42 protein-coding genes, 1 tRNA gene and 1 pseudogene are annotated in these 43,392 nt (G+C 41.7%); 25 read left to right on the top strand and 19 right to left on the bottom strand.

Annotation, left to right across the window (positions count from 1 at the left end; translation table 11 throughout):
• The 3 genes from RMY00_RS34170 to RMY00_RS34160 form a co-directional block, all read left to right on the top strand.
• On the top strand, positions 1–1,067 hold a 1,067-nt coding region (locus tag RMY00_RS34170), incomplete at its 5' end, for a WD40 repeat domain-containing protein (protein WP_322651794.1).
• 415 nt (positions 1,068–1,482) lie between these two features.
• Entirely contained in the window at positions 1,483–1,836 is a 354-nt protein-coding gene (locus tag RMY00_RS34165) for a papain fold toxin domain-containing protein (protein ID WP_322651793.1), read from the top strand.
• A 27-nt stretch (positions 1,837–1,863) separates the two neighbouring features.
• Complete coding sequence (locus RMY00_RS34160) at positions 1,864–2,220, top strand: hypothetical protein (protein WP_322651792.1); 357 nt, start codon at positions 1,864–1,866, stop codon at positions 2,218–2,220.
• A gap of 349 nt (positions 2,221–2,569) precedes the next feature.
• On the opposite strand, the gene RMY00_RS34155 is transcribed toward RMY00_RS34160, so the two are convergent.
• Complete coding sequence (locus RMY00_RS34155; protein WP_322651791.1) at positions 2,570–3,277, bottom strand: Uma2 family endonuclease; 708 nt, start codon at positions 3,275–3,277, stop codon at positions 2,570–2,572.
• A 64-nt stretch (positions 3,278–3,341) separates the two neighbouring features.
• Positions 3,342–4,088 carry a Uma2 family endonuclease gene (locus RMY00_RS34150; protein ID WP_322651790.1) on the bottom strand — a complete coding sequence of 249 codons (747 nt, stop codon included), beginning with the start codon at positions 4,086–4,088 and terminating at the stop codon, positions 3,342–3,344.
• Positions 4,089–4,269: 181 nt separating this feature from the next.
• Between RMY00_RS34150 and uvrA the strand changes: the two genes are divergently transcribed.
• On the top strand, positions 4,270–7,158 hold the full coding sequence (gene uvrA, locus RMY00_RS34145; protein WP_322651789.1) for an excinuclease ABC subunit UvrA: 2,889 nt from the start codon (positions 4,270–4,272) through the stop codon (positions 7,156–7,158).
• A 74-nt stretch (positions 7,159–7,232) separates the two neighbouring features.
• Here uvrA and RMY00_RS34140 read toward each other — a convergent pair whose 3' ends face one another.
• The 5 genes and pseudogenes from RMY00_RS34140 to RMY00_RS34120 all read right to left on the bottom strand — a co-directional run bounded on the left by RMY00_RS34140 (position 7,233) and on the right by RMY00_RS34120 (position 12,752).
• Complete coding sequence (locus RMY00_RS34140) at positions 7,233–8,804, bottom strand: HNH endonuclease family protein (protein WP_322651788.1); 1,572 nt, start codon at positions 8,802–8,804, stop codon at positions 7,233–7,235.
• A gap of 184 nt (positions 8,805–8,988) precedes the next feature.
• Complete coding sequence (locus RMY00_RS34135) at positions 8,989–9,240, bottom strand: hypothetical protein (protein WP_322651787.1); 252 nt, start codon at positions 9,238–9,240, stop codon at positions 8,989–8,991.
• A 136-nt stretch (positions 9,241–9,376) separates the two neighbouring features.
• Positions 9,377–9,487 (bottom strand): annotated as a pseudogene (locus RMY00_RS34130) (type II toxin-antitoxin system HigB family toxin); the annotation flags it as partial.
• A gap of 25 nt (positions 9,488–9,512) precedes the next feature.
• Entirely contained in the window at positions 9,513–10,490 is a 978-nt protein-coding gene (locus tag RMY00_RS34125; protein ID WP_322651786.1) for a DUF4351 domain-containing protein, read from the bottom strand.
• 99 nt (positions 10,491–10,589) lie between these two features.
• On the bottom strand, positions 10,590–12,752 hold the full coding sequence (locus RMY00_RS34120; RefSeq protein WP_322651785.1) for an amylo-alpha-1,6-glucosidase: 2,163 nt from the start codon (positions 12,750–12,752) through the stop codon (positions 10,590–10,592).
• A 131-nt stretch (positions 12,753–12,883) separates the two neighbouring features.
• Here RMY00_RS34120 and RMY00_RS34115 point away from each other — a divergent pair, with 131 nt between their 5' ends.
• From RMY00_RS34115 to RMY00_RS34105, 3 genes are all read left to right on the top strand, one after another.
• Positions 12,884–13,495 carry a peroxiredoxin gene (locus RMY00_RS34115; RefSeq protein WP_322651784.1) on the top strand — a complete coding sequence of 204 codons (612 nt, stop codon included), beginning with the start codon at positions 12,884–12,886 and terminating at the stop codon, positions 13,493–13,495.
• A gap of 232 nt (positions 13,496–13,727) precedes the next feature.
• Complete coding sequence (locus RMY00_RS34110) at positions 13,728–14,264, top strand: peroxiredoxin (RefSeq protein ID WP_322651783.1); 537 nt, start codon at positions 13,728–13,730, stop codon at positions 14,262–14,264.
• A gap of 55 nt (positions 14,265–14,319) precedes the next feature.
• Positions 14,320–14,985, top strand: a complete 666-nt coding sequence (locus RMY00_RS34105; RefSeq protein WP_322651798.1) for a glutathione S-transferase family protein — start codon at positions 14,320–14,322, stop codon at positions 14,983–14,985.
• A gap of 45 nt (positions 14,986–15,030) precedes the next feature.
• On the opposite strand, the gene RMY00_RS34100 is transcribed toward RMY00_RS34105, so the two are convergent.
• From RMY00_RS34100 to RMY00_RS34090, 3 genes are all read right to left on the bottom strand, one after another.
• On the bottom strand, positions 15,031–16,074 hold the full coding sequence (locus RMY00_RS34100; RefSeq protein WP_322651782.1) for a DnaJ C-terminal domain-containing protein: 1,044 nt from the start codon (positions 16,072–16,074) through the stop codon (positions 15,031–15,033).
• A gap of 122 nt (positions 16,075–16,196) precedes the next feature.
• On the bottom strand, positions 16,197–16,706 hold the full coding sequence (locus RMY00_RS34095) for an AAA family ATPase (RefSeq protein WP_322651781.1): 510 nt from the start codon (positions 16,704–16,706) through the stop codon (positions 16,197–16,199).
• Between the two features lie 90 nt (positions 16,707–16,796).
• On the bottom strand, positions 16,797–18,086 hold the full coding sequence (locus tag RMY00_RS34090; RefSeq protein ID WP_322651780.1) for a glucose-1-phosphate adenylyltransferase: 1,290 nt from the start codon (positions 18,084–18,086) through the stop codon (positions 16,797–16,799).
• A gap of 406 nt (positions 18,087–18,492) precedes the next feature.
• Here RMY00_RS34090 and RMY00_RS34085 point away from each other — a divergent pair, with 406 nt between their 5' ends.
• Positions 18,493–20,391 (top strand): alpha/beta hydrolase, encoded by a 1,899-nt coding sequence (locus RMY00_RS34085; protein ID WP_322651779.1) that lies wholly within the window; start codon positions 18,493–18,495, stop codon positions 20,389–20,391.
• A gap of 68 nt (positions 20,392–20,459) precedes the next feature.
• On the opposite strand, the gene RMY00_RS34080 is transcribed toward RMY00_RS34085, so the two are convergent.
• On the bottom strand, positions 20,460–20,759 hold the full coding sequence (locus tag RMY00_RS34080) for a hypothetical protein (protein WP_322651778.1): 300 nt from the start codon (positions 20,757–20,759) through the stop codon (positions 20,460–20,462).
• Positions 20,760–20,993: 234 nt separating this feature from the next.
• Positions 20,994–22,721 carry a S8 family serine peptidase gene (locus tag RMY00_RS34075; protein ID WP_322651777.1) on the bottom strand — a complete coding sequence of 576 codons (1,728 nt, stop codon included), beginning with the start codon at positions 22,719–22,721 and terminating at the stop codon, positions 20,994–20,996.
• 465 nt (positions 22,722–23,186) lie between these two features.
• On the opposite strand from RMY00_RS34075, the gene RMY00_RS34070 reads away from it, so the two are divergent.
• The gene (locus RMY00_RS34070; protein WP_322651776.1) at positions 23,187–24,659 is read left to right on the top strand and encodes a glycoside hydrolase family 13 protein; all 1,473 of its coding nucleotides are present in this window, start codon (positions 23,187–23,189) and stop codon (positions 24,657–24,659) included.
• Between the two features lie 72 nt (positions 24,660–24,731).
• On the opposite strand, the gene RMY00_RS34065 is transcribed toward RMY00_RS34070, so the two are convergent.
• Positions 24,732–25,151, bottom strand: a complete 420-nt coding sequence (locus tag RMY00_RS34065; protein ID WP_322651775.1) for a fasciclin domain-containing protein — start codon at positions 25,149–25,151, stop codon at positions 24,732–24,734.
• 157 nt (positions 25,152–25,308) lie between these two features.
• Here RMY00_RS34065 and RMY00_RS34060 point away from each other — a divergent pair, with 157 nt between their 5' ends.
• From RMY00_RS34060 to RMY00_RS34045, 4 genes are all read left to right on the top strand, one after another.
• A complete protein-coding gene (locus RMY00_RS34060) occupies positions 25,309–25,545 on the top strand; it encodes a DNA-directed RNA polymerase subunit omega (RefSeq protein WP_100900204.1) in 237 nt (78 codons plus the stop codon).
• A 23-nt stretch (positions 25,546–25,568) separates the two neighbouring features.
• Complete coding sequence (locus tag RMY00_RS34055) at positions 25,569–26,177, top strand: hypothetical protein (RefSeq protein WP_322651774.1); 609 nt, start codon at positions 25,569–25,571, stop codon at positions 26,175–26,177.
• Positions 26,178–26,257: 80 nt separating this feature from the next.
• Entirely contained in the window at positions 26,258–26,623 is a 366-nt protein-coding gene (locus RMY00_RS34050; protein WP_322651773.1) for a DUF1818 family protein, read from the top strand.
• Positions 26,624–26,673: 50 nt separating this feature from the next.
• Positions 26,674–26,747: transfer RNA gene (locus RMY00_RS34045), tRNA-Pro, on the top strand.
• 550 nt (positions 26,748–27,297) lie between these two features.
• Here the strand turns inward: RMY00_RS34045 and dnaA are convergent.
• Positions 27,298–28,677, bottom strand: a complete 1,380-nt coding sequence (gene dnaA / locus RMY00_RS34040; RefSeq protein ID WP_322651797.1) for a chromosomal replication initiator protein DnaA — start codon at positions 28,675–28,677, stop codon at positions 27,298–27,300.
• Between the two features lie 163 nt (positions 28,678–28,840).
• Here dnaA and RMY00_RS34035 point away from each other — a divergent pair, with 163 nt between their 5' ends.
• Positions 28,841–30,091 (top strand): HhoA/HhoB/HtrA family serine endopeptidase, encoded by a 1,251-nt coding sequence (locus RMY00_RS34035; protein ID WP_322651796.1) that lies wholly within the window; start codon positions 28,841–28,843, stop codon positions 30,089–30,091.
• 133 nt (positions 30,092–30,224) lie between these two features.
• The gene (def, locus tag RMY00_RS34030) at positions 30,225–30,755 is read left to right on the top strand and encodes a peptide deformylase (RefSeq protein WP_322651772.1); all 531 of its coding nucleotides are present in this window, start codon (positions 30,225–30,227) and stop codon (positions 30,753–30,755) included.
• Positions 30,756–30,837: 82 nt separating this feature from the next.
• Here the strand turns inward: def and RMY00_RS34025 are convergent, their stop codons facing one another.
• Entirely contained in the window at positions 30,838–32,529 is a 1,692-nt protein-coding gene (locus RMY00_RS34025; RefSeq protein WP_322651771.1) for an NAD-binding protein, read from the bottom strand.
• A gap of 321 nt (positions 32,530–32,850) precedes the next feature.
• Here RMY00_RS34025 and RMY00_RS34020 point away from each other — a divergent pair, with 321 nt between their 5' ends.
• From RMY00_RS34020 to RMY00_RS33990, 7 genes are all read left to right on the top strand, one after another.
• Entirely contained in the window at positions 32,851–33,354 is a 504-nt protein-coding gene (locus tag RMY00_RS34020; protein ID WP_322651770.1) for a hypothetical protein, read from the top strand.
• Positions 33,355–33,598: 244 nt separating this feature from the next.
• Complete coding sequence (locus RMY00_RS34015; RefSeq protein ID WP_322651769.1) at positions 33,599–34,699, top strand: D-alanine--D-alanine ligase family protein; 1,101 nt, start codon at positions 33,599–33,601, stop codon at positions 34,697–34,699.
• A 202-nt stretch (positions 34,700–34,901) separates the two neighbouring features.
• Positions 34,902–35,552: a hypothetical protein gene (locus RMY00_RS34010; protein ID WP_322651768.1), complete on the top strand. Its 651-nt coding sequence runs from the start codon at positions 34,902–34,904 to the stop codon at positions 35,550–35,552.
• A gap of 100 nt (positions 35,553–35,652) precedes the next feature.
• Positions 35,653–35,937 carry a hypothetical protein gene (locus tag RMY00_RS34005; RefSeq protein ID WP_322651767.1) on the top strand — a complete coding sequence of 95 codons (285 nt, stop codon included), beginning with the start codon at positions 35,653–35,655 and terminating at the stop codon, positions 35,935–35,937.
• 108 nt (positions 35,938–36,045) lie between these two features.
• Positions 36,046–36,453, top strand: a complete 408-nt coding sequence (locus RMY00_RS34000) for a hypothetical protein (RefSeq protein WP_322651795.1) — start codon at positions 36,046–36,048, stop codon at positions 36,451–36,453.
• An 18-nt stretch (positions 36,454–36,471) separates the two neighbouring features.
• Positions 36,472–36,723 carry a DUF6888 family protein gene (locus tag RMY00_RS33995; RefSeq protein WP_322651799.1) on the top strand — a complete coding sequence of 84 codons (252 nt, stop codon included), beginning with the start codon at positions 36,472–36,474 and terminating at the stop codon, positions 36,721–36,723.
• A complete protein-coding gene (locus RMY00_RS33990; protein ID WP_322651766.1) occupies positions 36,720–36,911 on the top strand; it encodes a DUF6887 family protein in 192 nt (63 codons plus the stop codon). The genes RMY00_RS33995 and RMY00_RS33990 overlap by 4 nt, the downstream gene beginning before the upstream one ends.
• Before the next feature lie 93 nt (positions 36,912–37,004).
• Here RMY00_RS33990 and RMY00_RS33985 read toward each other — a convergent pair whose 3' ends face one another.
• Positions 37,005–37,415 carry a hypothetical protein gene (locus tag RMY00_RS33985; RefSeq protein ID WP_322651765.1) on the bottom strand — a complete coding sequence of 137 codons (411 nt, stop codon included), beginning with the start codon at positions 37,413–37,415 and terminating at the stop codon, positions 37,005–37,007.
• A 328-nt stretch (positions 37,416–37,743) separates the two neighbouring features.
• Here RMY00_RS33985 and RMY00_RS33980 point away from each other — a divergent pair, with 328 nt between their 5' ends.
• Positions 37,744–38,517, top strand: coding sequence for a hypothetical protein (locus RMY00_RS33980; protein ID WP_322651764.1), 774 nt, complete (start codon positions 37,744–37,746; stop codon positions 38,515–38,517).
• 7 nt (positions 38,518–38,524) lie between these two features.
• On the opposite strand, the gene RMY00_RS33975 is transcribed toward RMY00_RS33980, so the two are convergent.
• Both RMY00_RS33975 and RMY00_RS33970 read right to left on the bottom strand, forming a co-directional pair.
• Positions 38,525–39,298: an SDR family oxidoreductase gene (locus RMY00_RS33975; RefSeq protein ID WP_322651763.1), complete on the bottom strand. Its 774-nt coding sequence runs from the start codon at positions 39,296–39,298 to the stop codon at positions 38,525–38,527.
• Positions 39,299–39,436: 138 nt separating this feature from the next.
• Entirely contained in the window at positions 39,437–40,276 is an 840-nt protein-coding gene (locus tag RMY00_RS33970) for a nuclear transport factor 2 family protein (protein WP_322651762.1), read from the bottom strand.
• A gap of 85 nt (positions 40,277–40,361) precedes the next feature.
• On the opposite strand from RMY00_RS33970, the gene murG reads away from it, so the two are divergent.
• Together murG and RMY00_RS33960 are read left to right on the top strand one after the other, a co-directional pair.
• The gene (gene murG, locus RMY00_RS33965) at positions 40,362–41,435 is read left to right on the top strand and encodes an undecaprenyldiphospho-muramoylpentapeptide beta-N-acetylglucosaminyltransferase (protein ID WP_322651761.1); all 1,074 of its coding nucleotides are present in this window, start codon (positions 40,362–40,364) and stop codon (positions 41,433–41,435) included.
• Between the two features lie 39 nt (positions 41,436–41,474).
• Complete coding sequence (locus RMY00_RS33960) at positions 41,475–42,818, top strand: hypothetical protein (RefSeq protein WP_322651760.1); 1,344 nt, start codon at positions 41,475–41,477, stop codon at positions 42,816–42,818.
• Positions 42,819–42,841: 23 nt separating this feature from the next.
• Here the strand turns inward: RMY00_RS33960 and RMY00_RS33955 are convergent, their stop codons facing one another.
• Positions 42,842–43,207, bottom strand: coding sequence for a VOC family protein (locus RMY00_RS33955; RefSeq protein WP_322651759.1), 366 nt, complete (start codon positions 43,205–43,207; stop codon positions 42,842–42,844).
• Positions 43,208–43,392 lie beyond the last annotated feature (185 nt).

Raw genomic sequence — 43,392 nt, 5'->3', positions numbered from 1 at the left:
CCACCCTGACTGGGCATAGCGATGCGGTCAACAGTGTCGTCTTCAGCCCGGATGGTAAAACTTTAGCTTCCGCCAGTACTGACAAGACGATCAAATTGTGGAATCTTGAAACGAGCAAAGTAATTACCACCCTGACTGGGCATAGCGATGCGGTCAACAGTGTCGTCTTCAGCCCGGATGGTAAAACTTTAGCTTCCGCCAGTACTGACAAGACGATCAAATTGTGGAATCTTGAAACGAGCAAAGTAATTACCACCCTGACTGGGCATAGCGATGCGGTCAACAGTGTCGTCTTCAGCCCGGATGGCAAAACTTTAGCTTCTGCCAGTGATGACAACACGATCAAATTGTGGAATCGGGAGACGGGCAAAGAAATTATCACCCTGACTGAACATAGCGTCGTGTTCAGCCCCGATGGCAAAACTTTAGCTTCCGCCAGTAATGATAAAACGATCAAATTGTGGAATCTTGAAACGAGCAAAGTAATTACCACCCTGACTGGGCATAGCGAGAGGGTCAACAGCGTCGTGTTCAGCCCCGATGGCAAAACTTTAGCTTCTGCCAGTGATGACAAGACGATCAAATTGTGGAATCGGGAGACGGGCAAAGTAATTACCACCCTGACTGGGCATAGCGAGAGGGTCAACAGCGTCGTGTTCAGCCCCGATGGTAAAACTTTAGCTTCCGCCAGTGATGACAAGACGATCAAATTGTGGAATCGGGAGACGGGCAAAGTAATTACCACCCTGACTGGGCATAGCGAGAGGGTCAACAGCGTCGTGTTCAGCCCCGATGGCAAAACTTTAGCTTCCGCCAGTGCTGACAACACCATCAAATTGTGGAATCGGGAGACGGGCAAAGAAATTTCCACCCTGACTGCGCATAGCAGTTTGGTCTTCAGCGTCGTCTTTAGCCCGGATGGCAAAACTTTAGCTTCCGCAAGTTCTGACAACACCATCAAATTGTGGAATCTGAATCTTGATGATTTATTAGTGCAGGGTTGCAGTTGGCTTAAGGGTTATTTGGCTAGCCATCCTGGTGCGGTTAAGGTGTGTCCAAGGCAGTAGAGATTAGGAAGATGTGGTTCGACTTCGCTCACCAACCGGGGAAATGAGGGAGTTATGGGGAGTTAATATTCAAAAACAGTGATCGCTTGGTAAATTAGAGATGCGATCGCAGTTTAAAACCTAATTGTTGCAGTGATTCTAAGCTGAAATTTACAGCCAAAGGCGATCGCTTGGTAAATTAGAGATGCGATCGCAGTTGAGAACCTAATTTTTGCAGTAATTCTAAGCTTAAATATAGAGCTAAAGGCGATCACTTGGTAAATTAATTAAAGATGCGATCGCAATTTATAAGCTTAAATGGTTAGAACTAAAGGCGATCGCTCGCTAAAAAATAAATGCGATCGCAGTTTTGAACAGCTTAAATGTAGAGTTAAAGGCGGTCGCTTGGTAAATTGCTGAATCATGGGGAGGCTGGGTGAGTCAGTTATCACAACAAGAAGTTTATCAAGCAATTGGCAGAATAATAGTAAACTTTCCTTTACTTGAATGTGATAAATGTGCCAAGGCAGTCATGCAATGGTTAGCAAAAAATAGCATTGAGGGTAAGATTATTCAGCTTAGAACCAAAAGACGAAATGAAGTTTTTATAACTAGCGATCGCTGGAATCCCAATGAATCAATTACCGAAAATGGAACTCACTATGGAGTAGAAGTATTAGGACTAGTTTTTGATAATCTATCTGCTGAGGGGATGACAAGGGAAGATTGGTTACGTGATTTCCATTGTCCAAGTGAACAATTTATTGTTGAAGAGTTAGAATCTCTATAAATAATCAAAGTAGATGATGAAATAAATATGAGTGGACTATTAGAAGTTGTAGACAAAATTAGAGCCAGACCTGGAATGTATCTAGGACGACCTTCTGTAAGTGACTTATTTATGTTTTTAGTCGGTTATGAATTTTCTCGCAGCGAATTAGGAATTGACATGACCGAAGAAGAAGAAAAATTTTACGATGAATTTCAACCTTGGCTGCAAAAAAAGTTTGGGGTAACGACTGTTAGCTCTTGGGCAAAGCTAATTATGCTCTCCTGCCATGATGAAAAAGCAGGATTTGAATATTTCTTTAAACTTTTTGATGAATTTTTCCAGAGAGATACAAGTTTAGACACGAATAAAACTGAGGAGATGGCGCAGCACGGTTTTAAGTAATTGTACTTCAAGCACCTTGCTGAGTTTAAATATAGGGGCAGGGCGACGCCGATAGCGAGTATTCGAGCGTCATAACCCGTCGTAGACATCGCTTGATAATGAAAAGACGCAATTCAAGTTCTGAATCTGGCGTTTCGAGTTCCGAACACGAACGGCCGAGTAAAAAGGTCGAAGTTTCGAGTTCCGAACACAAACGGCCGAGCAAAAAGGTCGAAGTTCCGAGTTCCGAACACCAACGGCCGAGCAAAAAGGTTGAACTTCCGAGTTCCGAACACCAACGGCCGAGCAAAAAGGTCGAAGTTCCGAGTTCTGAACACGAACGGCCGAGTAAAAAGGTCGAAGTTCCGAGTTAAACCTCCGGTTCCACTCCCAGCGCTTTTAACTGAACAGCTAATCTCTCTGCACGCTGGCGTTCTTTTGCTGCTAACTCCAAACCCCACAGTAATAATTCGCCATTGTCATCCCACCAACGTAACCAATAACCTGTGCGGTTTTCTCGGCTTCCTTGCCATACGCCTAAAAACAAGTTCATTTCGGCAATCCAGTGACGATTATTTGCATCTGGTGTTTGCAGTTCATAATTTCCTAAATCATCTCGCCGATAAACTTCTAAAACTCCGCTATCTGGTTCAAAAATGGCATAGTTTGGCACTTGTAAAATCTGCTCATAATAAAACCATTTACCTGGGGGATAGGTCGGTTTACTCGAATACTCTCCACCTTCGGTATCTGAGAGAAATTCCATTACAATTAGCGGAATATCACCTTGGAGTCGTGGCGTATAACTGCGCTTCACTTCTTCTCGTGAGACTCGAATTGATGGTACATATCCCCAATCTGGCGCTTTGACCACAAATCGATTATTCAAGTTGGCGCAGATACCGTAGTGAGTGAGGGTTAAAGCATCGGTGGTTAATCTGCCAGCAAGTTCTAAGCTTTCTGTTAAAGCAGCAGCCAAGAGTGGCTGATTAATGTTATCGACTGGCTCGTTGTCTAAAACAAAATCATCAGGTAACTTTTCCCAGGCGACATCATGGGTGGCTGCATTGGCTAGCATGATTCAGAATATCTCAAATACAACTTCAATTTCTAATGACCCGATTAAAAAATTGCATACCGCATTACTCCTGAGCAAGGGTTCGCACTTCTTCCACTGACAATCCCAAAGCTTGGGCAATCTGTTCGATGCTCAAATCCATTTGCAATAATCGGGGTATGGCATCTCTTCTGGCTTGTTCTGCAAGTTCCGCCCGTTGGCGTTCTTGTTCTGCTCGTTGCCTTTCTTGCTCGGCGTTGCGAGAAATTTCTGTATAATTTAAAAACCGTTCTCCATCAGGGCGATATAGCTGCAAACCCTCTGGTGATGGAGCAAACCGAATTTTCAACCGAGGACTGACCCAATCTTCCATTTGGGGGATGACATCTAACCCATCTTCGCTACGCAACCATCCATGCAAATTATTTCGCTCAGGATCGTAAATGTAGTACTCTTCCACCCCATAGCGGTCATAGAAAAGTAATTTCTTGTCCATTTCAGTTTGTGTGTTGCTGGGAGAAAGAATTTCAAACACCACTTGCGGCGCAACTCCCTCCTCTTTCCATTGTTGGTAGCATAAGCGATCGCCTTTTGGTCTACCCAATACCACCATCACATCTGGGGCGTTAACAATTTTGTTACGTCCCTCTACCGGATACCAAAACAAATCCCCGGCGACAAATACATTTGGATCGTCGGCAAATAGCCACTCTATATTCTGCTTAATTTCTACAATCCAGCCAAACTGTATGGTATTATTAGCCACTGGTTGTCCGTCACTATCTGGGTAGATGACCTCTGGCTGGGTCGGCGGTTGGATTTGCGATACCATAGCTTCGCCCTCAGAAGGATTTAAATCAGGATGCTTCCAAATTAGCAGACTCTTAAGGATATCTGCGCCATAAATCTGGAACGAGAACTAATTAAAACAGTACTATTGTTCTACAATAAACCGATTAAAGATAGTATTATTAAGGACTGTTTCATAAGAAACTCCCTCTTTGCCGCCCAATATGTCAGACAAACAGCTAGCAGCATCCTTGAATGGACATCTTCCCTACCCCAGCCACAACAGCCAGAATACCATTCGGATTCGGGGTGCTAGGCAGCATAATCTGAAGAATATTGATTTGGAATTGCCACGCGATCGCCTAATCGTATTCACTGGCGTTTCTGGTTCTGGTAAGTCTTCCCTAGCCTTTGATACCATTTTTGCTGAAGGGCAGCGTCGCTATGTGGAATCCCTCAGCGCCTACGCACGACAATTTTTAGGACAACTGGATAAGCCGGATGTAGAAGCCATTGAAGGCTTAAGTCCAGCAATTTCTATTGACCAAAAGTCAACGTCTCATAACCCCCGTTCCACTGTGGGTACGGTGACGGAGATTTACGACTATTTGCGGCTGTTGTTTGGTCGGGCTGGCGAACCCCATTGTCCGATATGCGATCGCTGTATTGCACCCCAGACAATCGATGAAATGTGCGATCGCATCATGGAATTACCAGATCGTACTCGCTTCCAAATTCTTGCACCCGTTGTCAGGGGGAAAAAGGGCACACATCGTAAGCTTTTGTCAAGTCTGGCTTCTCAAGGTTTTGTCCGCGTGCGGATCAATGGCGAGATCCGCGAACTGTCAGATTCCATTGAATTGGATAAAAACTTTACCCACACCATCGAAGTGGTAATTGACCGATTGGTGAAAAAGGCTGATATCCAGGAGCGTTTGGTTGATTCTTTGTCTACGTGTCTCAAGCAATCGGGTGGGATTGCAGCCATTCTGGTGAGTCTACTTGGTGACGACGGACAAGAAAAAGAAGAAGAATTAGTATTTTCAGAAAATTTTGCTTGTCCAGAACATGGGGCGGTAATGGAGGAATTATCGCCGCGATTGTTTTCGTTTAACTCGCCTTATGGTGCTTGTCCGCACTGTCACGGAATCGGGACTTTAAGAAGATTTGCACCAGACTTGATAGTACCCGACTGGGAAGCGCCAGTTTATGCTGCGATCGCGCCTTGGTCAGAAAAAGATAATTCTTATTACTTGGAATTACTTTATAGTGTGGGACAGATTTATGGATTTGAGTTACAAACAAATTGGAGCAAGCTGACAGAAGAACAACAACAAATTATTTTGTTTGGAGAGAAAGATGAACGAGCCGCAGAAGCAAAAAGAAAGCAGAGTTTTAAAGGTGCTATTCCAATTTTGCAACGGCAATATGAAGGTGGTTCGGAATTAATTAAACAAAAATTAGAGCAGTATTTAATCGATCAACCGTGTGAGGTTTGTAAGGGAAAACGGTTAAAACCGGAAGCCTTGGCTGTGAAGTTGGGACAATATGGAATTTTAGAATTAACTACCGTATCAATTCGGGATTGTCGGGAGAGAATTGAGCAATTTAAGTTGAGCGATCGCCAGTTACAAATTGCTGATTTAGTTCTCCGAGAAATCAAAGCTAGATTGCAATTTTTGTTGGATGTAGGTTTAGATTATCTCACCCTTGACCGTCCCGCCATGACCCTTTCTGGTGGCGAAGCCCAACGAATTCGTCTAGCAACGCAAATTGGTTCTGGTTTAACAGGAGTTCTCTACGTTTTAGATGAACCAAGTATTGGTTTGCATCAACGAGATAATGGTAGGTTGCTCAAAACCTTAACGAAATTGCGCGATTTGGGTAATACATTAATTGTTGTTGAACACGATGAAGAAACAATTCGCGCAGCTAACCACATTGTTGATATTGGCCCCGGTGCAGGAATTCACGGCGGAAATATTATCGCCCAAGGTGATTTTCAGGCGTTATTAGCAGCAGAAGATTCTTTGACGGGTGCATATTTATCAGGGAGGCGAGTAATTACCACACCAGCAGAACGCCGAGAAGGAAATGGGCGCAGTTTGGGAATTAAAAATGCTCATCGCAACAATTTACAGAATATAGATGTAGACATTCCGCTAGGTAAACTCGTCTCCATCACTGGTGTGTCTGGTTCTGGAAAATCTACACTGATTAACGAATTACTATATCCATCTCTGCAACATCATTTAACTAAGAAAGTTCCCTTACCCAGACATTTGGATAAAATCCAGGGATTGAATGCGATTGATAAAGCGATCGTTATCGATCAATCTCCCATTGGACGCACACCACGTTCCAACCCTGCAACTTACACAGGAATTTTCGATGCGATTCGGGATGTATTTTCCCAAACAGTAGAAGCAAAAGCTAGAGGTTACAAACCTGGACAATTTTCCTTCAACGTTAAAGGTGGACGTTGCGAAGCTTGTAGCGGACAGGGTGTGAATGTGATTGAAATGAACTTTCTCCCTGATGTTTACGTACAATGCGAAATTTGTAAGGGTGCAAGATACAACCGCGAAACATTGCAGGTGAAGTATAAAGATAAGTCTATATCTGATGTTCTAAGAATGACAGTTGAGGAAAGTTTAGACTTTTTCCAGAATATACCCAAAGCGATCGCGCGTTTGCAAACTTTATTTGATGTTGGTTTGGGTTATGTCCAACTAGGACAACCTGCGACTACCTTATCAGGTGGTGAAGCGCAACGGGTGAAATTGGCAACAGAATTATCTCGACGCGCCACAGGTAAGACACTTTATTTAATAGATGAACCGACAACAGGGTTATCTTTTTATGATGTCCACAAATTATTAGATGTGTTGCAAAGATTGGTAGATAAAGGTAATTCAATATTAGTAATTGAACATAACTTAGATGTAATTCGTTGTTCTGATTGGGTAATAGATTTGGGGCCAGAAGGTGGCGACAAAGGAGGAGAATTGATTGCTGTGGGTACACCGGAGGAAGTTGCAAAAAATCCCAGGTCTTATACTGGGCAATATTTAAAGCAGGTTTTAAAACAGTATCCGGCGATGAAATCTTAGTCTTTTCCAAGTAATGTGTATTACATAAAACTAAAGCATCCTATCTCTAAATTTTATGCCTAGTTTGAGAATCTTTAATTTTTGAATGTTGTATTGCAGTATAGGTGAGTTAACTGTGCATTATCTAAATTACCTAAGCCACCATCTTCTTTTCTTGTTTTGTGATCTATAGATATAGAGTGACTGTGAAGATAGCCACCACAGATTTTACATCTTTGAACTTTAGGTAAAGCATCTCTGATAAAAGCTGCTGCTTTGGTTTCTCGTGAAAAAGTTTTACTTTGAGTTTCACTTGTGTTAACTCTAGATTTCATTTTTAAGGAACCAAAATTTTTCTCGGATACTATCTCTTTCATAACAGTTTTTTTATCTACACCTTGTGTTAATTTTTCAACTATTGTTAAATAAAAATCTTTAACTTTTTCTCGTGCCTTGACGGCACTACTTTTACTTACAATTTGTGGAACTATATCATCATGTTGCCAAATCACAAATTCAAAATCTTTTCTGCATTTTATAAATTTATTATAAGATTTATTTTTTCCTAAATATAATACCAAGCTAACAACACCATAAAATGAACCTATTCTATATCGACTATCGTGAGTATAGAAATATATCAATGGGTGAAGCCCAAGAGATGAAGGATCATTAGTATTGATTCTCTGGGCTAGTTTTTGACAATTCGTTAAGAATTTTACAGTATTTTCCCCTGTTGGATCATCATTCAAATCCAGTTCATTTTCTGCTTCTATATTGTTAACTATATTGACAAATTCTAAGATAAATTCATTTTTCTGTGAAGTTGATAGATTTCCTACCATTGGAACATCTGTAGTTTTTATAGGATTTTTAAGCTTAGGCTCAAAAAGAAGTTGATGTATTTCTTGAGCGAGTTTTTCAATTTTTTCTTGTTTATCCTGTGAGAACTCTGACCAATATTTATGGCCATTACCACTTCTCATAATTGCACGAGCAGCAACACCATTAGGTTTATTCCTAGCCTTTAATAAACGCATTTCAGTTGGACTAATAGGCGCTGCTTTTTGATTAATGTTGAAAAATGAATCTGCTGCTTTAGATGCATTACCGCCAACCCACTGAAGTTGGATACCCAAACTGCCCAAATTTCTTGCTCTCTCAAGTGTTTTTTGATCTATTTTATCTAGATGCTGTGTTGATAATTCATAATCTTGGTAAGAGCCTATCTTATCCTTAATTAGTTTTCTAACTTCCTGAGCAGCATTTTTTTGCTCTTCTGTGATATATCCATCATAAAATTTATTGGAAATATTTTTATCACCATAATCATCATTTATCCAGGCTATTAAAGCACTTAGCCTATGTGAACCATCAATTACGAAAAAATAACCACTATCACTTCTCCAAAGAATAACGGCTGGTATTAAATCACCATTTAAAAAACTTTCAATAAAATCACATATTTTCTGAGCATCCCACTCATTAGTTTCTCGTTGAAAATCAGGTTTTCGTAAAAATGGATAGAAAAAATCTTTTTGCTCTAAATTACGAATTTGTATCATAGGAATATTATTGAGTATCATTTGAGATTGCTGTCCTTGAACCTCAAATGCTTCTCTAGGTATAAGTGCATCTAGGCTAACTTTTGGGCTATCTTTTGGCATCTTAAATGGCTCTTTAGTTTTTTATACTTGTTATAAGTATATACAACATTTTAGTTAATAATCATACAAAGTAAATTATAATCTATCAATATAATAGCCAAAAGCTTTCATAGCCGTTAAATTGGGCTAAATGAATAATCGCCTATTATCTCTGAACTAGGTTTCACTTAAAAAAAGCGATCGCTTATTCTAAAATAAACAAGCTTGGTTCAACGTGAAAAAACTTACACAAAGCCTCAGCTTGTTCTTTCATTATTTCTAGGTCGCTATTCATGATTTTAGGAACAATCTTGCTAGAACCTAGAATTTCTACCAAATCAGCTTGTTTCAAACCCCTAGCTTCCATCAAATGCAAGAGTCTTGAATAAGGTGTTGAAACATTAAGCTGATAGTGATTATCTTCAAAATTCTCAATCAGTTTTACCAATAATTTCAACAAAGCATCTTCTTCAGGAGTCAGATGAGAACGAGAAAGCAGTTATTAAACAGTTTCTAAAAACTTATCGTTTTTCTCTTCTGTCTTGATAATCCGAGGTTGATGTTGAGAGAGTAAGTGGCTGTAAATGTCTGAGTTAAAAGTAAGGGTCATTTTTCCAGGAGTCTTTGTCATATTCGGCATGAGTTAAGACATATTTTATATAGATGACCTACTTTTCATAGTTAATACTAGCAATTAAGCGGTAAAGAGGCAGGTTTAACCTCTAATAGTTAGGACTCAGCACTAACTGTTTGATGAGTTTGTAGCCAGTTGAGCAAATCAGTGATCGCACTAAAATCTAACAAAGCCTCACCCAGTGCTTCCAATTGTTTTAGAGAAAGACCCTGAATCTGTTCTCGAACCTGTTGTGGTAACTCTCCTACCCGTTTTTGTAGCAGTCGTAGTACAAGTGTTTGTGCTTGTTCCTGTTGTCCTTCCTGCTTACCTCGCTCGTAGCCAATGCGTTCGCCTGTGGTAATGTAACTCATGGTACGCTCCTGCTCGAATTGTTTAAACTCCTGCCAAAATTCTGCTTCTAATCCTTTTGGTAAAATCATAACCCAATCGATAAAACGATAGAGATTACGAATATCCCTTTCTTGCAGCCCTTGTTCATACAATCGCCGAATTAAACTAAATTTCCACGTTTTCCTTTCTCCCAACTGTTTAGTAGTTTGTTGGGTTTTCAAATGTGCCATTACTACCGTCGCAAAGGGATTATCGCTATTTTCTAACTCTGTCCATCGATTTTGATAATCGAGCAGCTTGACGGTTCCAAATCTAAAATGCAGACTACAATCGGGATAATTATAACTGTATTGATTTGGTCTCCAAGTCGAGTCAGCATCGCACAAGATTGCTAGGCTAATGGCTGGTTTAGCAAATTTGTCAAAAATTCGTAGGTTGTAAGAAAACATCCTTTGAGCAAAATTATCTTCTGATTTTGCCTGAATTTCGACATGAATCAACAACCAAATTTCCTCTCCTTGAATTTGCCAGACTTTGACCAATTTATCTGCATATCTTCTACCAAGTTCTGCTTCCCGAACTATTTGTTGAAATTCCTTATCAAGAAACTCGTGGGGACGTTTCCAATTAATTAGTGCTGCTGTTTGCGGAAAGAAAAATTGCATTGCTTGTGGGAAGTAAGCTTCTAGGATTTCTTTCCAGGGGGAATCATTATCGGCTCTTTCTCGTTCCTCGCTCATGAGTTGATTGGTAGATTCATGTTCTTGATAATTAAGATGTGAGCAGCCAATATTTTCAGCAGGTTAGAAGTTCGTTGGTCAAGAAGATTATATTCAGTATTATTTAATGTGGCGGATGACTTCGGCAACTGACCAAGCTTGAGCGATCGCACCTCTGGGCTTATGAGGTGCATCGCCATCAAAAATCTCAGAAATAGAACCAAGACAAGCGTCAAATAAGAAGTGATCTAGCAGAGGTTGCCAATCAAAAGGCAGCGATCGCTCTGGATAAAAACGTTGCCAAGCCCGAATATACGGCCCAATTAGCCAAGCCCAAACAGTGCCTTGGTGATAAGCGCGATCGCGTTGTTCTTGATTACCCTCATATCTCCCTTTGTATTCGGGATCTCCTGGATCGAGACTGCGAAGACCATAGGGGGTAAGTAAGCTGACAGTTGCCAAATCTAATACTTGACACCCTTGCTGTTCGGAAAAGGCGCAATGGTGCAGCGACAGCGCCAAAACGGCATTAGGACGAATTTGAAAATTCCGGCGATCGTCCGGCTCAATAGTATCGTACAAATAACCCAGTTGAGGATTCCAGAATTTTTGCAGTGAGATTTTTACATGTTCTGCTTGTTGAGCATAACGCTGTGCTTGCTTCGTGAGGCGCACTGACGAGCCATACTCAAGCTGGCTCAATCGTTCTGCCCACTGACTCAGCCAACATAAAGCAGAATACCATAGTGCATTGATTTCAACTGGCTTACCGTAACGGGGAGTGACGGGGTATGCGCCAATTACTACATCCATCCAGGTAAGGGCTAAACCAGGGGCATCCCAACTAACTAACCCATCGGTGGCATCGATCTGGATATTGAAATGTGTACCACCGACAAATGCTTTGTAGATTTGCTGTACTAAAGGGAATTGATCTGCTAAAAATTCCCAGTCTTGGGTAGCTTCTAAATAAAGTCCTAAAGTTTCAATCCACCACAATGCCGCATCAATACTGTTATAAATTGGTTCTCCACTGACATCAAGAAATGCATTAGGAATCAAACCGTGGCGGCAATAATGCCCAAAAGTCCGCAATACTCCTTTTGCCAAGTCAAAGCGCCGGGGAACTAGTGCCAACCCAGGTAAAGCAATTAATGTGTCGCGTCCCCAGTCATTAAACCAGTGATAACCAGCAATGACCGTAGGGCCTGGAATTGAAGCTCTATAGACGATAAACTGATCGCTTGCTTTAAGTAGGTGTTGCCAAATTGTAAATTGGGCATTAGGCATTGGGCATTGGGCATTGAAAAGAGGCAGAGGGACGGGGTGTAGGGAGCAGAGGGTAAAATTCTCTCTTTCTCCCTGCTTCCTGCTCCCTGCTCCTCTGCCTCCTTGACTCCATCCAAAAATCTGGGAGAGCCGTTTTTGCTCTCTTTCTAATGCTTCTGCAAAGCTTTCATCGGTGAGAACACCTGCCGTCGAATCAGGAAAACCTACTCGCGCTTCTAGAGTGACTGTATCTCCTGGTTGCAGTGTAACTATCAAGTAACCAGGACTGTATAGGTCTTCTTTGTCACCTAATCCCCGTTTTGTCTCCTCAGGCAATCCATAATTCCAATACCAAACTGCATCTGTTTGATACCTTCCTTGTGTCCAGCGCAAGTGCCAAGGTATACCGAAATTTCTAGAATTTTTTGCTTGCAGACAGATTTGCTGTTCTCCAAGCAATTGTGAGAACTGTAATCCTGGATTAGCAGTTTGCTGGTGATGAAAGTTACGTTCTGCTATCAGCAGTCGCAGTCGTAAAATCGCTGTATCGCTTCCCTCGTAGCGATATTGGATTAAAGTTCGATGGCAAAATCGAAAGTGGTCAGAGACGCGATTAATCGCGTCTGTACTATGATTCTCTTCCCTACTCCCTACTCCCCATTCCCCACTCCCTCCCCAACCATAGGGCATCACTAATTGTCTAGTTAACTGCCAGTTATCTTGACCCCAAATCCATTTTGGAACTGGGTTAATATCAAAACAGCGTAGCAATTCGTAGCCTGTCGGCTCAATCTGACCGTTACCCCAAAAATTTGTTCCCAATGCTACAACGTTCCCTAATATTTCCAAGCTAGCTTCTAGGTGCGAAAACAGCAGAGTGCGCTCAGAAGGAGGCTTTGTAGCGGCAAACAGCCAACCGTGATAAGTACGTGTGCGGACATCCGAAACTGTACCACTGGCAAAACTTCCTAAGCCATTGGTAAGCAACCATTCTCTTGTATCTAAATCAAGCATTTGCTACTCAAAATCGTTATGAGTATGATATAGTCGTAACAGATCGTAATTAAACTGTGAGAGCGTGGATGGGTGAGTTTTACTTAACCCAAATTACAACGCTACTAAACCGATAAAGGAGAATTAGGTTAATGTCCCTTACTTACGGAACCGAAGGAAGCCTCCGCGTTGGTCAACAAGCTCCCGATTTCACAGCAACGGCTGTGGTAGACCAGGAATTTAAGACAATCAAACTTTCCGATTATCGCGGTAAGTATGTCATCCTGTTTTTCTACCCACTAGACTTTACCTTTGTTTGTCCCACTGAAATTACAGCATTTAGCGATCGCTACGAAGAATTCAAGAAAATCAATACTGAAGTCCTTGGAGCTTCTGTTGATAGTGAATTCTCCCACCTCGCTTGGATTCAAACAGATCGTAAGTCTGGTGGTGTCGGCGACCTGAATTATCCTCTAGTCTCTGACATTAAAAAAGAGATTAGCGCCGCTTACAACGTTCTTGACCCAGCAGCAGGCATTGCCTTGCGTGGTCTGTTCATCATCGATAAAGATGGTATTATACAGCACGCCACCATCAACAACCTAGCTTTTGGTCGCAGCGTTGATGAAACCCTGCGGACACTGCAAGCAATTCAGTATGTTCAGTCTCACCCTGACGAAGTTTGCCCAGCTGGTTGGCAACCTGGTGACAAGACAATGAATCCTGACCCAGTGAAGTCTAAAGTCTACTTCTCTGCTGTCTAAATTTCGTAATCCATCCTGTTGGAGTTGAAATCAACGAAAACCACAGATAACAGAGATACACATTAAACAGTGTCAACCTCGGTATCTATCTGTGGTTTTTTAATAAAATAGTATTTAAATAATCATTATTGAAAATATACCAATCTTAACAATGGTTATAACAGATAAAATGCCAAAAATTAATTATCAATAACTCTTTGACAATCCAAAATCCAAAATCCAAAATAGTATTATGCTTACTTCAACTGATTTTAGTGGCTTATTAAATGAGCGCTTCTTCCGTAATTTTTTACCAGTTCCAGCGACAAATAAACTCAGGTTGGGGGTAGGAACGCCAGATTTTCAACTGCCAGATATTACTAACGGAACTTTAGTAAAATTGTCTGATTATAAAGGCAAGCAACCAGTCTTACTTGCCTTTACTCGCATCTTTACTGAAAAACAATATTGCCCCTTTTGTTTTCCTCACATCAAAGCTTTAAAAGAAAACTACGAGCAGTTTAAAAATCGTGGTATAGAAGTTTTAATGATTACTAGTACCGATGAACGGCAAAGTCAAATTGTTGTGAGGGATTTAGGTTTAAAAATGCCGTTATTGAGCGATCCTAGTTGTCGAGTTTTTCGTAACTATCAAGTAGGACAAGCACTGGGAGCGCCTTTGCCAGCACAGTTCGTATTAGATAAAGAAGGAAAACTCCAATACTGGCATTTATTTTCTTTTTTGGATCACAATGCTAGTGTTGAGACTTTATTAAAACAATTCAATTGAGTGTAATGTGTAAATGGTAATGCCCACCCTACTCATGAAATTGTGAGGTTTTATGGTGCTAACCCTTTATCATTCGTCGATTTCTCCTAACTCCCGCCGTGTCTGGATTACTCTGCTGGAAAAAGAACTTGAGTTTGAATTAGTAGAGATAAAACTGGATGGGGAGCAGTTTAAACCAGAGTTTTTAGCAATTAGTCCTTTCCATCATATTCCAGCTTTGGTGGATGATGGCTTTAAAGTAGTGGAATCTTTGGCAATTTTGGACTATTTAGAGGCAAAATATCCCACACCTGCGATGTTGCCTAAAGATGCCAAGGATTTAGCGATCGCACGCATGGTACAACTAGTAACTGTAAATGAGCTTTTGCCAGCAACCACCACGTTTTTACCTCAGGTATTGGGCTTACCTGGGGAAGATGCAGAAAAAATCGAGCAGGCAAAGCAAAAAATTTCAACAGTGCTGAAGCTTTTTGAGAATTTACTTGACGATCGCCCTTACTTTGGTAGTCAAAACCTAACTTTAGCTGAGGTTGTAGCTGGAACTGTAGTAATATGGCTGCCAGAAGTAGGCATTTCCTTAAGTAATTATCCAAAGGTAAATGCTTGGCACGATCGGTTAGCTGCACGGACAAGTTGGCAAGCTACCGAGGCTACACCAGAAGCAATGGAAGCGTTGAAGTCCATCGTAGTAGCGAGAAACACGCAGCAAATTCATCGCTAGTCAATGTAGAGACGGTAAATTTCCCATCTCTACAAAGCTAAATTTTTACAGCTTGACTTGCTGCAAATGACTGCGGGGATTATAAGTACGTATAGCCCGGATTTTTTCATAATATTCCCGCTCTTCCTGGCTGAGGTCTTTTGGTGGTGCGATCGCCACCTTCACCAGCTGATCGCCGCGTCCACCCTTGGCGAGGGGCCAACCTTTGCCACGTAAACGCAGCGATTGACCAGAACGCACTCCTGCTGGTAACTTGACATTAACTAAACCATCGGGAGTGGGTACATCAATAGACGCTCCTAAAGTAGCTTCATCTGGCGTGATTGGCACTTCGCACACCAAGTTATCGCCTTCCATTTGGAAGAACGAGTGGGGCTGAAATTCAACTTTTAAATATAAATCCCCTCGTTGTTGAGTCATCGGGTTAATTTGACCTTTACCTCGCACGCGCAGACGAGTACCAGGTTTAGCCCCAGATGGGATACGAACATCAATTGTTTCGTTACCTAAACTGAAGCGCTTTTGCACACCGTTAAATGCTTCAGAAAAAGTTAGAGCAATTACAGCTTCACTATCTTGGGAAGTACCCGTACTTGCATCACCAAACCCATAATCATTAAAGTTGCCGCTAAAACCACTCGTCGTCCCACCTGTGGTATTGGTGTAAGAGTAACTTTGTGAGTAATTTGAGTAATTATTATTCTGTTGTGCGTAACTTTGTCGCCCACCACGAGGCGTAGCACCACCAAAGCGTCCTAGCAGCTCATTAATGAACTCATCGAAATTGCCGTATTGACTGAAGTCAAAGCCACCCATATCAACACCAGCGCCGCCAGATGAGAAACCTTGACCAGCCTGTTTCCAATATTGACCGAATTGATCGTATTTTTTGCGTTTATCTGGGTCTGACACAACTTCGTAGGCTTCGCTAACTTCTTTAAAGCGTGCTTCTGCCTGTTTGTTATTTGGGTTGACGTCAGGGTGATATTTGCGGGCTAGTTTACGAAAGGCTTGCTTAATCTCCTCTTGAGTAGCATTCTTACTAACTCCCAAAATTGCGTAATAGTCTTTGTAGTTGGTTGCAGCCATCTATCTACCAGCCTCCTATAGAAATTCCTGTTATGTTTTTTTTAAGATAAAAGATGTTAGTTTGCCTGGTATAGTGCCAAGCAAAGAGAATCTGACTTTAAATTAACAAAGAATATAGAAATTCAAGTGTGGTTCTCGCTCAACAAGGAATCGCAATTTCCGTACTTCGATTTTTCTGATAAGCGGATCAGGTTGTCTAGTCCTTCTTCCAGACTTGGGGGGGCATCTCGGAGTTGACGGTGCATCCGCAAGATAATTTCTTCAGGAACTTGGCGCGATCGCCTTTTATTCCGTGCTAAACACAGCCACACTGGCGTATCCACCCAAATTCCCGTAATGTGGGTAAAACCCAAGTCACGGGCTAAAGCAATAACTTCACGGCGATGACGGCGCTGGGCATTGGTGGCATCGAAAATAGCTGTATTTTTTGTAGAAATAGCTTGCTGAAATTGCCTTCTTACTTCTTTCCAAATCACCTGCCACGGCCCTTGAATGGCTTGGGAACCGAACAGTTGCCCCCGAATACCATCTGTAGAAATCAGTGGCATCTGGGGGCATTCTGCTAGCAATTGTTTAGCGAAAGTTGACTTACCGCTACCTGGAAGACCAATTAACAAAATTAGTTTAGTCATTAGTCCTTTGTCCTTTGTCCTTGTAACTATTAACCAATGACTAATGACTAATGACTATTGTAGAGACGCGATTAATCGCGTCTCTACTGACTAAATGATGGTTCCATCGGGAATGACAGCATTTTTCAGCACAACCACGATGCCACTGCGGATGTAGAAACCTTGATTTTCGCGGTCAGCTTCTTGCACGTTATCTTTATTGATAATTTTGACATCATGACCGATGCTGGCGTTTTTATCAATGATGGCACCGCGAATAATCGAGTCAGCACCAATACCTACAGGAATGTCACCTTGTTCTACGTTGGATTGGCGTTCTACAGAAGCTTGGTAAAAATCTGCACCCATGAGCAAAGATTCTTCAATGAGGCAGCCAGATTCAATCCGCGATCGTACTCCCAATACTGAGTGTTGAATGCGGCAATTTTTCAAAATACAACCTTCGCCAATAATTGATTCTGTTACCTGGCAATCTAAAAGTTTACTCGGTGGTAAGTACCGGGCGCGGGTATAAATTGGTGCCTGTTCATCGTAGAAACTAAAAGGTGGCTGGGGCTGCTGAGTCAGGGCTAGATTGGCATGATAAAATGCCTCAATTGTTCCAATATCTTCCCAATAGTCATCAAATAGATAAGCTTGAACGTTGTAATCTTTAGAGGCATCAGGAATAATTTCTTTACCGAAATCAGTCCTTTCTATGCCTTCTCTCAACAACTTAAACAAAACATCTTTTTTAAAGACATAAATCCCCATTGAGGCGATGTAAGGCTGTTGCTTGGCTTGTTCTTTTGATAATCCCAGTACACTTGTATCAACTTGCATTTGGAGTAATGCTTCACCTTTGGGTTTTTCGCTAAAATCGATTACCCTACCAGAATCGTCAATTTTCATCAAGCCAAAATCTGAGGCGCGGCGCTCATCAATGGGGATGACTGAGAGAGTAATATCAGCGCCTGTTTCCCTGTGGCGCTGGATAAAGTGGCGATAATCCATGCGGTAGAGGTGATCGCCTGAGAGGATGAGATATTCTTCTACATTCCATTCTTCCATTAACCACAAATACTGACGTACAGCATCGGCTGTACCTTGGAACCAGTTAGGGTTTTCTGGTGTTTGTTGTGCCGCTAGCACTTCCACAAAGCCTTCATTGAAGCCAGTAAAGTTATAGGTACGGGCGATGTGACGATTCAGGGAAGCTGAGTTGAATTGTGTCAGGACGTAGATTTTGAATATTTCGGAATTGATACAGTTACTGACAGGGATATCGATTAGGCGATACTTCCCGGCTACTGGTACTGCTGGTTTAGCGCGGAGTTTGGTTAGCGGGTAAAGCCGAGTACCCGCGCCACCACCAAGGATGATTGATAATACGTTTTTCACAAAATGTCTCCCGACTGCCTTTCAACTCTCACTCTCAGTTTAGGACTGTCTGCCACCACACGTAAGGGGGATCGTCTGATTCTTAGGGATGAATTTTACATAGAAATTACGCAACGAGGAAAGTGCGATGCCTGCGGCGGGGTACGCCTACGCTATTTCATAGTACAAAGGTATTATCAAAAGGGAATTTCAATGATTGGCTCTTGCTTGAATTAGTAATAGTAAACAATTGTATAAATTTGTCTGTAAAATTTTATGAGAAATTAATAGATGGCGGATAAAAAAAGTTGTGTAACGATGAGATTTACTAAACTTAATTCTTGTCAATACTTACTTAGTAGTCAAATTAATTATAATGCTCTCACAAATTTAACAAAGCATTTAGGATTGCGATAAGAAGTAGTGTATGGATATTTTAGTAGATAACTTGTTTATTGAGCCAACCAATGCTCCAGCACCCCAAGGAATTCCAGGATACCTGATCCGCAGTACAGCACGAGCCAACGTAGAAGATTTACAAGATATCAAAGAAGATAATACGCGCCCAACCATTCAAACGATAATCGATCTCCTTTATACAAAAAGTAAAAAACTCCCCAAAAATTCTGAGGAACTAGGGATAGTAATTGCTATTCATGGATATAACACAGGAGGTGCAGATAGTGATTTAACTACATCACCCGTAAGCAATGAGGCGATCGCAGATGGAATTTGGAAAAATTATCAAAAACTTTGTAAGTATATTAACAGTGATGCCTTAATTTCTCAAAAGTCAGATAGTTTAGTGTTTCTTGGTTATCGCTGGCCTTCGGAAACTATTAAAGTCCAAAATATTACTACTTCCCTAAGCACTTTACCCTTTCTACTGAAGGTTCTGCTATGGGGAAGCTTAATTGTGGCGATCGCATCTGTTTTACTGTTCTTCTGGTTATCTTCCCCAATTTTCGTTGCTCCCATTATTTTAGGAACATTCGGATTTGGTATTGTTTTCAGCCTGATTATTTTGCGCGTAATTGTATATTTTCGTGACTCTTATCGAGCAATCAACTACGGAGTTCACGATTTGGTTGAACTGATTCGCCAACTAGATAAAGGTTTGATGGAATGCTGCCTTCAGGAAGATCAATCAGAGGATAAGGCTCAAACCTATTGGAAAGAACACCCGATAAAACTCTCCTTCATTGGGCATAGTTTGGGTAGTCAAGTAACTACACAAGCAGTCCGAATTCTCTCTGATGTCTTTGACTCTAATTCTGTAGGAAACATCAATGACAAAAAAGCCGGGAAAAGACCCTCTTCAAGAATCGGGCAAGTTTTTAGTTTAGGTCGTTTAATTCTGATAGCACCAGATATTCCCGCACTAGCAATTACTTCTGGAAGATCCAATTTCTTACGGTCATCGTTACGAAGATTTGAAGAGGCGTATCTATTCAGTAACGAAGGAGATTTAGCTCTACGTCTTGCTTCTACGGCTGCTAATTATTTTTCCTTTCCAGCAAAGACCCAAACACAAGGGTATCGGCTAGGTAATGTGACTGTTCGTTCCAATAGCTATCACAGCAGTAAGTTAAATAAGGTGAGAGGGCAATCTGAGAGTAAGTATGGAATTGTCAACTGGAAGGATCGGAACTTATGCAAGCCGTTAGATGAGATTAATTCATTACTTGATTATTTAGAAATTAATGTCTTGAATAAAGTGCAAAACCAGGGATTAGATCCAGCTAATCAAGAATATCAGTCCACAGTTACCACAGCAATTAAAGATCGGGAGTCGTTAGCTAGCTTATTTACTTACTTTGATTGTACAGAATACAAAGAGCGCACAAATTATGCTAATGCACCTAATCGCGATCGCTACATGATGATTCTGGACAAACAAACCTCGCCCTTAACGTTTTTAGAGTATGTGCAACTCGGTTGGGCATATTTTCGTAACAATACACCAGATGTCCACGGTGGCTATTTCTGGGGAAAATTTAGTCAGCAGCTAATTTGTCAACTGGCGTTTGTTGGCTTCCAGGAGTTTATCGAGTTTCTGCTGGTTACCTCACCGCAAGATGTGGGAATCGAAGAACTGCGACCACCGCAACTTGAAGATAAAATAGCTTGGGCGAATAACCTTCAAGTAGAGGCAGTTTCTGAGAAACAACGTATTGAAAAAAGGCAGATTGCGCTCAATTATCTCTCATGGATCGTTGAGAAAAAACAAATCCAAGCAGTATTATCACCGGAACGTTACTATATTGATGTCATGGGGGAAAAACGCGAAGAAGTTCGCTCTAAAATAATGATGTCAAAAAAATAATAGCAGCAGATGTGAAAATATTCTTAACTGAACCGTATTGCACCTAGTGTAGGGTTAGGCAATACCCATTAAACACCCAACTTACCTTTAGGTATTCTCTTATTAACCAAACCTAATTGCTGCGATCGCTTCAAATACTTCACCCAAGGTTGCTCTGACAACTGGGAAATGGCCTTTGCTGACAGTGTTGCCGTGAAAATATCTTTGCCATTGCTAACACCACTAACGCCTAAACTTTCTAAAACAGCAGTTGCAGCCGAGTTTAAAATTGGTTCAGTATGAATAAAAACCGTCAAACTCGGTTTTTCTGAATTTTGAACATCATTCACTGCTGTAGCAAGAGCCGCATCTAGTTTTTGATAATTCATCAGCAACTCCTTAGTAAAAAGGGTAGACAATTTTTGCCTACCCTAACCTATCAAATTCATAGGTTTTTGTTGCCTATCCTTATATAGAAATAATATTTACCTTTCTCAGTCCAATTACATAGGACTTACGCACACTCTACGAATTCTCGGCGCTCTTCTCTAACGAGACGCTACGCGATGGCGTCTTGGCGGTTCGATAAATTAAGCTTTTTAGCAATTTTTGCGTAAGTCCTATTACAGATTCAAAGCGTTAATCACTCCATAACCCCATTTCTCATCAAATGTGCCTGGGGGTTTTCCAGGAATTGCACTATTTTTACGTAGCAAGTCTTTCACAGCAGCCGGATCAAGTGTAGGATCTCGCTGTAACAGCAGTGCCACTAATCCACTTACAAACGGTGTTGCCATACTCGTACCAGCCCGTACTACAAACTTGGAATTAATCATCGATGAGCGGTCAAAATTTGCATCGGCGGAAAGGGTGGAAATAATCATTGCTCCTGGTGCTGCTACATCCGGTTTCTGTCCATTATTCCGTAGCGGCCCTTCACTGCTGAATTCCGAAATGGTATGCAATTCTAACCCCATTTCTTGCTCTTTGTTATCAATATCTGTGTACTTGGTTCTAGTAGTATAGGCGGCAACTGTAATTGCACTGCTAGCGGCTCCTGGCGAACCAATTTTTACCGCATCCTTCACACTTTTACCTGTAAAAAACACTGATGAATTGTCATCTAGAGTCCACACATTCAAACATGTGTCAGTTGAAGAAGTGTTGCGGACTCGCAACTGCCAAATACCTCCCATAACTGGCGAGGGGTCAATACCGCGTATTTGCACAAAGAAATTATGGTCGCCGTTGGCTTGGTCTGGTGCTGGTGTCGCTAATTGTACCCGTGCATCTGGTAACTGATAATCTTGTGCGGCATTACCCTGAGTAATTATTTTTTGGAAGGGAGTGACAAAACCGTTAGGACTCCGCACAGATACTTCCAATTCGCTGTCTTTGGAATACCAACCGTTTAACCAAGCTATGTCTATTTGATTCAAAGGAACATTAAAGCGCATACTACAAGTGCGTCCACAGGGTATTGTCGCTTGACCATGAATGTTATGGTTTCCTTCGTTACCCGCAGCACAGCAAATAATTCTTCCAGGGCCAGTTTCGGCATCAATAACTTTGGATAAAGAATCACTACCATCATGAGCGTCAGCATGTCCACCCAAGCTGAGATTTACCACTGCTGGGCGTCCCAACTCTCTAGCAACTCGGAAAATGTAACGCACACTATCAGCAATGTGGGCATCCTGTAAATCTGACCTGACAACAACTAATTCCGCTTCTGGTGCTATACCGCCATAGCTAGCATCGGCACCGGCGGCAATTCCTGCAACGTGAGTACCATGACCACCAGTATCCTGAGAAATTGTCAGTTGCGCTCCGGTTAATTCAGCCCCATAGCCGCCCTCTGTGACTCCTGGCCCTGGCAGTGTTTGATCCCAAATGTGTAAAATTCGTCCAGCAAAGGCAGGGTGTTTCGGATCAATGCCACTGTCTATAATGCCGATAATTACTCCTTTACCAGTCAGTCCGGTTTTGTTCTGGAACTCCGGTATTTTGACTGTTCCCATTGCAGTATCCATCCTCAAATGAAGTTTGCGTGATGGCTTAATCCGCCGAATCACATCTTCTTCAGATAAGACATCTAAACTCTCTATCGGTAAGAAAGCTGTCCGCACACTTCCAGAGTTTTGATTGACTTCAATATTATATTGTGATAAGAAACTTAAGTCTGCATCATGGTCGCAGTAGATAAAAACAACGCTCTTAGTGGGCTTGACTGGGCTTTTGTGGGCAATGATGCCAAGCGATCGCTTGTGTGTAACTAAGGCTTGATCTCCTTCATTTTGATAGTCTCGAAATGCCAGAAGCAATCCGGGAGAAAGTTTTTCGTGCCTCATTTTTACCTCAAATTAAATTTATTTACTGTCAACAAAGTAGTGCTCTGAGTAGGGATTATCAGTCGCTCTATAACGTAGTTTTTTCGCCTTAATTATTTGATGCGACTATAGTTATCTATTTTTATTTCATAGATAACATCAAATAAGCTTAGGAGGCAGTAAGCTATTCCTAAGACAATTGCTAATTCATAACTCATCTTTTGAAATTCTGTCTCGCTCATAGTTATTTTCTGTGACTCATGAGATATCTTTGAGCAGCCGCATCTCCGATTTCTGTTAAAAACTCAAATAAACTCTAGTTTCTAGTCAAAATAGTTAAGACTGATAACATTTGCGTATAAAGTAGCCGGATACAGACTAAATCGCTGATGACTACTAATAAATGACAGATTTTCTATCATAAGTAAGAGCCATAAAGAAGCTAATATTTGCAACGATCGCTTCTGAAGCTACAAAAATTTATTCATGCAAATTCAAACACCAGACTGGGTAAAGCACGCAGTTTTCTACCAAATCTTTCCAGATCGCTTTGCCAGAAGCAAACAGCCGCACAAACGTTTGCTGCGTGAAGCCCGTTGGGAAGATTGGGACTCTATGCCAACACTCCAGGGTTATAAAGGCGGCGACTTATGGGGCATCATGGAGGGTTTAGACTACATCCAGGATTTAGGAATTAACGCGATTTACTTTACACCCATTTTTCAATCCGCTAGCAATCATCGCTATCATACCCACGATTATTATCAAGTTGACCCGATGTTAGGGGGCAACGAGGCTTTTAAGGAATTGCTTGATGCAGCCCATCAACGGAATATCAAAGTTGTTCTGGATGGCGTATTTAACCATTCCAGCCGTGGTTTTTTCTTCTTCCATGATGTTTTAGAGAATGGCCCCCATTCGCCTTGGGTAAATTGGTTCAAAATTGAAGGCTGGCCCCTTTCAGCATACAATGGGGAATTCCCTGCTAATTATGTAGGTTGGGCAGGAAATCGTGCTTTACCAGAATTTAACCACGACAACCCAGAAGTGCGGGAATATATTATGGAAATTGCCGAATATTGGATTAAATTCGGCATTGATGGTTGGCGATTAGATGTACCATTTGAAATAAAAACTCCTGGATTTTGGCAGGAATTCCGCGATCGCGTCAAGGCAGTCAATCCCGAAGCTTACATTGTCGGCGAAGTCTGGGGAGATTCCCGCGAGTGGTTGGATGGAACACAATTTGACGGCGTGATGAATTATCTATTTACTGGGCCAACAATTGCCTTTACAGCAGGCGATCGCGTAGTCTTAGAACAAGTCCAAAGCCGCGATTATCAACCTTATCCACCCTTATTTGCCGCCGAATACGCTACCAAAATCCAAGAAGTACTGCAACTTTACCCTTGGGAAATTCAGCTAACTCAACTCAATTTGTTAGCAAGTCACGATACAGCCCGATTGATGACAATTGCAGGCGGTGATATAGGTAGTATAGAATTGTCAACTTTACTGCTACTCACCTTTCCTGGTGCGCCCAGCATTTACTATGGTGATGAAGTTGGTTTACCTGGTGCAATAGATCCAGACTCACGTCGTGGCTTTCCTTTAGAGAGTAACTGGAATCAAGAAATTTTCAATACTCATCGTCAATTAATTGCCCTACGCCACACATACCCAGCCTTGCGTACAGGTGATTATCAAGTCCTCCATGCTCAAGGACAAATTTATATCTTTGCACGAACTTTAGGAACAGAGGAATTGATAATTGCCGTCAACGCTGGCACAAGTTCAGCAACAGCCAATGCAGATGTTGTCAGCTTACGTACTCAACCCAACAAGCTGTTATATGGTACTGCTGAAGTTGAGTGGAATGGTGAAGGAGAAACTCAGCAATTGGCGTTGACTATTCCCGCGCGTAGTGGGTGTATTCTGGGAGTAGGGAGTGGGGAGTAGGGAGTGGGGGGATGAGGGAGACAAGGGGACAAGGGGACAAGGAGAATAACCCATGCCCAATGCCCAATGCCCTTATTTCCCGGCGACCATTGCAGGCATCAACACTGCATCAATAATGTGGATCACGCCATTGTCTGTCAAAATGTCTGTTTTGATGACATTGGCGTTATTTACCTTAAATTTACCGTCGGCAGATTCAATGGCGACAATTGACCCTTCAAGCGTCTGTGCCTCATTAATTTGTACCAAATCATCAGACCGAACATCTCCACTAGCGACATGATATGCGACAATTTTTTGGAGCTTAGGGATATCTTGTAGTAGCGATTCTAAGGTTCCCTCTGGCAGATTGGCAAAGGCTTCGTCAGTTGGTGCAAATAATGTAAAAGAACCAGGATTTTTTAGAGTTTCTATCAAATTTGCAGCTTCAGCAGCTTTCACCAGGGTATTGAAGTTTCCCGCGTTGATAGCAGTTTCCACAAGGTCAGCCATAAGGATGTGTGACTTTAGTCAGATAATATTATAAGTAACTTATATTGACTGAAACACTCTCAGCCTCTATCAAGAGAGAGGTTGCTAGCGATAAAATACACAGCAGCAGATTTATCGGTACTGCTACACTGGGGAATGACCCCAAGAACCACTGATTATGCTAAAGCGTTCTAAGTTCGAGACAACTCAGTCTCAGATTATGCACCGTTCTGAGGAGCTGATTAGTGCAGCCTCAAATCGTTACCGCATTACGGTTCAGGTGGCCAATCGTGCTAAACGTCGGCGTTATGAAGACTTTGAAAATAACGAAGATGCGATGATGAAGCCAGTGCTAAGGGCAATTATCGAAATGTCCGATGAATTGACTCAGCCAGAAATTATTGGCGAACTATAAAAAAAGGCTTTAGAGAAGGTAGGATGAGCAAAAATTTATCGTTCATTCAACCCCTACTTAAACCTTGGCAGACACTCACTGCTTTAATGGTGGTGGGTGTAATTGTTTTGGGTTCAGGGGCGGACAAATCAATATATAGAAATTTATTTAGTATCCAACCGGCTTATGCTCAGAGAATCACACCTAGCGATGTTTGGCAGCTGGTATATCAACAATTGCCAGATTTACCGCGAGAAAATAACTATATCAGCAAAGAAAATGGGAAAGTTGCCGAAAACAACACCTTAGTAAGTCGCCTGATTACATATCACATTTATACCAAAGGGCGGGCGCCAATTTATCGCTTAGATTGGAAGCTGACTTTAGCTGATTACCTGGGTGCGAACGAAATTATGTATGATACTACCTATCCAGGCCATGAAACACTACGGGAAAATCCAATAGAAGGCGATCGCAAAGCCATCACTCGTCTCACCCGCAGCCAACGAAATGCCCTAGTGCAAGTCTTAGTCAATATATTTAATCCAAGTTCCCAAAATACCCCACCCCCCAGCCCCAACACCACACCCAGTCCAAATACATCAAGTACCCCACAGCCACCGCAACGAGGAGGGGCTGAACTACTAAAATGACCAAACCCACAGTCCAAAATCTTCCTTTGCGTTCCTCTGCGTTAAACCTCAGCGTTCCTCTGCGTTTAAAAAACTAAGCTATGGAACGCCTTATAAAAACCGGATATGGTTGGCGTATAGGCCAGAACCCCGATGCACCTGAATTTAAAGGTTTAGTCGGTACAGATGATTGGGCAATTGAGTTAACTGAAGCCGAGTTGAATGATTTTTGCCGTCTATTAGCACAACTAGCAGACACCATGAAACAACTCGCAACTGAATTAATGGAAGAGGAAAAAATCGCTTGTGAAGCCGAAAGCAATTTATTATGGATGGAGGTAGAAGGCTATCCTCATGCCTACAGCCTGCGCTTCATCTTAAATACAGGGCGATGTGTAGAAGGTAAATGGGATGCTTCTGCTGTTCCCGATTTGCTGCAAGCGGCTGGGATGCTGAAGGTTTTTTAAATATGCTTGTTGCTTATCCTAAAGTTTTGCTGTACCATAGTAATTCTGACCGGGGCGTAGCGCAGCTTGGTAGCGCGCCACTTTGGGGTAGTGGAGGTCGTGGGTTCGAATCCCGCCGCTCCGATTGATGATAAGCCATGCCTGCTAGTCTTTTCAAAAGATTGGCAGGTTTTTCAATCAGGTCTACGATACGAAATTCCTAGCACAAAATCATTCCAAAACTTCACTACAAATAATAATTTGAATTAGCTTGGTAGGCTGCGAGGTCGAACAGTTGTCCGACTCATCCCGTTTATCATTATGATGGGTAAATATACTTCCTACTAAGGATTTTAGCCCTTGATTTAAGCGTTAAATAGCTCACTATAGACTCAGCAAACTTGACACACTACTAAAAAATTCCTAATTTCTGTGGAAATCATAGTTAAGCAAGTTTACCTTGTGGAAAACTTGTGGAAAAACTCAAATACTTTTCCACAAGGTAATTATACTTAATAAAATTTTACTCGTAAAATCTCAAGTTTTCCACAGATTTATCCACAAAAAGTAAGATTTTTCCACAACTTAAGTCAAATTTAATCAATTTTTATACGTTACTTAATATTTTTGACTATTTATTCAGCCGTCAATACTAATTATAAAAGTGATGGTTGTGGAAAACTTTAAATACATCTTCAGGATGATTTTTCAGAACGGCTAGTCATATTGATGCGATCGCTCAGTTGGCGGATTGTTTGTGCTAAAGTGCGATCGCTCTGGTGGAGTTGGGTAATTTTATCGCAACTATAGATTACCGTTGTGTGGTCTTTACCACCAAACTCCTCGCCAATTCTCGGCAAACTCAAAGACGTGTGTTGGCGCATGAGATACATTCCTATTTGACGCGCCCAGCTAATCTCTCTTCGTCGTGAGTTACTTTTGAGATCATCTATTGAAACATCAAAATTATCCGCCACCACCTTTAAAATTGCTTCTGGGGTAGCTGCCATTTTTTCATTAGGCGGTTCTAAAACTGGTGTAATATTTTCTACCGTCATCGGTAAGCTCCAAATAGAAATGTAAGCCACCGCCCGAATTAAAGCTCCTTCTAATTCTCGAATATTAGAAGTATAGTTAGAAGCAATATACTCAATCACATCGCGAGGAAGGCGAATATTTTCATCCTCAGCTTTTTTCTGTAAAATTGCCATTCTAGTTTCTAAATCCGGCTTTTGGATATCTGCGATTAACCCCATAGAAAACCGAGAACAAAGCCGTTCTTGCAAGCTAGGAATCTGATTAGGAGGACGATCAGAAGCAATAACAACTTGTTTACCAGCTTCATGTAAAGTATTAAAAGTATAAAAGAATTCTTCTTGGGTGTATTCCTTCCCTTCAAGAAACTGAATATCATCAACTAATAAAACATCAGCCGCTCGATAATGCTCTCGAAAACTTTGCATACTATCTTTACGAATTGCTGTAATTAAATCATTAGTAAACTGCTCAGTCGAAACATAAAATATTTTACAATTAGGCGAAATTTCCCAGCGATAATGGCCAATTGCCTGCATAAGATGAGTTTTACCCAAACCTACGCCACCACACAAAAATAAAGGATTAAACTCTTTACCTGGAGATTCTGCAACTGCTAAAGAAGCAGCATGAGCCATCCGATTGTTAGCACCAACTACAAACCGCGAAAAGACATATTTAGAGTTTAATTCAGTAGTTTTATGATTGTGATTATGAATAGCTTCGGGAATATTGCTGGTATCTGATGATTCCCAAGAAACATCTCGTTCGCTCAAATGAGATTCATCTCCTTCAGCAACAGTAATGTAAATTCCTACAGGATGCCCCAGAATATCTTGTACTACATGAGCAATGGTATTTATGTAATACTTTTGTAACCAATTACGAGCAAATGGGTTAGGAGTACGGATTACCAGGCAATTATTTTCTAATCGCTCCGCACTAGCAGTTTTAATCCAAGTTTCAAAGGTGGGCCGGGATAGTTCAAGCTGTAGGCGCTCTAGTACCTGACTCCACAGACTTTCTATGGGAATTTCCATCATCCACCACCTTTGCTGCTAACGGTCACAATAGAAGAGAAAGCACTAATTTAGCATCCAAACACGCTAGACCTAGAATAAGCTTTTAAGTTGTAATCATTTTGGGACATACCCCGTAGGCAAGATCCTAACACCAGCGATTGATATGAAGAAGCAACGACACATGAAGACAACAAACCATCATTTAGCACCCAAAAAGATTGATACCAGGGGTTTACCTCACAGGTTATGGATGCTCTCATACGGGGTAGCAGTGGTGTTCCTGGGGAGCTGCTCTGTTCTACCTACTAAAACCTTTGAGACTCGACAAAGCCAGACTCAAGCCCAAAAGCCAATAGAACCCAATCCGATAAATCCGGTAATTGTCCCGCCGCCACTTATCTCTTCATCTGGAGATCCTAATTTTGTGGTAAAAGTAGTGCAACAGGTGGGGCCTGCCGTAGTTCGCATTGATTCTTCCCGAACAATCACTTCTCGTGTACCAGACGAATTTAACGATCCATTTTTTCGACGGTTTTTTGGAGAGGGTGCGCCACAGCCTAGACAACAGATAGAGCGGGGTAGCGGCTCTGGATTTATCATTAATTCTTCAGGTCAAATTGTGACCAATTCTCATGTGGTAGATGGTGCTGATAGAGTGACTGTCACACTCAAAGATGGCCGGACTTTTGACGGAAAAGTGTTGGGTGAAGATCCGGTTACGGATGTGGCTACAATCAAAATTGATGCTAATAATCTGCCAACTCTATCTGTGGGTAACTCCGATGCTTTGCAACCAGGACAAGCAGTAATCGCCATTGGTAACCCTTTAGGCTTGAATAATACCGTTACTTCTGGGATTATTAGTGCTACAGGTCGTTCTAGTAGTGATATTGGTGCTAGCGACAAGCGGGTTGATTACATCCAAACGGATGCTGCAATTAACCCTGGTAATTCTGGTGGGCCATTGCTAAATGCTCGTGGCCAGGTAATTGCGATGAACACAGCTATTATCCGAGGCGCTCAAGGTTTGGGATTTGCTATCCCAATTAATACTGTGCAAAAAATTGCCCAAGAATTAATTGCTAACGGGAAAGTAGATCACCCTTATTTGGGTGTTCAGATGGTGACACTGACACCAGAAATTAAAGAAAGAATAAAAAATACAGCAGGCGATCGCTTAAATTTTACAGCAGATGAGGGCGTTTTGCTGGTTGATATCGTCCCGCAATCGCCTGCATCTACGGCTGGACTCCGAGCCGGTGATGTGATTAAAAGCATTAATAACCAGCCTGTTACTAAAATTGAAGAAGTACAAAAGCTAGTAGAAAATAGCAAAATCGGTACTAATTTACCAATAGAAGTGGAACGCAACGGGCAAACTATCCAAGTAGGAGTCCAACCTGCTCCTTTACCCGTGACACGCGAAGGGTAATGTTAGTCATTTGTCATTTGTCATTCGTTTTCTTCCCCTGCTCCCTCATCTCCCTCATCCCCCACTCCCCACTCCCCACTCCCCACTCCCCACTCCCCATTCCCCATTCCCTATTACTTAAAGGAGTTTAATCATGACTGAGTTAGCGCCAATAATTCAATTAGGAAATCCAACATTACGCCAAAAAGCTGCTTGGGTTGAGAATATTCAAGATAAGTATATCCAAAAGTTAATTGAAGACTTAATCGCCACTGTTGCCAAAGCTAACGGCGTGGGGATTGCTGCGCCTCAAGTAGCACAATCCTATCGTTTGTTTATTGTGGCTTCCCGCCCTAATGCTAGGTATCCCAACGCACCGGAAATGGAACCTACTGCCATGATTAATCCCAAAATTATTTCTCATTCAACTGAAGTTGTCAAAGATTGGGAAGGTTGTTTAAGTGTTCCAGGAATTAGAGGGTTAGTTCCTCGGTATAAATCTATTGAAGTCGAATATACTGACTCTCAAGGCAACTTACAAAAGCAAGAATTAACCGATTTTATCGCTCGGATTTTTCAACACGAGTATGATCATCTCGACGGGATCGTATTTGTAGATCGCATAGAAAACACTCTCGATATGATTACTGAGCAGGAATATCAACAACGAGTAGTTAACAAATAAATGGGAGTGGGGAGTGGGGAGTGGGGAATGGGAAGTGGGGAGTAGTGTATTAATTACAAATGACGAATGACGAATGACGAATTTAAGCATGTGCTTCACAAACTTGCTCGCCCCGCCACAATTGATACAACCGTGTCGCAGGCATTGTCATATATAAAACATCACCAGCGCTAAGGTTAGTTTCTAACAAATCCCAGCCGTGAAGCGTTTGGTGATTTGTTTCTACGTATAAAGGTACACAGTCAGCAGACATGGCTACATCTTTCACCCACTGACCACAAAAGACGTGTGAAGGTGTAATCACAGTTGCAAAAGCCACCCAAAGACTATCGGCTGTAATGCCATTGCCGAGGATACGTCCCCCTAGTGCAGCAGCAGCAAAAGCTGGGGCTGCTAGTTCAGCCGGACTCAGTACGGCCTCGAAGCCAAATAGCTGTTGCGCTATGCCAGCAAAATCCGGATCGGCATAATGAACAATCACCGGAATGCTAGGTGTCAGTCCCTTGGCTTTGAGGGCAATTTCTAGATTGGTAGCATCATTGCTAGTAACAGCAAGCACTGCGGCGGCAGAGTCTATATTACTGGCTTTAAGTATTGTGCGGAAGCTGGCATCTCCCTGAATAACGGGGATACCGAGTTCGCGGGCGGTGTTGATATATTTGCTGTTAGAGTCTGGTTCAACTACTACAACTTCATGTCCACTGGCGTGGAGTTGCTGGACAATTCTCACTCCAATACCACTCAAGCCACAAACAATGTAGTGCGATCGCTGGGGAATTCGGGCTGCATCCCAAAATTGCTTAAAGCGGCTTCCTAAGACAAAATCGGTGAGCATTGCATACCAAATACCAATCACTACTGCTCCAATCAGCATCATCACAACAGTAAATAACTTAATACTGTTAGGAGCATTTTCTACTACTTTGTCATTACCACCGGCTCCGGTAATCATGCCGACAGAAAAATATAGAGCATCGACAGGAGACAAACTCAACTCAGCCGACATGTAGGTGAATGTAGCGATCGCAATAACCGCCAATAGTACAACACCACCCATTAGTACCGATCGCCCGTGTTCCTGAAACTGCTTAAAATTGGTGAGGGCTTTCAGCAGTTTTTTAAGCAATGATCTCTGGGGGGTACGGATGCGGGGTCGTGTACCAATAATTATGCGATCGCCTACTTTAATCTCTTGTCCAGATATTACACCTGATACCAAATCCATCTCACCTTCTACTGGCAAGTAATAAATCAGCATCCGCGATCGGTCTTCCCACAATTCACTCAGCTTTAGACCTTTCCAGAAATGGTTTTCATCAATATATTCTTCGTGAATTGGCCAAGTTTGCTGAAATAATTTGATTTGTCCAATCGCTCGGTTTCCCATTGCTGCAAAGGTAAATACGGGTGCTGCTAAACCCACAACACTCATACTCAAATGGTCTGGCAAACTTTGATCTAGGCGTTCTCCTAAATTTGTATTATAAAAACGGTTGATAATCCGAATCTGGGGATTCAGTACCCGCGCTTGCATCATAATAGACAAATTCAGAGCATCTTTAGAACCAGCAATTACTAAAGTGTGTGCCTGTTGAATTCCTGCTGCTGTTAGGGTAGAAGCTGCTTGTAAATCGCCAACAATCACATCTCCTGCTGTTTCGCCGGGGATAGATTGGTGATGAATGCCAACAACGAAGGCTCCCTGATGTCTCAGCAAACGAAAGGTTTTATATCCGGTACGTCCTAAGCCACAAACAATAATTCGGGGTTTCATGAAAAGGCAGCATCTTTTACAGGTAGGGCTGCATTTCTAGTTATTTATCAATATTGTTGCCCGCTTTCCTGGAATATAACTGTAGCTGACAACACGATTGTTTCAAATAAGATGGCACTTTTACAAATTTATGAAAGTCTATGTTGTTATAGCGACTTCTGAGTTGAGTACAATACAGACCTAACCCGCAACCCTTGTCGGGGAATAAGATTCAAAGCCTCTCTCTTTTTAGGAGAGATGAATAGAAGTGAGGTCAAAGTGTATTGCTTCCATTCGAGAAGGGCTATATTTAGATACCTGAAATTTGAAAAGATTCAAGTTATGAAAAATTTAGTAAAATTAACAAGTTTTGGCACTCTTTTATGCCCCTTATTTGTGGTAGGAACCCTAGCTGCTAAAGCGCAAGTACAGCCGCAGCAACAGCCAGGGCCGATTTCTGCACCTAATGTAACACTGAATATACAAGGTAGCAGTGGTACATGTCCTAAAACAATTGGACTATGGTGGTTTGTTCTACCTTATGAAGGCGGTGCTGAACATACGGTAGTGGCAAATACTAAAGAATTTGCAGATGAAACTAAGTTAGTTACATCTAAAAATAAGCAATTTGTAGAATTTGTTTCACCTTTACGCAGTAATTATGCTTCTTGCGTAGGTCAAGCTCGTGGGCAAGAATATACTTTCTACAATGTAGAATTTAAGAATAAAAAAGCTTATTTTCGTGTGGATTTACGGAAAACTAATGCACCTGGTCGCCCTAGCGTAATTACTTACAAAAATATAGTAACTTCCCGACCTTATGTCAGATGGGCGATCGCTGACTAACTCCTCAATGGTAAGTTTCACACCTGACATAGTAAAGTTTTTCTAACCAAAAATCTCTCTTGAATCTCTTTACTCTGTGTTCTCTGCGGTTTAAAAGTAATTAATTAAACCGCAGAGGCACAGAGATATCAGAGAAAAAACTTTAAAACGGCTAGTCCTAACGGTAAAAGAAATAAAAGAAAAACATGGCAACTTTTGTAGGTTGTGATACGCTATCTGCTTGAGAAGTGTAGAGGAACCGAAAATGGCAAAGCTGCGCGTGGGGTTACTGTTTGGCGGTCGTTCGGGAGAACATGAAGTTTCGATCAACTCAGCACGGGCGATCGCTAAAGCCTTAAGTGCAGAGCAAAATGCTAATAAGTACGAAATCCTACCTTTTTACATCCAAAAAGATGGACGCTGGCTAGCCGGAGAAGCACCCGAAAAGGTTTTAGCAAGCGGTAGTCCGCTATTAGAATCTGAACAATCAACATCTGCTGGAAATCTCACATCCAACCCTCAAGCCCAAACCCTCAGTAAGTGGGAATCTCCCTCTCAAGTTGCCCAAGTGGATGTTTGGTTTCCCATTCTCCATGGCCCCAACGGTGAAGACGGCACAATTCAAGGGTTACTAACCTTGATGCAAGTCCCATTTGTGGGTTCTGGGGTGTTAGGTTCGGCAATGGGGATGGATAAAATTGCCATGAAAATGGCTTTTGAGCAAGCGGGACTACCACAGGTAAAATACAAGGCCATAACTAGAACGCAAGTTTGGTCTAATCCTTGCGTGTTTCCGAAACTGTGTGATGACATTGAGGCAGCATTAGGTTATCCTGCTTTTGTCAAGCCTGCTAATTTGGGTTCATCGGTGGGTATTGCCAAAGTGCGATCGCGCCAAGAATTAGAAGCCGCTTTAGATAATGCTGCTAGTTATGATCGCCGATTAGTTGTAGAGGCTGGTGTCGTAGCGAGAGAAGTTGAGTGTGCCGTTTTAGGTAATGATCAACCCCAAGCCTCTGTCGTTGGAGAGATTACTTATGACAGCGATTTTTATGACTATGAAACTAAATATACTGAAGGACTAGCAGATTTACTGATACCTGCAAAGCTTCCAGATGCGATCGCTCGTCAGATTCAAGACATGGCTTTGCAAGCTTTTGCAGCTGTTGATGCTGCGGGGTTAGCAAGGGTAGATTTCTTCTACGTGGAAGCGACACAAGAAGTTTTGATTAACGAAATAAATACGTTGCCAGGCTTTACTGCGACTAGTATGTATCCCCAACTTTGGGCCCATAGTGGAGTCTCCTTTCCAGAATTAGTTGATCGGTTAATTCAACTTGCGATCGAAAGGCATTCTCCTAGCTGACAGAGAAAGCAACCGAACTGATTTCAGATTATTACGGCGAAAAGTCACAAGAAATACAGAACTTTGACAAAAGTTAGCCAGATTTAGTAGCATGTATTTTACAAAAAAAGCTACTTAAATCTGGAATTTTGTTACGGATACCTGATGCTTAACTCCTCCAGTACAATTTATGGACTAGAGGGGTACAAATCTGAAAGTAATCATGGAAAAAAGTCAGAGTGTACAGCGCGAGCCAACCCAACTTAGAAGGGCTACTCCAGAGCTGACAAACAGAAAATCGAGATTAAAACGAAGCTCGAACGTTCTGATATATCTGGTTGCACATCATCCTTGGCTATTGTTAACTGGGTGTTTAGCCATGTTTATAGGAGGTGGTGCCTTTGCCCTGTATAGCTTAGGTAATGCTGGACAGGTAACACAAGAAGAACCAGAAAAAATCCCGGTTATAGTTGAAGAACCAATCAATGCGCCCTCTGAGAATAGTAATCCTACACCTTTATGGATGGTGGCTGCGATCGCCCTCAGCTGTGGTAGTGGTTGCTTGCTCATTTTCCGAATGCTCAACCGGACAAAGCAACCGCAAAAAGTCCAAAAACTGGTTAACCGTCATCAGGTACGCTTGGCACAGAACCATTCCCAAAGATTGGAACCTCGCCTTCCCAAGAATCAGCCAGTCTTTTTGCCACAGTCACAACTGATGCCTGTTATGCAGGTGCGACCTAAAGCAAAACATCTGGTAACAGTTCTGCCAGCAGAACACAAGCATCACTTGGATACGCGCACAGAATCTTTAGCAGACCTGATGGATCTTCGTAAAGATAGTTCATTGTCTGCAATTTTACGTCAGTATTAAAGTTCCTGTAAAGCAAAAACCTGTCAAAATAATATTTTTTGCTACTTAAGGCACGGTTATACCGTGCCTTTACTAATATCTAGAAGATAATAGCGGTTCTTTGGTACAACTTTACCTTGGAGAAGTACTCCAAAGTCGTTTTGAAGTACTCCAAAGTCGTTTTGAGGTACTCCAAAGTCGTTTTGAGGTACTCCAAAGTCGTTTTGAAGTACTCCGAAGTCGTTTTGAAGTACTCCGAAGTCGTTTTGAAGTACTCCAAAGTTGTTTTGAAGTACTCCAAAGTCGTTTTGAAGTACTTAAAAGTCGTTTTGAAGTACTTAAAAGTCGTTTTGAGGTACTTGAAACTTTGTTGTACCGCGATCAAGCACACAGGTGTGTAGCGTAGCCCGCACTTAGGCAAGCTCAGTGACCACTGTAGGCATCGCTTTCATAAATCTCCACAAACAAATTAAACTTAATAAGGATAAAAGTAGCAGATCAGGCAGTGAATAACATAGTGCGGTTAGTTTTGACAGCAATATTGCTGGTGTTAGTGACAGCTTGTGGCAGTATTGGACTGTTACCGACTAGCGAGTTAGTACAAAAAGCGATCGCACTTGGGCTAGAACAAACTCAACAAAAACTTAGCCAGCAGTTGGATCTAGATTTTCAAGGATTTGAAATCAAGCGGCTATCAATTACCCAAGAACAACCCCTAACGATTGAAAATTTACCAGCTTTCCACATTAGGGGAACCTACGACTTAATTCTAAAGCTACCAAAACGGCGATTGACGCAACCAAAAAAACCTTTTGATGTTTATCTGCAAATTCAGCAAGAAGGAAAAACCTGGCGATTGCTACTTCCAGAAAAAGGTAGTAAAGATACTCAATCAATTTGGCGTAGCTATCTCATCCAATAGAGGCGGGGAGCAGTAAAGATGCAACCTTTGTCTATTGTCTGCTGCCTAAAAAAGTGCGATCGCGACTCGCACACGATTAAATACGAGGTGAAATTGGAGCCAACACCAGAACAATTACGAAGCTTTTACCGGATGTCGGTGAGGATGAGCAATTTACTTCGGCCAATTAACTTAGTGCGAATGGACGAAAGGACAAAGCGTATAGTCATGCTGGTCGGGGACACAATAGAAATAGAAATTTATCCTAACGGGGAGGTCGTTACCAAATGATACAGCCCAATTTTGCGGATATGTCTGATACCGAGTTACGAGCTTACGTGTTGCAAAATCCTAACAACACTGAAGCGTTTCACGCATACGTTGATCGCTTGCACGCAGCGAATCCAAATCCACAACTAATGTCAATTGAAGAAGCCGAAGTTGAATTAGAGAGGAGGGTTAACCAAGGTCAAAAATAGCAGCAGAAGCAGGAAAGAAGAATTTTTCTTTCCTCCCTCTGCAATTCATCTAGAACTACCAGCCACGAGCCTTAATAGCTTGGCAGTAATACTTCAGTGCTGTGCTACCAGGATTAACTCTATTTCTCTTTTCCGAGCCTCTTTTTTGAGATGCTCAGATGCTTTTATACTCATTGCTGGACTAAAATCAGGTATTTTTGGGGTTTCTGTACTAGTTAAACTAAATCTTTCGCTCCAGAATACTGGACTAGTAACTGAAGGACGCGCATATATCTTGACGTGGTTAATAAATTCAGGAGCTAACGACATTAAACTGGAGCGAATAGTGCTGACTAGCAACTCTTGGTTCGGCACTTCCGACGATTCCAGAATAACTTGCAAGCGGTCATCTTTTTTGGTGACTTTAGCAATAATACGTTTTCCTTTTAAGGAGTTATTTATCAGTGCCGCGATCGCATTTGCGTCACCTTGTTTTGCAAGAGCTAGTATTCTTTGTGAGTCCATTTAACTATTTCTTCGACAGCCTGTACTTATACAGCCCAAAAACCAACCACACCTAACCCCAAGAGTGAAAAATTTTTCAAATTTCACTGAGAACCATGAACACCATCAACCTACCCAACCACTGGACACCGCCAAAATACGCCTTTAGCGACAGAGTAAAGCAGTTACTACCTTCCCCAAAAGGGTAGCAAAGAGAGTTAACCTAATTGGCGTAGCTCCTTCATTGAAAAACTGGTGTGTGCAAATAGAAAAACCATCACAATCATTCCCGTATAACTGCTGGAAAATAGTCATGATCGAGGTATAGTTTCACTGGAGACAGGGCAAAATGTATATCAACTTTTTCATCAGTTCCATTGCTGGAATTGTAATTGTGGTACTAACAGCTTTTGGTTTACTGCAATGGTTGCATATCCCTGCTGGTAACTTTCTTGATTGGGTGATTGGTGGTGCAAGCTTTTGGTGGCTGTTAGTAATTGTTACTGTTCCGTGGAATGTACATTTTCAAGCGAAAGAAGTCTTAGCAGAAGCAGCACAATCTAAAGAGAAAGGAATTCCAGTCGATGAGAAACAAGTAAACTATGTCACAGTGTTGGCAAAGCGATCGCTCTGGGTTGCCATTGCTTTACACTTATTCTCAGCCGTTGGTCTTTATGCTCTTGCTGCCACTGGTATTAGTACGGTGGGATATATAAGTTCTGGTGCAGCTTTATTATTAACAATTCTCCGTCCAGCGATTCGAGCTTATGAGTATTTATATGCGCGGTTAACGATGATTCGCCAAGAATGGAAGTATCCCCGCGAAGATATTGTTGAACTGCGCGATCGCTTTTCTATATTGGAACAAAAAATCCAGTCATTCGAGGAGCAACTGAACCCTGAACAATCTTATTCATTACCCGCAACTCAACAACGCTTTGCTGAAGAAACTCGCAAAGATTTAGCCCGAATTGTTGCTAACTTGGAAGAATTACGGGCGACAAATCAAACTGAACATGAACGTTTGGCCAGAGAAGCAAAAAATGCGATCGCCCAACTATCCACCGACGGGCAATTTCTCGATCATGTCCGCGAAATTATTCGATTTTTTAAGACCGCTTAATTATTCCTTATGTTCGCCGATTAACTAGAGTAGCGCTAGCTTGGTCAACAGGCATCAGCACAACTTCATTAATATTCACATGGGGCGAGCGCGTCACACAGAAAAATATCACATCAGCCACATCATCTGCTGTCAGGGGCTTAACTCCCTGGTAGACTTTGTTAGCACGTTCAGCATCTCCGTGAAAGCGCACATTGCTAAATTCCGTTTCTACCATACCAGGGTCAACGGAAGTTACACGTACTTGCGTTCCCAAGAGGTCTTGTTTTAAACCTTCCGAAATTGCCCTCACAGCAGCTTTGCTAGCACAGTAGACATTACCACCAGGATAAGTTTGATGTCCAGCAATGGAACCTAAATTTACCACATGACCGCGATCGCGGCTTACCATTCCCGGAACGACATAGCGGGACACGTAGAGTAAACCCTTAACGTTAGTATCAATCATGTCTTCCCAGTCTTGAAAGCTACCTTCGTGTAACTTGTCTAAACCACGACTTAGACCAGCATTGTTGATGAGAATGTCGATGTCAGACCAGGCAGAGGGTAGAGTCGAAATGGCTTCTTCTACAGCCTTGCGATCGCGCACATCTAGCTGTAACAAATGAATTTCAATACCAAATTCTTTAACGAGAGTGTCTGCTAGCTGCTGCAAACGTTCCAGCCGTCGTGCCGCTAAGATTAGTTTTGCACCCGCACCAGCAAAGATTTTCGCGCAAGCAGTACCAATACCACTACTTGCACCAGTGATTAAAATGATTTGATTTTCTAGCAAAGTCATTAGGATAGTTAAGAGTGAGGAGTTAATAGTTATGAATTATGAATTAACAAAAGTTTCACAGTTCATAATTTATCATCACAGACGCGATTAATCGCGTCTCTACTCCTAACTCTTGTACAGACGCGATTAATCGCGTTTCTATTTCTTCACCACTTGCAAACGCTGAGTTACCATCGTCATCCCATTACCTCGTAGGATGACAGCAGAAATCCACTGGCTACCAGGGATAGATGGTGCTTGTGCGGTTTTAAACAGTCCGCCAGATGTTAGTAATTCCAAATCTACAGATGTAGGGTTGAGAAATTTATTTGCTTGTATGGGTTCCTCTAGCGCGGTTCCTAGTAGAAAATCATCACCAAGTGGCTCTTGAACAATCGCATCAAAATTATACTTTTGACCAACCCGCACCTGCTCTGGTAATTTAATATTAATTTGCGGCGGCTTGCTGCCAGAGGTAAGTTGAGTACGTTCTGACAAAATGTCTTGGCGGACTATTTTTCCGCCTGCAATGCGCTGACGCGATTTAATCGTGGCATTGAGAGTCGAATTATTATTATTAGCCGAGGGTAAGCCAGTTATCTTCGTTTCAGTTTCCGCAATAATTGCATTGCCTTCAGGTTTTGAAGATAGCAGTTTTGTAGTGTATTGCAATTTAGGATATCGTTGCCAAAGTGAAGTCAAAGACTTTTCCAGGGTTTGCAGGTTTAATCCATCCCCATGAGTGAAGTTGGGGCTGTAGAATTGCAACACCCCTTTGACATCGCCTCGACTAGCGGCAGCATCAACTTGTGTCAACAGGTTTTTTACATCGGCTGGTGCATTTTGAACTGTACCAGCTTGGACTAATTGTTGTGGTGTCGCCGCTTGAGTGCGTTGCCAACTACTTGTTAAACCAAGGGTTAGCAGGAATGAAACTAGCCAGATACTGGCTGGAAATCTGAGTTGTCGTCTCACTAAAGTGGTAATAATGTTTGTCATTGGTTAAGAGTTTACTGATTTGATGAGAGAAAGTAAGGAAATTGTTTTATCTTAGTTAAGCTAGACGCTAAACGGTAGAGGTTTGATGGCAAACGCACCGATACGATTATTAATAGCTGCCAGTGGGACTGGTGGACATTTGTTTCCAGCGATCGCACTGGCAGAAAAATTGCCAGATTATCAAATCGAATGGCTGGGAGTGCCCAATCGGCTAGAAACTGAACTTGTCCCTAAAGAGTATCCCTTGAATACTATTGCAGTTGAAGGGTTTCAGCAAGGGTTTGGACTCTCCTCGATTCGCATTTTGGGTAAACTCGCCCTTTCGATTATAGGAGTGAGGCGAATTTTAAAGCAGGGAAATTTTCAAGGGGTGTTTACCACAGGGGGTTACATTGCCGGGCCAGCCGTCATTGCAGCGCGTTCCCTTGGTTTACCCGTGGTTTTCCATGAATCTAACGCACTACCTGGTAAAGTAACTCGCTTTTTTGGCCCTTGGTGTAGCGCAGTAGCCTTGGGATTTGAAGTAGCTGCTAAGTATTTGCCTCGTGCTAAAAATGTCTGTGTTGGTACTCCTGTAAGGGCGCAATTCTTGGATAAGGCAATTCATACACCCCTAGATTTAGCTATTCCTGAAGGTGTTCCTTTAATTGTTGTATTTGGTGGTAGCCAGGGCGCAGTTGCGGTTAATAAGTTAGTGCGCGAATCTGCAAAGGCTTGGTTTGATGCTGGTGCTTATGTAGTACATTTAACTGGCGATCGCGACGAGGAAGCAGATAGTCTCAAACATCCCCAGTACATAGCCTTACCTTTTTACAACAATATGGCAGCATTGTTACAACGAGCAACTCTAGCCATTAGTCGTTCTGGCGCTGGTAGCTTGACAGAATTAGCAGTGTGTGGAACTCCAGCAATTTTGATTCCGTACCCCTTTGCTGCCGAAGATCATCAATCTTACAATGCAGACGTATTTACTTCATCTGGTGCGGCGTTAACACTGAAGCAGTCAGAGTTGACGGCACAAATATTGCAAAGTAATGTGTTGAATTTGTTGCGATCGCCAGATGAATTAGCAAAAATGGGAGAAAAAGCTCATGCGATCGCAGTTCCCGATAGTGCTGATAAGTTGGCGCAGTTAGTGCGTGAAGTGATAGAAACATAACCTTGATTATTTAGCATTAAAAATTTATTTTTCCATTTTATGAATATCTTATCCAGCCAAAAATTTCGCTTCACAATAGGTTGTGCTGCCTTATTGATTGTCGGTTTAGCCAGTAGTTATCTATATCCTCAGTCAAAAACTAAACAGCTAGCTCAACAAGATCAGTTTTTTACTCAGCAAGAAAAGTTTAACCTACTTGAATCACAGATTTCCTTCACCTCAAATCAAGTTTCTGATCAACTTAATTTGAGATTTAAAAATCCTTTTACTACTAAACAAACATCTGATGAGATTATAGGCAAGCAAAATGATTTCTCATCTCAACAGGATTTGTTAGCCGCATCTGCACCTTATCCAGTTGTTGATGAATTCAAAAAATACAAATTTAGTATCAATGGCAGTCAAGTTGTTACTCCAGTCAAACTGCCAATTACTAAGGTCAACTTCAATCAAAAAGATTTGTTAACCGTTCTCGTTAATACTAGAAAATATTTTCAAGATTATAGTTCAGAAGACCCAGATATTTTGCGTACAGGGATGCTTGCTACTCAAGGAGTTACTATTCCAGATGTCCTCAATACCTTGAATTTCATGATTGTTGTCTTAAAGGAGGATATTGCTAATAATCGAGCTACTCGTTTGCAAGACCCCAAGTTTATCAATTCCAATTTTCGAGTTATTAAATGGAATGCTTATAATCCGAAGAATAAACAACAAAAGCAATTACGAATTACTAAATATGCTGTGTTTACGCACCCCGGTTCTCGCAAGAAAACCTCTACTTTTAATACACCAATTTATAGTTTAAAAGAAAACTCTAATAACGATAAATTCTACACCAGATATACAAAGCAGGATGTTTTATCAGGTATTTATGAACCAGGTGGTAAAGAATTTGGAAAAGTTACAAGTCTCGCTTATCTAACCAGAAATGGCTTAGAAGAAGCAATTATGGAAGGAACAATACTAATTAATTTTACAGATGGTTATAAAGCATTTTTTAATGTAGATAGAAATAATGCAATGCCTTATATTCGCGGATTAAAAGCAACAGCACAAAAGCGTTATTGGTATTTTAGAGAAGTTGATGCTATTAAAGGTTATGGCTACAAGATAGATGCAAAAATATCTATTAAACCCGGAGTTACTTTTGCTGGGGATGTTTTAAATATCGGTTTAGGTAAAGTGATTGTGATTGAGCATAGTAAAGGTGGCCGCAAACATCTGCAAATGGGAGTCCTCGCAGATACAGGCGGAGCATTTTTACCCAATCTTTATCAACTCGACTTTTTGGCAGGTATATTTAAGAATAAAAAAGAATTTGGGCAGAATATCAGCCAATTGCCGGACTATGCCACAGCATATTTTTTAGTAAAAAAGTAATACGTTGACTTGATATAAAATATCTATGCACGGGTCAACAATTCTAAGTTGTGACCATCAAAGTCATAGAAATAGAAGCCACGGCCTTCGTTCCAGTGGTTAATTTGTCCTTTATTTTGATGCATGGGGTCGCTACTGTATTCAATACCTGCCTCTTTGACGCGGGCAAAAATTGCATCAAATTCTTCATCACTGACATGGAACGCATAATGATGTTGCTCGAACGCTTCAGCGTCGGCGAAGTCGAGCGTCAGTGAATCATTTATATGTACAGCAGCGAAGTGACCAACGGGAACCTCGACCTTTAAACCAAAAATCTTTGCAAAAAACCTCGCCGATGCCTCTTTATCATGTGCCGGCACTATGGTGTGATTTAGAGTAATTGTCATCTCACACCTCCCCTCCTAATTTTGGTAGTAATTGATCTCAACTCTCTATTTAGAGTGGATAACAACAATCTTCCTTTCTATTTTATCTTTTGGGCGCTGACACCAGCATAAACCTATTATATAAGAAAAACTAATAACGTATATCAGGTTTACTGAAGTAATAAAACTTGATTAAAAAATGTAAA

The sequence above is a fragment of the Nostoc sp. ChiVER01 genome, assembly GCF_034531155.1.
Classification (GTDB): domain Bacteria; phylum Cyanobacteriota; class Cyanobacteriia; order Cyanobacteriales; family Nostocaceae; genus Nostoc.
This window is presented reverse-complemented; position numbering and strand designations above follow the sequence as displayed.

Coding starts and splice junctions, on each gene's coding strand:
- RMY00_RS34160 (WP_322651792.1), top strand. CDS start 1,864: ATGAGTGGACTATTAGAAGTTGTAGACAAAATTAGAGCCAGACCTGGA.
- RMY00_RS34155 (WP_322651791.1), bottom strand. CDS start 3,277: ATGCTAGCCAATGCAGCCACCCATGATGTCGCCTGGGAAAAGTTACCT.
- RMY00_RS34150 (WP_322651790.1), bottom strand. CDS start 4,088: ATGGTATCGCAAATCCAACCGCCGACCCAGCCAGAGGTCATCTACCCA.
- uvrA (WP_322651789.1), top strand. CDS start 4,270: ATGTCAGACAAACAGCTAGCAGCATCCTTGAATGGACATCTTCCCTAC.
- RMY00_RS34140 (WP_322651788.1), bottom strand. CDS start 8,804: ATGCCAAAAGATAGCCCAAAAGTTAGCCTAGATGCACTTATACCTAGA.
- RMY00_RS34125 (WP_322651786.1), bottom strand. CDS start 10,490: ATGAGCGAGGAACGAGAAAGAGCCGATAATGATTCCCCCTGGAAAGAA.
- RMY00_RS34120 (WP_322651785.1), bottom strand. CDS start 12,752: ATGCTTGATTTAGATACAAGAGAATGGTTGCTTACCAATGGCTTAGGA.
- RMY00_RS34115 (WP_322651784.1), top strand. CDS start 12,884: ATGTCCCTTACTTACGGAACCGAAGGAAGCCTCCGCGTTGGTCAACAA.
- RMY00_RS34110 (WP_322651783.1), top strand. CDS start 13,728: ATGCTTACTTCAACTGATTTTAGTGGCTTATTAAATGAGCGCTTCTTC.
- RMY00_RS34100 (WP_322651782.1), bottom strand. CDS start 16,074: ATGGCTGCAACCAACTACAAAGACTATTACGCAATTTTGGGAGTTAGT.
- RMY00_RS34095 (WP_322651781.1), bottom strand. CDS start 16,706: ATGACTAAACTAATTTTGTTAATTGGTCTTCCAGGTAGCGGTAAGTCA.
- RMY00_RS34085 (WP_322651779.1), top strand. CDS start 18,493: ATGGATATTTTAGTAGATAACTTGTTTATTGAGCCAACCAATGCTCCA.
- RMY00_RS34080 (WP_322651778.1), bottom strand. CDS start 20,759: ATGAATTATCAAAAACTAGATGCGGCTCTTGCTACAGCAGTGAATGAT.
- RMY00_RS34075 (WP_322651777.1), bottom strand. CDS start 22,721: ATGAGGCACGAAAAACTTTCTCCCGGATTGCTTCTGGCATTTCGAGAC.
- RMY00_RS34070 (WP_322651776.1), top strand. CDS start 23,187: ATGCAAATTCAAACACCAGACTGGGTAAAGCACGCAGTTTTCTACCAA.
- RMY00_RS34065 (WP_322651775.1), bottom strand. CDS start 25,151: ATGGCTGACCTTGTGGAAACTGCTATCAACGCGGGAAACTTCAATACC.
- RMY00_RS34060 (WP_100900204.1), top strand. CDS start 25,309: ATGCTAAAGCGTTCTAAGTTCGAGACAACTCAGTCTCAGATTATGCAC.
- RMY00_RS34055 (WP_322651774.1), top strand. CDS start 25,569: ATGAGCAAAAATTTATCGTTCATTCAACCCCTACTTAAACCTTGGCAG.
- RMY00_RS34050 (WP_322651773.1), top strand. CDS start 26,258: ATGGAACGCCTTATAAAAACCGGATATGGTTGGCGTATAGGCCAGAAC.
- dnaA (WP_322651797.1), bottom strand. CDS start 28,677: ATGGAAATTCCCATAGAAAGTCTGTGGAGTCAGGTACTAGAGCGCCTA.
- RMY00_RS34035 (WP_322651796.1), top strand. CDS start 28,841: ATGAAGACAACAAACCATCATTTAGCACCCAAAAAGATTGATACCAGG.
- def (WP_322651772.1), top strand. CDS start 30,225: ATGACTGAGTTAGCGCCAATAATTCAATTAGGAAATCCAACATTACGC.
- RMY00_RS34025 (WP_322651771.1), bottom strand. CDS start 32,529: ATGAAACCCCGAATTATTGTTTGTGGCTTAGGACGTACCGGATATAAA.
- RMY00_RS34020 (WP_322651770.1), top strand. CDS start 32,851: ATGAAAAATTTAGTAAAATTAACAAGTTTTGGCACTCTTTTATGCCCC.
- RMY00_RS34015 (WP_322651769.1), top strand. CDS start 33,599: ATGGCAAAGCTGCGCGTGGGGTTACTGTTTGGCGGTCGTTCGGGAGAA.
- RMY00_RS34010 (WP_322651768.1), top strand. CDS start 34,902: ATGGAAAAAAGTCAGAGTGTACAGCGCGAGCCAACCCAACTTAGAAGG.
- RMY00_RS33995 (WP_322651799.1), top strand. CDS start 36,472: ATGCAACCTTTGTCTATTGTCTGCTGCCTAAAAAAGTGCGATCGCGAC.
- RMY00_RS33990 (WP_322651766.1), top strand. CDS start 36,720: ATGATACAGCCCAATTTTGCGGATATGTCTGATACCGAGTTACGAGCT.
- RMY00_RS33985 (WP_322651765.1), bottom strand. CDS start 37,415: ATGGACTCACAAAGAATACTAGCTCTTGCAAAACAAGGTGACGCAAAT.
- RMY00_RS33980 (WP_322651764.1), top strand. CDS start 37,744: ATGTATATCAACTTTTTCATCAGTTCCATTGCTGGAATTGTAATTGTG.
- RMY00_RS33975 (WP_322651763.1), bottom strand. CDS start 39,298: ATGACTTTGCTAGAAAATCAAATCATTTTAATCACTGGTGCAAGTAGT.
- RMY00_RS33970 (WP_322651762.1), bottom strand. CDS start 40,276: ATGACAAACATTATTACCACTTTAGTGAGACGACAACTCAGATTTCCA.
- murG (WP_322651761.1), top strand. CDS start 40,362: ATGGCAAACGCACCGATACGATTATTAATAGCTGCCAGTGGGACTGGT.
- RMY00_RS33960 (WP_322651760.1), top strand. CDS start 41,475: ATGAATATCTTATCCAGCCAAAAATTTCGCTTCACAATAGGTTGTGCT.
- RMY00_RS33955 (WP_322651759.1), bottom strand. CDS start 43,207: ATGACAATTACTCTAAATCACACCATAGTGCCGGCACATGATAAAGAG.